Source organism: Aliifodinibius sp. S!AR15-10, from assembly GCF_031569985.1.
Lineage (GTDB): Bacteria > Bacteroidota > Rhodothermia > Balneolales > Balneolaceae > JAMQKA01.
Window position 1 is genome coordinate 1 of the sequence record NZ_JAMQKA010000022.1, and the last position, 57,671, is coordinate 57,671.

Below are 57,671 nucleotides of genomic sequence, written 5' to 3' on the forward strand. Positions count from 1 at the left end.
CGATGCGTTCAATCTTCCCGGCCAGCCCGTCGTCATTGATGAACGAGTCCCAATCCTCCCCGCCCAGCAGGTAAAACGAATCCCTGTGCTCAATTACAATTCCCTGCGTTGTCTTGTATACTTTCATCGATACCTATTCATTATTTAAGGATTATTTCAATTACTCTTCCCCTATCATTTATTCCTGATAACTAATCATAGTTATCGACGGAAAATAATGTTGCGCCCCACCTATCGCAAACAGAACCATTGTTTGTAACAATATGGTATTCTTTTAATTACTCTATTTGAGATAAAAACGAAGAAACATGAAAAGACTCAGTTCAACTTACTTGTTATTAACTCTCTTTGGGGTAATTTGGATGAATCCTTACCTTCTTAAGGAAGATATTATTCATAGAATCTAGTAACCCGACAATCTGTATGCCTGATTTCAGCACAACTGTTCCAATAGATGAAGTCGGCGTCGCCGAACGTGTTGCGCGGCTGAACAAGCGCAGCATCAAAAAAGAATCAAAACTATTTGCTTTGAAATTGGCCCTCAGCATGGTCGACCTGACGACCCTGGAGGGAATGGACACCCCGGGCAAGGTCACTCAGCTATGCAAGAAAGCAAAACTCCCACATACTGAACTTCCCGACCTTCCCAATGTAGCCGCCGTCTGCGTATATCCCAACATGGTGGCTACAGCTAAACAGGAATTGCAAGGAACCGGTATAAACGTTGCAAGTGTGGCGACCGCTTTTCCCAGTGGCATGACCACACGCGAGGCCAAGATTGAGGAGACCAAATATGTGGTAGACCAGGGAGCGGATGAAGTGGACATGGTAATTTCACGCGGTGAGTTTCTCAAGGGTAATTACTCTTTCGTACATGATGAGATAGCGGCAATAAAGGAAGCGTGTGGAAACGCTCATCTCAAAGTCATTTTAGAGACCGGGGAACTGGAAACATTGGAAAACATTCGCAAAGCCAGTGACATTGCCATGCAGGCTGGTGCCGACTTCATAAAGACATCAACTGGAAAGGTAAAACCTGCTGCAACGCAAGAGGTTACTCTCGTTATGCTAGAGGCAATACGAAATTTTTATTATGCCACTGATCGCAGGGTGGGAATGAAACCCGCGGGTGGAATACGCAAGGCGAAGCAGGCCCTGCAGTATCTTGTGTTGATCAGGGAGACATTGGGTGATGCCTGGCTTTCCCCAGATTATTTTCGCTTCGGAGCCAGCTCCCTCACCAATGACCTGCTAATGCAAATAGTCAAACAGGAAACCGGTGTATACCAAAGCAGTAATTATTTCTCTAAAGACTAGAATATAACCGCAGAGACGCTAAGAGGACGCAAAGAATGCAAGAGTATTCAGAAAATGAAATTTCTAAAATTGTTTTAAATGCTTCTATAAAAGTTCATAGAAATTTAGGGTCTGGTTTGCTTGAAAATGCGTATCATAAATGCCTAACCTATGAATTAATGAAGCAGAACTTGAATATTGAAACGGAAAAGGCGCTACCCCTGATTTATGAAGATGTTAAATTAGAAGCAGGATATCGATTAGACATTTTCGTTAATAAAAAGGTAGTAATTGAAATCAAGGCCGTTGAAGCTTTGAATGATGTACACTTAGCTCAAACCCTTACATACCTTAAACTGTCAGATTGTAAGCTTGGACTTTTAATAAATTTCAATGTCGCTTTACTTAAAAATGGATTTCGAAGAGTAGTGAACAACCTATAGCCTTTGCGCGTCCTCTGCGGTTAACATTACAAATTTTATTTATAATTATGGCTGAAGATCAACAGGCAACTGACACCAAAAACGATCAACCCTACAAACCCTCCTCTCCCAGCTCAAAGTTGGATTTTGGGTCTAAATGGAGTTACGACAAGGCCCCGGAAAGTACCGAACATGTGGAGGTTGATGAGAGGTACGAGTTATTTATCGGGGGAGAATTTCTGCCTCCCCAAAAAGAACGCTATTTCAAGACGATTAATCCCGCCACCGAGGAACCGCTCGCTGATATAGCAGAAGCTACCCAGCAGGATGTCGACAAAGCGGTCAAGTCTGCACGAAAAGCATATGAAAAGAACTGGTCGAAGCTCCCTGGACAACAACGTGGTAAATACATCTTCAGGCTGGCGCGGCTTATTCAGGAAAGAGCAAAGGAATTCGCCGTGATAGAATCGATGGACGGTGGCAAGCCGATCCGGGAGTCGCGTGATGTGGACATTCCGCTGGCTGCAGCTCACTTTTTCTATTATGCCGGCTGGGCCGACAAGCTCGAATACGCTTTCCCCGGGAAAAAAGCAGCTCCGTTGGGCGTCGCAGGCCAAATTATCCCCTGGAATTTTCCCCTGCTGATGCTGGCATGGAAGATCGCCCCTGCCCTGGCAACAGGAAATACCGTTGTCCTGAAGTCTGCTGAAACGACACCCCTTACTGCGCTGAAATTTGCTGAACTCTGCCAGGAAGCAGGTATTCCTGAGGGCGTTGTTAATATCGTAACAGGCGCTGGTCCAACAGGTGCAGAGATCGTAAATCATCCTGACATCGATAAGATTGCATTTACCGGATCGACGGAAGTTGGCAAGATTATCATGAAATCCCTGGCCGGCACTGATAAAAAATATACGCTGGAACTCGGAGGTAAAGGCCCGAATATTATTTATGAGGATGCGGCTATCGACCAGGCCGTGGAAGGGATTATCAACGCCATTTTCTTCAATCAAGGGCATGTGTGTTGCGCTGGCTCAAGATTGCTGGTGCAGGAAGGTATTGCCGATACTGTCATCCGCAAATTACGGGATCGGATTGAAACGCTCATCGTGGGCGATCCGCTTGATAAAAATACCGATGTAGGGGCTATCAACTCCAAGCAGCAGTACGACAAGATCAACGATTACATTGAGATCGGTATAAACGAAGGCGCCGAGATCTATGAAGCCTCATGCGAGCTGCCCGGTAAAGGCTATTTCTGCAAACCGACGCTAGTCACCAATGTGGGCCAATCCAATCGCATTGTGAAGGAGGAGATTTTCGGTCCGGTGCTGACGATACAGACATTCCGCACACCAGGTGAAGCTAAGGAGAAGGCCAACAACACGCCCTACGGACTGGCGGGTGGGGTATGGACTGATAAGGGATCAAAGATCTTTAAAACAGGCCAGGAAATTCAAAACGGGGTCGTATGGTCAAACACCTACAACCAGTTTGATCCGACATCACCTTTTGGCGGATACAAGGAAAGCGGTATTGGTCGCGAAGGCGGTCTACACGGGTTGTATCCTTATGTAAATTTGAAATGATCGTGTGAATGGAACGCGGATGACGTAGATTAGGCAGATAGCCACAGATTAAGATTAATCAGTGACTATCCGCTAGGTCCATGTTATCTGTGTTCTACTAAGACGCATTCAATGCGTCTCTACATTAAGATTAATTTTGAGTAACATGAATGCCACAGATCTGCACAGATGTTCAGGATTACCCGTATCAATCTGTGATAATCTGTGGCCAGTAAAAATGATGAGACATGACAGACCGAATTGAGGTTAAAAAAACGTATAAAACATATATTGGCGGTAACTTTCCGCGGACAGAATCGGGACGATCCTACAAGGTGTACGACGAAGATGAAAACTTCTTTGCCAACGCCTGCCGCTGCTCCCGCAAAGACGTGCGCGATGCCGTGTTAGCTGCACGGGAGGCATTCGACGGTTGGAAAAGTCGAACGGCCTACAACCGCGGGCAAATCCTGTACCGCATCGCAGAGATGCTGGAAGGTCGTAAAGCACAATTTGTGGAAGAGCTCACTGTGTTCGGGTCTTCCGAAAAGGAAGCCCGAAATGAAGTGTATGCCGCCATCGATCGACTGATCTACTACGCCGGTTGGTCGGATAAGTTTCAGCAGGTATATAGCACGGTAAACCCTGTGGCCAGTAATCATTTCAATTTCAGTATTCCCGACCCAATGGGTGTGGTGTCTGTGCTTGCACCTCAGAATAGTGCGCTGCTTGGTCTCGTGTCAGTCATCGCCCCCATCATTGTAGGAGGCAACACCTGTGTTGTGCTTGCGGCGAGGAACTCCCCAAATGTAGCAATAAGTTTTGCAGAAGTGCTTCATTCTTCAGACGTTCCGGGTGGAATTGTCAACCTGTTAACAGGATTCCGCGAAGAACTTATTCCTCATCTTTCATCACATATGGATGTGAATGCTTTCTTCTACACGGAGGAATTAGATCAGGAAACCCGGAAACAAATAGATGAAAATGCAGCTTTAAACGTTAAACGAGTAGTGAAGGAGTTACAAGACTCGTGGGATACCCCTGAAGCACAAAATCCAGAATTGATAATGAACTTCCAGGAGATTAAAACAACCTGGCATCCAATTGGAAATTAAGCTATGCCCGTTAAAAAATTGCACAGATATCTTTTCATAATTACAGCTTTGATCCTATTTGCAGGACTGTATTCCTGTCAAATAACCGAGAGGGCGACCCATGATCGGCCGGGGGCTACAGCCTCCGATTCCCTCGCCGCATCAACTGAAGGAGGACTCCAACTTGCGGCATACCGGAATAGCCTGAGTGATCTCTACAGCACCCAAAATCATGATATGCCCGCTTTCTTCATGGAGTCGTATGATAGTGACGGTTCCGGGAATCGTGATCCATTTCAAGGCTTTCGAATCCAGTTGATTTCGACACGGAATGTCTCAATGGCAGATTCTGTAGCAAAATCTTTCCGCATTTGGTCGGATACAACAATAACGGGCTTTACTCCTGAAACATACACTACTTTCCAGCAGCCCCATTACAGAGTGCATGTAGGTGATTTTAACAATCGCCAGCGAGCCATAGAGTTCTCGCAACTTGTAAAGCGAAAATATCCCGATGCCTGGGTAGTTCACGACCGTATTAATCCATACCTGGTACCTGCCGATACTACTCAAATTGGACTTAAATCTGCCAACATGGATTCCAATTAAACAACCTCTCTATATCGGTAATCATCATATGGTCTGATGAGCTCTGAAAACTGCAGCACCTTTTTTACCGATCTGCCCTTGCTGGAGTCTTTTTTTGAGATCTCCAATCCCAATAATTTTTATCCAATTCCGGATGACTGGTATATCGCCATTACTGATATTGTCGATTCTACCGGTGCCATCGACCAGGGAAAATACAAGATGGTGAATATCCTGGGTGCCTCTCCTATTGTGGGCATGCTTAACCTTGGTAACAAGGATGAGATCCCTTACACCTTTGGAGGCGACGGTTGCACTCTCTGCATTCCCCCTTCCCTGGTAACTGAAACGAGAAAGGTATTTCGTGCTAGCCGAGAAATTGGAAAAGCCGAGTATGATCTTGACCTGCGTGCTGCTATAATCCCTGTAAACCATATTCGAGAGGCAGGTTTTGACGTCAAAGTAGCCCGATACAAAGTCTCTGATGCTTACAACCAGTCTATTTTTTCAGGAGACGGACTCACCTATGCCGAAGAGATTCTCAAAGATCCGGCAAACAAGCAATTTATGATAAACTTTACTGAAGAGGCTGAAAATGCTGATTTTACGGGCCTGGAATGCCGCTGGCAGGAAGTGGGGCGACAGGACAAAAAGGTAATTACCATGCTAGTCAGATCAAATCCACAGCGTACTGATTCGGATGAAATCTATACCACAGTTCTGAATAAAATGCGGGATATTTTTAGTTTCGATGATAAAACAAACCCCATCGAAACGTCGCAGCTCCGTATGAATATGTCCATTTCCTCGCTGATGGGTGAAATTAAATTTAGAACCTTTGGGATGAGCTGGCTGCAGCGATTAACATACATTCTGAAAATGGAGATCCAGATTGTACTCGGTAAAATATTTATGGCTTTGGGATACAAATCATCGGCCACAAACTGGTCGCTCTATAAACCGGACCTCGCTCTTAATTCTGATCACCGAAAATTTGACGATATGCTGCGGGTTGTTATCAGTGGTACTGACGAACAGTTGAATGAATTGAAAGCATTTCTTGAGAAGGAGTTTCAGGCCTCCCGCCTGGCTTATGGCTTACATGTGACCCACAGCGCCATGATCACCTGCATGGTTTTCAAATACCACCGGCAGCACGTTCATTTTGTTGATGGTAGCGATGGCGGTTATGTAATGGCGGCTAAGAAGCTAAAGGAACGGCTACGTAAAATTCGAGAGTAAGTCTTAATAGTCACGTATTACGCATTACGCATTACGTTTTACGTCTCAAACAAAGATCAAGGAAGCTAACGTCCTCCCACCTTAAAAATGAAATCCCTACACGTTAAATCGAAACAGCATCACATCTCCATCCTGAACGACGTAATCCTTGCCCTCTTGGCGCATCTTGCCGGCATCTTTGATCGCTTTTTCAGATCCCAGCTCGGCATAGGTGTCATAACTGACCGTCTCTGCACGGATAAATCCATGCTCAAAATCGGAGTGGATCACACCGGCGGCCTCAGGTGCTTTGGCCCCTTTTCGGACCGTCCATGCACGAACCTCTTTAGGACCAGCAGTAAAAAACGTTATGAGTCCCAGCTCTTTGTACGCTGCCTGAATGAGACGGTCGAGTCCGGCACTTTCCACGCCCAACTCCTCAAGGAATAGCTCGCGCTCCTCCTCATCCAGCTCGGCAATCTCTTCTTCTATTTTGGCACAAAAAGTAACGACCTCATCATCAGTTTCGGCAGCAATTTCCCTGACTTCTTCCACCAGCTCATTGCCGCTGTCCAGGTCATCTTCACTCACATTGCAGGCATACAGTACAGGCTTTTCAGAAAGCAGGAATAGTTCTTTGTAGGCGGCTCTAACTTCTGGATCCTCGGTAAACGTACGTGCCGAGTTGCCCTGCTCAAGATGCTCTCGCAGGCGTTTTACCGTTTCATACTGGGCGATCACTTTTTTGTCGCCGTTCTTGGCCTCCTTCTTGAGATTCTCTTCCCGCTTTTCAACAGAGACCAAGTCTTTGAAGATAAGTTCATCCTCAATAATGCGGATATCGCGGGCAGGGTCGATACTGCCCTCCACATGAATAACATTCGGATCATCAAAACAGCGTACCACATGCACAATCAGGTCGACTTCCCGTATATGAGACAAGAAAGCGTTGCCCTTCCCTTTTCCTTCGGAAGCCCCTTTGACGAGGCCGGCGATATCTACAAACTCCACGCTGGTGGGCACTTTAGATTTAGGCTCCACGATATCGGCCAGGTTATCGAGGCGCTTGTCGGGCACCGGCACCACTCCGATATTGGGATCGATGGTACAGAATGGAAAGTTTTCCGATTCGGCACCCGCATCACTCAGTGCATTAAATAAACTGGACTTCCCCACGTTCGGGAGTCCCACAATTCCACATCTAAGACTCATGTAATAAACTGTTGATTTTGCATTCAGCTGTCATCAGTTCATAACCTGGTGACAATCCGTTTCTAATTATCCAAACAAATTTGTTGTATAAACTTTTCTTCCGGCAAAAGAGCGGCCGTCAGCTTGCCGTATCCGAGTGACTGGTACACACAACCGGTGTCGATACCCAGCATCTTTTCTTTTTGCAGCGGGTGGGGACGCGGGGTATGGCCAAACACCACCTTTTTCTCCCAGGAAGTTTCAAAAGCGTTGAGATGAGATCGCTCCCAGAGAAACTCTACGTGCTCCTTCTTGTTTGCTATAGACTCTTCAATTGTTTTATGGGGCGCAAGTCCGGCGTGAACAAAAAAGTAATCCGGTGTGTCGTAATAGATTTGCGTGTTATAATAAAATTTGATGTGTTCCTCCGGCAGATCCAGCTCCCGATCATTGGTACCATAGGAACGCAGCGTGGAACGGCCTCCGTTGGTTAGCCACAGGTTGACCCCGTCTTTGCGAATAGCATCCAGCAGCATCTGCTCATGATTTCCCCTCAAAAAAATGCAGTCATGATCCTGGCGGTATTCCAAGAGAAGATCTACTACCCCCTTTGAGTCGGGACCACGATCAATGTAATCGCCAATAAATACAATCGTCCGGTCGTCATACTTGGCAAGTTTTCCCAAAAGTGCATTCAGTGATTCCAGGCAACCATGGATATCACCAATCACAATAAACTTATTCTCGGCCACAGTAATCCCTAATTTAGTGATGATTCGATAAGACCACGGCCTGTTTTGTGTATCCGATCTTCTTTCTGGAGTCGCTCCAGTGCCGCATCCAGGATGCCGTTCACAAAGTTTCCTGACTTTTGGGTAGAAAATCGTTTCGCTATCTCGATAGCTTCATTAATGGTCACTTTGGTGGGAATCTCTTCAAAATTCAAAAATTCACAAAGAGCTAAACGTAAAATTAGCTTATCGACCGTAGCAAGGCGATGAATATTCCAATTTTTTATATGATCCTGGATAATATTATCCAGTTCTTCTTTACTTTTTACCGTTTTTAGAAAGAGCCGTTCTGCAAACTTAAGAGCCGACTTATCCTTATTCAATTTCGGTTTTATTATGGTAGAAAGTACCTGTTTCCATTTGTTGCCGCTGACCTCTTCGGCAAAAAGGGCTTGAAGTACCACTTCTCTAATTTCTCTGCGCTGTGCCATGCTTTATTTTAGAATGTATCTTGCAAACGAGCGCAAAAAGATACAAAACCTCCTCACAAGCTGAAAGCATTAGATCATATTAAAATTTGAGCTTCACCCCACCCTTCTGTTACTTAAGAACGGACAAGGGAACAAACATCTTTCCCCATTGTACTATTTACAAATAGTATTGGCAGGAAAACGGCATAACGCCAATTTTTTTGTATTATATAAGCTTTGTTTTTACTGCCACAGAATGATTGTTTAGTTGTATCAAGTGAGTATAAGCTGATCCGGGAAAAGCGGAAGTATGACAATAAAAAATTGACGTTTAATAAAAACCGATCACGGGATGAGAACAATATTTTAATTATGCTTGAAGAAAAAACCTATCATATTCTTCTTGTTGCACATGAAACCGGGAACAGTCGTCCAATAGCGGAAGAAATAAATGATTCCCAACTTCAATCAACTATTATAAAGGCAAAGGGGTTAAAAGGGGGAATTGAGCATCTGCAGAATAGAGAATTTGATATCATTCTCTTCGATCTTTCGCAGGAAGAGGCTCCGCTGACCTCCATACAAAAAATTAACAAACGTTCTCAGAGAGCACCAGTAATCGCAATAATCGATGATGAAAAAAAAGTTAATGATACCATTCATTCAGAAGCTGAGGACGTTCTTCTTAAAAAAGACTTGACCCCCCTCTTGCTTGAAAAGTCCATCACCTACGCCATCAAGACTAACAAGTTGGTTAACAGGCTTGAGAAAAGTGAAGAACACCTGCTTGAGGCCAAAGATCTTGCACACCTGGGCAATTTTGAACAAGACCTTGAAACCGGGAAGATATCATGGTCAGATGAAACGTTTAGAATTTTTGAAATGGACCCGTCTGAAGGAGCTCCGCATTACCAGGAACTCCGGGAAATGATGCATCTTGATTATCGTGACAAAGCTGATCAGGTAGTTGAACAGGTCCGCAATACCGGGGAAAAGGCATTCTTGGAGTTCAGGGTTACGACTGCCAAAGGAAACCCAAAATATTTGTACAGCATTCTTAATCCCACAAAAGACCGTGAGGGGAACGTAACCAAAATATTTGGTACGACCCATGATATTACACAACAGAAAAAAACGGAAGAGGAACTCAAAGAGAATGAACATCGCTACCGGATGCTGTTTCAGTCAGCTACCGACGAAATTCTTGTTTTCCAAATTGACAGTAACGCCCGGCCGCTCCCTTTTATGGAGGTAAACAGCGTAGCCTGCAATATGTTGAACTACTCGCGAGAGGAGCTACTTCAAAAAACGATCTATGATATCGTTGTAGCAGACCATAAAGAGATGAATAGTCGTATTGAAAGGGTACTGCAAGAGAATGAAAGCGTTCATGAATCCCGCCACGTGACTAAAGAGGGACACATCATACCACTCGAGATCAGGGCGCGGGCATTTAAATACAAGGGACGAACCACTTTTATTTCAATCGGCAGGGATATCAGGGAAAGAAGAAAGTTAGAACAAAAAATTCTAAGCATCAGTGAAGAGGAGCGCCAGCGAGTAGGCCGGGATATGCATGACAGTCTCGGCCAAATGTTGACGGGCATTGGGCTTATTTCTCAAAGTTTGGCAAAAAAGCTGAAAGCCAAAGACTTACCAGGTGCGGAAGAGGCCCAGGAAATAACAGATATGATCAAAGAAGCAGATGCACAGGCCCACTCACTGACGCGTGGCCTTATTCCAGTAAAAGTTGAATCAAATGGACTCGATGCCGCCCTCCAGCAATTGACTGATTATACCTCTAACCTGTATGATATTGAGATTAGCTATTCCAATGCGAAAAAAAATTTGCCTCAGGATAACACCTCTGCTGTTAATTTGTACAGGATAGCCCAGGAAGCGATTACCAACGCCGTTAAGCATGGAAAAGCCACTTCAATTCATGTTGCCCTGGATTCCACCGATACTCATGCCATACTTCGGATTACTGACAACGGAATTGGCTTTGCAAACGCAGAAACTAATAAAGACGGGATGGGCGTCCGAATCATGCACTTTCGTGCCCACATGATTGGTGGCAGTCTTGAGATAAACAAAAAAAAGGAAAAGGGAGCAGAGATTATTTGTCAAGTTCCTTTGGATAATAACTATTCTATGCCTTAGAAAATTAAATATCGATCGGTTGCCATATTATGGCTTATCTCAGAAGATTGGAACTGTCTTTAATCACAGGTACATGATCAAAGACACAATAATTCCGCCAACCAACGTGCCTAAAATTCCAGCCAGCGACAGATTTCGGTGAGCTATAGCTTCTTTTTCACCAGAATCAGAGCTGTCGGGAGCACACCTTGAGGGACGGCCCCGGTACAGAATGTCTGGAGCCTCAACAGATACTTCTCTATGATGTTTGATCAAAAACATATGGGCTGTCCTGAGTGAATTTAGTAGCCTCTTTAATATTAGGAAAAAATAATAAACATTAAAAAAAATTAATAAACTCAAATTCCGGTATTCTGACCTATTAATCTGGATTCTTTGGATTGCTATTTATTTAATGTCAGTTCTGGATAAGGCTTCTCCAAATAATAGATTAACCTGAGTGCGACCTAAGAATCCCTCAAAATAGTAACTGTCATCGCGAGGAGACATTATACATACTTGTTGGCTCAACGATGAGGTCGACGTGGCGATCTCCCCCCCGTCCGTTTTCTGTTCACCCGCCGGGAGATTGCCTCCCGACAGGTGTCGGGATCCCGATAGTCACTTAATCCCCCCAATGACAGATTTAAACTAGAACTGACATTAAATAATAATTGTCACCCGCGATAAGGCTTTAATGATGACCGATTATCCTGCATGTAAGATCATTTAATTTCACATTTCACCCATTGGAATCAGGATGGACGGGATTAAAGGATTTTCCGGGTTCCTTCTCAGGTAAACATTACCATCCTGCAGATCCTCTAATCCTGTAAATCCCGGTTCTAATTTTTCCCCTATGGTCGCATAATCCCTCCTGATGAGAGATTTTATCTCGAACTGACGTAAATATAAGATTATAAAGGTGTAGCAGAATGAATCTCCCGGATAACATTCTAGGATCCTTTTATCTATAGTCTCGTTCATTTTTTCAACGACGGAATCCGCCGGGAGTCGGACTAAAGAACTGAATGCTCCCTGCACTGGAAGTACAGGGGTTCGCGGTAGGACTGAAAGTCCTTCTCCTTTCCAAATATTACCTCCTTTTCTACAAGAAAGCGGATTCCTCATCTCCAATTGGAGTACCGTCAAGGATGTTGTCAACTATCCGTTGTGGTGCAGGGCATCCCCCTTTTCTTCGGCTTGGGCCGAATTCATTTCCCCCTTCGAAGCTTCGAAAGGGGAATTTCGTGCTAGTACAATACGACCAGCCATACGCGCCTCAAAAAAAGTAAACTCGCTCGCTATAGATTTTTTGAAACACTAACGTTCTGCACTGGGACCAATAAAAATTATTTCCATTCATCACTCTGATCCTTGTACTTCCCGATTGCTCCCTTCGCCTTTCGCTTTTGCGGTATCAATAACAAAATCAGAACGGTCCCGTATATGGCACCCACAAAGATTATCACAACCACTCCCGGGACGTTGCCGATAGCTGCATTTTCAAAAAAACTGGTTCCGGATTCTGCAAATACGGTAATGCGAAGTACCCATGCTGTCAGCAGGATAGTTAACAGGGAAAAATAGATACGCTGTAACCGCCTAACAAGAGACTCAAACAGTGACATTTTGATCCTTGGATTGCGTAAATCTTCGCTAAGCAGACGCCGCCATGGTTTTTGCTCCGTTCCAATGGGATGAAGTGCATTCGCAAAAATGTTTTCTTCCAGCAGGCGTACCCGCGACCGCCAGACGTCATAGATTTGGTATCGCCTGGCCTCAATAACCAGGAAAATAAATATCATAACGATACCGACCAGAATCAGGTAGTGTGGACGGGAATGGCTGGAGAAAGTCCATGTCAAAAGAGAGGCTGTTAAGACAACCACCCAGTTGGTGGCACGGTCCAACCGATTTCTCCATTTCATCGATCGTCCTACCTCCGACCGATAATACTGGGCCATCAATTGAAGAAAAGTACCGGATTCGGTCGCTGCAAACCCCGCCACTTCTCGCCTTTCGTCTGACTCAGGTTCAAACTCGTTCTTTAAGGATTCTACAGTTTTATCGTGTTGACCAGACATGTCCCCCCCTTTCGAGTTGCCATAACTGTGGAAACACCGGTAACTCAATCCACTACAGGAATGTAGGTAATTTTCTCAAAAAACGCATTTATACAACTAAAGTAAGGGGTATACAACGAAAATTGAGATTGAGAACAGGTAGAATTCTCACTTTTTTCTTCTCATGAACTACAGCTTAGGTTTGTTACGATATGCTACAGATCCAGACCTGGGCACCCTAAAACGGATAACGTTCTTACCCACCAACTCTTCAACCTCTACTTCATGTGATTCTTGTGAAGATTCAGTGGAATAGATGCATTCAAATACACTTCCGGGCATGTGCAAACCTGAATCTATGACGACATATATATTTCGGTCATTTTCCAAATCACAGTTGCATGCAAGAACGATCTCTTCCGTACTAAAAATGCGAGACCAAACAATGACTCCTGTATGCCTGGTTTCATCCAGTTTATGAGGCAGCTCAAACTCCACGCCTTTGTATGAGACCGCGCGTTGATAGACACGGCCCTGCCGTAGTGTCAAATTCTCTTTCCTTATCTTTATCATTTTAGACAGTTCCCTGAAGATGGGATTGTGCACGTTAAAAAAATGTCGATTGACAGTTCTAAAAGCGCCAAATTTGCCCTCAAACATCGTTTCACGAACATACTTGTCATGATCCCCGCTCCCGTCAAAACCCTGCTCCGTCCCGTAATAAATACATGGTATCCCGGGTGACATAAGATTTAAGAAGAGCGCATTTAACAGAAGGGGTGCCGTTTTCTTGTCGGCGCAAAATCGGCTGTGCCCAGTTTGTGCCACCATGTCGTGGTCATCAAACATCACCACAACATTGTCTTTGTACCATCTATATTCATCCTCTCCCAGCAATTCGGAATTCTTGAACAGATCAAAAAAGTCAACCGGATTTAGATATCCTTTAGCAACATTTTCCAGCTTTTCCGGAATTTGATTTATCCCCAACGCTGCATCTACTCCCGTCTTGTCGAGGGTCTCTATGGCAAACTCAAATCCGCCGGTAATTTCTCCTATTACATAAAAGTTATTTTTCCCTATCGTTTTCGTAAATTCATGAATTTCTCTAACAAAGTAGCGGGTAGCCCCCGGCTCAAGATGCTTTACTGTATCAAGTCGAAATCCGTCAATGTCAGCATACGCAATCCAGTATTTGTAACATTCCGTAAGAATCTTCAACGCCTCTGAAGGGTGAAATTCATCAAATTCTCCATTGCCGGTGTAAATGTTCTTTAGAGCCAGGAAATCACCTTCCGTATATTCTGGATAACGGTCCCAATCCACAATTTGTCCCTTTCGGGTAAATGCATCAGGGGACATTAGTTCTATGGGCCATATTCCCCCGTCAGGCCAGGCTTCATACAAAGTATCAACTTCTACAGGATCAGGTCGTATGGCTGGTTTCCCGTTCTCGTCAAGAAACGCCTTTATCGGGAATACGTTTCCGTCATAATTTGGAGTGCCGTTTTCGTATTGAAAGACGTTACCAGCATGATTAAGGATTATATCCAGAATAAAGTACATGTTGTGGCTGTGTACCTCCTCCGCAAGCTGCTTGAGTTCAGCTTTTGTCCCAAAATGAGGATCGACGTCCAGGAAATTTTGTATGCCGTACCCGTGATAGGTTTCTTCAAAAGAAACCTGCTTAAAAATGGGGCTAATCCAGATGGCCGTAACGCCCAGTTCAGCAAGATAATCAATCTTACTTTTGATCCCTTTTAGCGTTCCCCCGTTCCACTTTGTTCCATACTTCAGCCAACGTTTCTTTGTGTTTTCATCCCTTAACGCATTTTCATAATCTCTTTCGGGATTATACAGGTTTTTCTCCTCCCCGGTAGAAAACCGGTCCGTGATAAGAAAATAAAGTATCTGCTCTTCCCATTCTTCGGGAGACGGGTAATACTCACGATTTCTTGTGAGTTCTTTTAAATCAATATCATGTTTACTTTTCATTTTAGTTTCGACAGATTTTTTAAACGTCAAAACTTGACCAGCAAAAAAACCTATTATATAAAGCTAATACCAATAAATTGCGATAATTTCACTCTAAAAGCAATGGAGTCAAGTCATAATAGAAGATGGGATTAAGGTAAGCCATTTCGCATATTGAGTGAGTTCACCCTAAGAAGGCAGTCCGGATTAAATCCATAAAGGCCAATCTTTGGGATTAGTCCGGGGCACTTGAGTTCCACATTATGGAGTAGTGTAGATCAGACCTGGCAAGGAGAGATAACTAAGCCTGTTAACTCTACAGAAAAATAGCATAAATTGTTCAAAGGGTAACTAATCAGGCAGGATAAATGTGGGTGCTACTGGATTCGAACCAGTGACCTCTACCGTGTCGGGGTAGCGCTCTAAACCAACTGAGCTAAGCACCCAAAGCGAACTGAATATAGGAAATTAGTACTATGCTAATCAATAATAAATTGGACCTTTTAACAAGTCAGAAACTTATAGAAAAAATGTAGGGATTTCTGTTGCATTAGCAGTTGGAATTATAGCAGCATTGACGATATAATAAAAATGAACACAACTAAGCTTTTGCATACCAGCTACCGACCCCAGAGTCTCTGAGCATGGATTTTCTAAAACTGCAAGTTGGCATAACAAATAAATGAGAATCAGGACAGCAATATGTGGAGTTTTATTGATAAAGTTAGTTCAGACAGCGTTATCAGATTTAGTATCGAAGAAGATGGTGTTCCATTACAAAACCGGGAATTCCTTGAATTACTGAAAGACTCTGCCAAGTTCCGAACGTTTTATAATCATAGGTTAGCGCAATCCGGTTTAGAGGCTTTCTTCTGGGAAAATAAACCTATGACCAGGTATAACCAGGATGAACCCTATGAATGTACCCTGGTGAACAGCAACTACCTGGCGGGCAAATCACCGCAGCCGGGAACGTTCAGGCAGTATTATAAGACGGGAGAAAGCATCGTTACATTTCCAAATCTAGGCCGAGATGCTCTGCTCGTGGTCCCCTGCCCAACTATGGAAGAGGATTGTTATACACATCTCGGAAATTTTGTAAGAAGTGGCGGACAGGAGCAGATTGACGATTTTTGGAGGGTCACTGCGAACAAAATGATGGTCTCGCTTGGGAATGAACCAAAATGGCTCAGCACCTCAGGACTCGGAGTATTCTGGCTGCACGCAAGAATTGACTCTACCCCCAAGTATTACCAAACAGAGAAATATAAAAAGTTATAGAGGCTGCGGATTTCTGAAGGTTTCCTGAAAAAATATCTGGCTGTAAAATATTTTGTAACAAACCACTCAGTTTCTACTCTTGTTATCTCTTGGGGTTAGGTATAACAATTTTGGAGTGAAGGAGTGGCTAATGAGAACATTTTCATTATCGGGGAAGTATAGTCTAAAAATCACCCTTATCTATTTAGGTATTTCCTGTATCTGGATCATTTTTAGTGACAAGTTCTTGGCCGCTCTGATTCAAGAGGAAGATCTGCTTGTGCAATTCCAGACCTACAAGGGGCTGTTCTTTGTCATCGTCACTGCCCTCCTGTTATACTATCTTATTAGGCAGACGACTTCAACACTGCTTAAAAGTCGTGAACAACTGGAGGATGCATTAGATGAAAAACAGACACTACTCAGCGAGTTGCATCACCGGGTTAAAAACAATCTTGCTATCATTGCCGGGCTTGTTGAGCTGCAGTCGCAGGAGCTAACTGGTGATAACAGGCAGGCTTTAAAAACCACACAGTACCGTATACACACACTGGCGGACATTCAGGAACTCCTTTTTCGTGAAGAAAATCTTACCAATATTCCATTTCACGAGCACCTGCACGAACTGGTTAAATCTCATACTGCAACAAATACATTAGATCCCGTGGAGCTAAGTATTGATGAGCTCATAATAAATATAAACCAAGCCATCCCTCTTGGTTTATTAATTAACGAGGTGCTCTCACAAATTCGCCTGTCAAAGAGTACGGTCCAGGACCGATTGTTTCAACTCGTCTGTACAAATGAAGAAGAAGTTTCCATTAAGATCTGCTTTCGGGATATCAATCCGGAGATATTGGAAAAACTAACTAATAAAAACAAACATCTTGAGGCCACCTTGATTAAGATTTATACCCGTCAGCTCAAAGGAACTACAGAGTGGACTCACGACCAACAGGATGGTAACGTTAATTGTATAATCAAGTTTAAGATCTCAGAACGTACGGGCTCGTACTCCGCCATGAACTCCCTTGCCAATTATGGCTAGTGTTATGTCAACCTTATGGTATCGGGTTCAGGGGGGAACACCGCATAACGCAGATGGTGACGATCTACGCGGATAGCCATGGTAAGAACTATATTCCGCGCTGATTCGCACCATCTCCCTCATCTGCGTTCCTTATACCCGAATGTTCAGGGGTGACAAGGCATTAGAACGCAATTTTCAGTGAGTAACAAACCTTAATTCAGCTTTTGTTATCGGCTTATTCCGGCCGGATGACTCCTACCCAGCCGCCGCCACTGACCATCTCAATATCCAGCTGCGTTTCACGACTGACTCTCTGTGTAGTATAACTATAATCACTGGCGTACCTGTCGGCATTAATGCCATCTTTAAAGATCTCAACAGCATAATCACCATCTTCAAGGAAAGAAAGATCGGTGGTTAATGTGCGGCTATCGCCGTCAGTCATCGCGGCCAGATACCAGGTATCGCCTTTCCTTCTGGCCAGCAAAACATAGTTGGCAAGCTCAGCCTCCAGAACACGGGTTTCATCCCAAGTGACGGGTACATCGGAAAGATAGTTAAGCGTATGATTTTTTTGCTCATAATAATGACTCGGGCTGTCACATAGCATCTGCAGCGGACTCTCATAGACAACATATTTTGCCAGCTCGTGTGCCCGCGTACCCATCGACATCGGCTTGGTGAATACGTCTCGAAAATTCTCCGATGTAGCATTAATCATGGCCCCGGGAGTATAATCCATCGCCCCCACTGCCATGCGGATAAACGGCAGAATCAGGTTATGCTCCGGGGTGATATCCTCACTCCACTTGTTATGCTCCATTCCCTTTACATCCTCACGGGTGATGACATTGGGGTAGGTCCTGCTGAGCCCGGTGGGTTTGTATGACCCGTGGAAATCGACCAAAAGTTCCCGTTGAGCTGCCTCTTGGGCAACGTCCCAATACCAGTTGACCATCCACTGGTCATCTCGCTGCATAAAATCGACCTTGATACCTTTGACATCCCATTCATCAAACTGGTTAAAAGCGTAATCCCACTGGTCTTCCAGCGTCTTCCATACAACCCATAAAATGATATCCACTCCTTTTGAATCGCCATATGCTACCAGTTCCTCGATATCCATCCCCTCGCTGACGGAAGACAGATCTCCCAGCTCATACCATCCTTCATCCAGGATGATATAATCGAGTCCCAACTCAGAGGCAAAATCGATGTAGTATTTGTAGGTTTCGGTATTGACGCCCGCGTCGAAGTCTACGCCATACACGTTGTTTGCATTCCACCAGTCCCATGCCACCTTCCCGGTATTGATCCAGGATGGGTCCTCAATTCGATTGGGTTCTGCTAGTTTATAAACCATCTGATTGGTGATAAGGTCACCGTCATTCTCCGCTATCACCATCATTCGCCATGGAAAAGAACGGCTGCCACTGGTTTCGGCGATGTAATCCGCACGATCAGTTACATGAAGGTTTCGATCGCCCTCCAGTTTTTCTTCAGTAGCCACATGCGGAAAAATGCCCGTAAATGTTGTAGAACCCGTGCCCTGGAGGTAATAGCCGGGATAGTCCTGTAGATCCGCTTCGCTTATTAACACCTTGGGTCCGCCGTCAATATCGACAAGTGCCGGTATGCTACTGAATCGATCGGAAGAAATTTCATTTAATTTCAGGTTCAGATAGCTACGCTCCTGATGAGTCATGAAGCTCTCCTCTTCGGGGAAATAGATCTCGTGGTTGCCCGAAAAATTAAACTCCAGCTGCTCTCCATTTACAATAACTTCTTCCTCAGGAAGATCGGCAAGGAAACGATATGCAATACCATCATTGTATGCCCTGAAGATCACACTGTAATCCCCGGCAAAATCCAGTCTCAGCTCATTGTGTTTGTCTATAATCTGGTTGCTTTTCCTTTGGACCACTGGCTGGAGAATTGTGTCGACACTAGTACGATTCTGTTTGACCAAATCCGGATTTTGACCAAGCACTCCTACATCACGAACATTGAGGGAAAGTTCGGAGGGCGAAAGGATCTGCTCCCCCTGGAATTCCACAGTATATTGTATGGCGTCGTCAATTGTGACAGTAACTTTTGTCCTTTGATCTGGTGAGCTTAGCTCAACGGTCTCTTGTGCCTGAACGTTGCTAAAAATGCCAAGCATCAATATTAACAATAGAACTGAATCCCGTTTCAAACTCTTCATTATTACCCTATTGTTTAGATTAATCCCTGATTTTTTACAGCTCATTGCGAAAAATAGGTTCCAATATAAAATTATATTCATACTCTGTATCCAACAGCCGGTACTTATCCAGTGGCATATTGCCCCAGCTGTTATCTCCACCTAAGCCGCGTTGCTTAAGATCAATGTGTAGCTCCACCATGCTACGAGCGGGCACCTGGTAATAATAATCGAGTCCAATGAGATCCTCCTGCCGGTAGTGATGGGCATTGATGCTCAACGGCTCGGAGTAGCTTTTTACCATTAAGCCCGTGTGGTGGTGATCTTGCAGGGCGAACCATCGAACTCCGGTCTTATTACCATTTTCCTGCGGCGTCATATAGGGAACGAACTGTTCGATAACCTTCCCGGAATATCTTCCTACAAAAGCGCTGGTATTCCGGTCTTGATAATTTTCGTGTGGTCCCCGGCCCAGCCACATCAAATTCTCGTAATCGCCCGCCAGCTCTGCTTTCATCCCCACACGAGGCAGTTCAGGCAGGGTGTCACTGCCGGCTGTAAAAGCTACATCCACCTTGATGGTGCCATCCCCGAATGTGGTGTAATCGGCGTTAAATTGAGAACCAGTCTTTGTAAAAGTCGATTCCGTAGTGACTAGAATTTCGCCGTCAGAACGCTGCTCTGTTTCTATGAACTCGAGCTCACGCTGTTGCTCCACATTACGCCATACGGATGCCCGCTGTGGCAGGCCATCACCTTTATCATTGCTTGTAGGAGCTCGCCAGAAATCCGGTTTGAGACCATCTTCCAACAGGTGCTGTCCATGCCAAACATATGTTTTGAGGAACCCACCCTGCCGGTCAAAAAGAATCGTGAAATCGTCACCTTCTACCCGGATATTGTCAGTGTCCTCATGTAGCGTAATCGTTTCGCCGATCGTTTCAAGTTCAGGTTGCTTCTGTTCAAACGGCAATTTAATCTGCTCTTTGGCTACTACATGTCCCTTGTCCACCAAGTCTGTTTCTTTTTTGGTATAAGCATAGAGATTGAGAAAATACTCCTTTTGTGGATCGGGCTTCATTCCATCAATAGGTATCTTAACATGCCCCTGCCCTCCGGGTGCGACGGGTTTTTCAAATGTAATTGTCCCCTTCCTTATCGCTTTGCCATCCTCCAGTAGCTGCCACTCAAACTCAAAATCTTCTGTGGTCGTGAATTGATACTCATTCTGAACAGCAATGCGTCCAGCCCTGAGGTTCACAGGGACGAACTTGAGGTATTGGTACACCTTTTTGACCTCATGCAGCGCGGGAGTTGGTGAACCGTCGGTGAACAATAGCCCGTTGAGTGCAAACGCTCCGTCACTGGGCGTATCCTCTGGCCCAAAATCGCCGCCGTATGCCCAGTAACTTCCGCCTCCCGGAAGCTCTTCCAGTATTCCCTGGTCTTTCCAGTCCCAGATAAATCCACCCTGCAGGTGCGGTTCCTTTTCAATCAGGTTCCAGTAGTCCTCCAGGTTTCCTGTGCTGTTACCCATGGAATGAGAATATTCGCAAAGGATCATCGGGCGGTCGGGATTGGAATCGGCATATTCCTGCATCTCCCAGATCCGGTGGTACATCGGGGCTACGATATCGGTATACTCATCTTTCCAGGCCTGCTCATATTGAACCGGTCGGGTTGAGTCATTTTCGTTGATCCAGTTATACGCTTTATTGAAATTTTGGCCGGCACCGGCTTCATTCCCCATCGACCAGATGATGACCGACGGATGATTTCGATCTCGCTCAACAACTCCTTTTATGCGCTGAAGATGGGCTTTGTACCATGCGGGATCTTCCGCCAATTTATTGCTCATACGATAGCCGTATTCAGGATAATCATAGACGCCCATGCCGTGCGACTCAATGTTCGCCTCATTCACTACGTACAAGCCATATTTGTCACAAAGCTCATACCAAAAGGGATCGTGGGGATAGTGTGCCGTCCGGACCGCATTAATGTTAAACCGTTTCATGGTTTTGATATCTGCGATCATATCTTCACGGCTCATGGTGTGCCCCTTCAACGGGTCGTGCTCATGGCGATTAACCCCTTTAAGCAACACCACTTTGCCATTCACCCGCAATTGACCGTTAATAATCTCGACAGTCCGAAATCCCACTTTTTCGGATAATCGCTCGTTGCCCAGTCGCATCACGAGGGTATACAGGTGTGGCTTTTCAGCCGACCACTGCAAGACGTTCTCAAGTTGTTGCTGGAAACGAAGTGCCAATGAATCGCCACTCGCAATGCTGTATTCCTTGGTCTCCCGGATAACTCGATTACCGGACGGATCGAGAAGTTCGTACTGAATATCACCACTCGAGCTTTGTACATCTTCATTGCGAAGTACCAGTTCCAAATTAAAAATACCATCTTCATATTTGGTACCCAGGCCGGCATTCACATGATAATCTGATACATGAAGTCTGGGCACAGAATAAAGGTAGACATCGCGCTGAATTCCACTCATCCTCCACATATCCTGACCTTCCAGGTAGCTGCCGTCCGACCACCGATATACTTCAACAGACAGTGTATTATTTCCCTCCTGAATATAATCTGTAATATCAAATTCGGCCGGTAATTTACTATCCTGTGAGTATCCTACTTTCTCACCATTTACCCACACGTACATCGCCGAAGATACCCCGCCAAAGTGTAGCACCACTTTCCGGCCGTCCCAGCTATCCGGAACGGTAAAAATCTTTTTGTATGACCCCACCGGGTTGTGGTTGTCGGGAATGAGCGGTGGATTCTTTTCGAAAGGATATCCAACGTTGGTATAAAGCAGCGTGCCGTACCCCTGCATCTGCCAGCTGCCGGGTACCGTAATCTGGTCCCAGCTGGTAATATCAAAATCGTTACGGTAAAACTGAGTGGGTCGCTTCCCTGGATTTCTGCTCCATTTGAATCGCCACTGACCGTTTAGTGCCCGATAAAAAGCAGAGGTGCGGGAATCGCCCTCAATGGCCTTGGTCGTCGTCTCAAAGGGTATAATATCCGTATGAGCCGCTATTTCATTGATCCCCACTACTGAAGGATTTTCCCAGTCGTTTTGAGACTGTTGCCCGTTTGCAGAAAGAGCACATACCAAAAAAATTAAAAGTGCCAGAAACGAATAATTACACATCTTACCAGGATTTTTTGTAATGAGTTTCAGGGAGTTCCTGAAGCAGTCCGGCTGCTGATTCGGGGGTAATATCCCGCTGTGAGGTTCCCAGCATTTCGTATCCTACGCGGAACTTTTTAACAGTCGCAGAGCGCAGGAGTGGTGGATAGAAATGCATGTGAAAATGCCATTCCGGGTACTCTTTCCCGTCGGTTGGTGCCGGGTGGAATCCAGCGGAATATGGGAATGAAACATTAAAAACATTGTCATATTTAATGGTAATCCGGTGGATAATGGAGGCTAAAGAATCTTTTTCCTGTTCCGACATGTCAGTGAAGCGGCTGAAGGGTCGCTTGCTTACCAACAACGTTTCAAACGGCCAGAAGGCCCAGAAAGGAACAACTACGGCAAAATCATCATTTTCAACCACGATTCTTTTCTGCTCCTCTTTTTCAATTTGCAGGTAATCCTGCAAGAGCGTGGTGCCGTGCTGCTCGTAATGCTTTTTGAACTGTTTCAGCTCTTTGGCAGGTTCGTCAGGAATGGTCTGCTGCGCCCAGATTTGCCCATGAGGATGCGGGTTGCTACACCCCATGATCTGCCCTTTGTTTTCAAAAATCTGCACGTAATTGATGTACTCGCGCTCTCCAAGCTGCGTGTATTCACTTACCCACAGATCCACCACCTCGCGTACCTGGCTGATCTCCATCTCCGGTAGTGTGAGATCGTGGCGCGGGGAAAAACAGATGACGCGACAAATCCCCTTCTCCCCCTTGGCCACCAAAAGATCATCTTTGTTAAATGTCTCTGACGGCGTGTCTGGTTTCAATGCACTAAAATCGTTGGTGAATACAAAGGTACTTTCATATTCCGGATTTTGGGCATCGCCGGCCCGGTCATTTCCGGGACAAAGATAGCATTTGGGATCGTACTCCGGTTTTTTGTCTTTTGCTTCCTCCTCTTCCTTACCCTGCCAGGGGCGTTTTGCCCGGTGCGGACTCACCTGTATCCATTCGCCCGTGAGGGGATTTAATCTGCGGTGTGGGTGTTCTGAAAAATCGAGATCCATATCTAAAATTTTTTGTTCAGTTTTTTTCCTGCGTTGCCTCTACAATACCTGCTCCTGCCCCGATGCGGGTGCGATAAATTTCAATTTCTCTTCCCAAACGCTCATTATACCGCTGCTTCATGGTCCTGGAAAACGACTCGATCTCGGCTTTCTCAACCAGGTTGATGGTGCATCCGCCAAATCCACCACCCATCATCCGAGATCCCAGCACGCCCTCAATTTCCCTTGCTTCTTCCACCAGGATATCCAGCTCTTCGCAGCTGACTTCATACATATTACTCAACCCATGGTGGGAACCGTACATCCGCTGGCCAAAACGTTCAATATCCCCTTTTTCGAGGTCAGAACAAGCTTGTTCAACGCGATTATTTTCTTCAATCACGTATCTGCATCGCTTGTAAATCACCGGCTCCATCTCCCCCTCATGAGCTTCCAGCAGTTCAAGGCTCACATCCCGCAGACTTTCAACAGAATCATCATATTGGGCCAGGATTTCAACACCCTTTTCACACTGTTTGCGGCGAATATTATACTCTGAGGTTGCCAGTTCGCGGCGTATTTTGGTGTCGCACAGCACAATGTGAATATCATCCTGTTTGAAGGGATACAGTTCATATTCCAGGGAACGGCAATCGAGCTTCAGGGCATGATCATCCTCCCCGTGGATATTAACAAACTGGTCCATGATACCGCACTGAACACCTACAAACTCATTTTCCACTTTCTGTCCCAGCAGGGCGCGATCTCGTTTAGGAATATCCAGGTCATAGATTTCGGCAACTCCCGTGATGATACCGCCTTCAAAAGCCGCCGACGAGGAGAGTCCGGCACCAATAGGAATATTACCACCGAAAACGCAATCAAAGCCCCCGAATTCAAAGCCGTTCAACTGGAGTTCAGCTATAACTCCCAAGATGTAGTCAGGCCACCCTTTCCCGGTTTTGCTCAGTGGATCATCCAGATGATAGTGATGCGTTTCCCCTTTATCGACAGCTACCATATTGATCTCCCGGTTATCATTGGGAGCAATGGCAACCACAATTACTTTATCAATGGCCGCTGGCAACACAAACCCATCATTATAATCAGTATGCTCACCGATCAGGTTTACCCTGCCGGGAGATTTCACCAATATAAAATCGTCATGAAAACGACTGCTGAATTCTGATTCTATTTTTTCAACTAACTGCTTCATTGTACAAATAATTCTAAGAGTTTGGTTTACCAGAACACGGCGTACAGTACGGCTACCAACACAAGGATGATGTAGGCCCCGATGTTAAAGGCCGGCCCGGTTTTAAACATTTCTGCCGTAGTATGAATAGCTTTGGGATCTTCATCATGAGGATTTGTCGTCAAGCTAACGCCCGCGATAATTGCGATCGTGGCAATCAGGGTATAAAACATCTGATCCAAAAAGGGTAGTTGAACAGCAGGGGTTTTCAAAAACAGGGCGATTACGATAGAAGAAATGACTCCGTATATAGCCCCTTTGGAAGTCGTCTTCTTCCAGAATAAACCCATAAGAAACACTGCGAGTATGCCCGGGCTAACCATTCCGGTGTATTCTTGGATATACTGGAAAACCTGTGGTACGCTCTGCAGTTGTGGCGCCATCACTACGGCCACGATCAGCGCTATTCCAGCGGTAATTCTTCCCATGTTCACCGTTTGCCTGTCTGTTGCCTCTCGATTGATATATGGGATATAGATATCCATTGTAAATATGGTAGCAACCGAATTAAGCATCGAGGCCATGGATGATACAATGGCTGCCGCAAGTGCTGCCACTACCAATCCCAAAAAGCCGGGTGAAAGAAATACCCTCATAAGCCATGGATAGGCATTATCGTATTGAACTCCGCCTCCATCCCTGGAAAAAGCATCTACGACACCAGCAATCTGGGTAGTGCCTTCGGGCTGATTATACAACACGTACACGACGATACCGGGAATAACGACGATCAAAGGAATAATCAACTTTAAAAACCCGGCAAATATAATCCCCTTTTGTGATTCCTTGAGTGACTTTGCAGCCAATGTTCGCTGGATGATATACTGGTTAAATCCCCAGTAATAGAGATTGGCGACCCACAAGCCACCGATCAACACCGCTATACCGGGTAAATTGCTAAACTCCGGGTTCGATTGGTCCAGGATCATGGTAAACTTTTCTCCGGCTACATCATAAATATGAGCCAGGCCGTTAAGGATGCCTCCCTCCGGGGTTACATTACTGAGACCTGCAATGGTAACCACCAAACCGCCCAAAACCAGTAGCCCGACTTGTAATACATCAGTCCATGCAACAGCTGCCAGCCCACCATACAACGAATAGGCGGCGGCAATTGCGGATAAGCCGATAAGCGCATATGTCATGAAGCTCCCATCGCCCGTGCCCATGATAGTATCAAGGGATAATGCTCCGAGGTAGAGTACAGTTGTAAGATTTACGAATACAAACAATGCAATCCAGAATACAGCTAAAATCGTTTTCAGCGTGGTATTAAAACGCTGCTCTACAAACTCCGGAATGGTAAAAATTTTCTTTTCAATGAAGATTGGGAGAAAATATTTACCCACGATTATCAAGGTGACGGCCGCCATCCACTCGTAGGAAGCGATGGCAAGGCCGACGGCAAATCCGGACCCCGACATCCCGATAATTTGCTCAGCTGAAATATTAGCTGCAATCAGCGAAGCCCCGATCGCCCACCACGGAAGTGATTTACCGGCAAGAAAATAGTCCTCGGCATTTTTCTGATGCCCTTCCTTGTCCCGTGAAACCCAAAGTCCAATTGCCACAATGACAACCGCATAAAGACTGAATACTATGTAGTCGAGCGTAGTAAATCCCATAAATCAATGAATTAAATTTATTGGCTGACACAGCCGTACAGTTACACGTTCCGTGAGGATTGCGATCTGGAATTGAGCGAACTGATCATAGTTAAGCAAAGTAAAAAAACGAGCAACCCCGTAACACCAGATCAGGCAATAAGCTAAATTTATAAACTCAATTGACTGAACAAAAAAAACCCTCGGGTGATACTAAAACAACCCTTTAAACAACACTCATAATGTTAACGATAACACATCAATTAAACAAAGGTAAAATTAACATTGCCGGAGATCCTATCTTTCTAAACAGGATATTTAGTTATCGGCTAATCAATTTCATTCCAAATCCAGGTTCCGATGATGGCGTAAGCTTGCCTTCATTCAGCTCATAATCGCCGAAATCAATATCATCAGAGTCACAGGTAACTCCTTCAATGGTCGGAGTATTTCCAAGTCCACCTGCAAGGTGTGTCAGTCTGGGCATCAGTTTTCGCCAGGCTGTAAATCCATATCCGGCGATATCGGTAAGATGAAAATCCAGGATTCGTTTTTGACAAAGATCCATTAGCAGTTCATGATCCGGATTTGCTTCTCCGTCTGAGAGGAATGTTTCAATGCCGTTGGTCAGCATCCATTTTCGCAGCTCCAAGTAGTCTCTATGGTTTTCATGAAAGGGTTCCTCAAACCAGAACAGATCGACATCCCCAATTCCTTCCAGGTAAGTAATCGTATCCTCAAGATTATAACCGTTATTAGCGTCGACCAAAATATCGCAGTCGGGAAAGTTTTCCGCCACAAGCCTGGTAACTTCGATATCACGCTTCATCCCTTCATCATGTGGCATCCACTTGTTACCGCGACCAATTTTAAGTTTGAACTGTCGGTATCCCACATCATAATCGTATTTACACTCCTCGATGATTTTATCGACCCCGGCTGGATTGTCGGCAGGTTCCAGGTCATCAAAGTAGATCATCCCGCTGTAGCAGTTGGTGATAAAAGGTGTCTTGCGACCCAGCAGCTCGTAAACCGGCTGTTCAAGGATTTTTCCCGCCAAGTCGTGCAGTGGAATATCAAACGCTTCTGCCCGATCATCGATAATTCCAACGGATGGATCAAATAACTCTGGTATAGCTTTGCCTTTTATATATTTGCCAGCCTGTTCCCGCTCATCTCCCCAAGCCTGCAGCATACCCAATCCGGGGATCCCTTTATCGGTATGGATAATTCCAACATCAATCGTAGGACCAAAGCCATGGATATCGAGTTGCGCATTTTTTCCCACTTGCCGCGGATAGTTGAGCTTTACCTCTCGAAACTCTATCTCCGAGATGGTATGGTTTGCTAATTTTGAAGCTTGATCTACTTTCTTGCTGTCTTGGGGTCCCACACCTGATGAAAATACTTTTCCTGCCGCTGCTGCCCCAGTTCCAGCGGTTAGCAGCTGGAGAAAGTTTTGCCTTTTCATAATCTATCCCTGTTTAATTAATCCCTTTGATTAGGCCTGTAGTGTTAGCGGTAACAAGCTCTACTTTAAAATATTAGAAATAACTCCCTTTGCAATAGTTTCTCTCCTTCACACTTTTTTATTTAGGCGTCTTTGGCGCAGCGAAAACCCATATTGCCGGTAGAGCTGTCGGGCGTATTAGCCGTCCGGGCCGCCACACGATAGCGATTGCAATATGATCTATGACAAAGGTAAGATCCGCCGCGGATAACCCTGGCTTCCCCTGCCCCTGGTCCTTTGGGATTGTCATTAACTCTAAGCAGCGGGTAGGAAGAGCTAAACCAGTCGGAACACCATTCCCACACGTTGCCGGCCATGTTGTAGAGTCCGTACCCATTGGGCTGGAATGCATCGACCGGGGCTGTTCCCACGAATCCATCCTCTTCGGTATTGTGTCCTGGAAATTCGCCCTGCCAGATGTTGCAACGGTGTTCGCCCTCCGGGATCAGCCGATCACCCCAGGGATATGTTTTTTGTTGCAGCCCTCCACGTGCCGCGTATTCCCATTCTGCTTCAGTGGGCAATCGTTTACCCGCCCACTTGCAATAGGCCATAGCATCATTCCAGGTAACATGGACCACCGGGTGCTCCATCCGATCATTGACATGGCTGCCAGGACCTTCCGGCCGGTTCCATCTTGCTCCCTCAATACCTTTCCACCACGGCGTATCGGGTGGGGAGCTGGGATTTTTCTTTATAATTTTTTGGGGAATAAAATCCCTGAATACAAATGACCAGCCAAAACGTTCGGCTTCGGTTTTATACCCGGTTTCATGAATAAATCGGCTGAACTGCCTGTTAGTTACAGCCATTGTATCCATATAGAAAGAGTCGATTTTCACCTCGCGCACCGGACCTTCTCCATCTTGGGGAAATCCCTCATCCGTATCAGTCCCCATCAAAAAGGTGTCGCCTTCGATCAATGTCATGCCACCTTTCTCACTTTCTCCACTGCCGCAAAACTCATTAGACAAGCCCTTTTTATTAGCTGATGATGTCCCACGGGAGGGAGAACAACAGCCACTATTTTCTTTTGTACCCATATTTTGGATCGCCTTTTTGAATTTTACACTTCAGGAATATTCATAATCAGATATCATCCACTCCCCGATTTAAACAGCCTTGATGTCATCCTGAACTTGTTTCAGCCTGATATATTTTTGTTAATAATTTTATTTATATCTACAAATATATGGTTAGTGAGGAGTATAGTATTTTTTAAATTTTGCTGTGTCCAATTAATTGCGGATAACATTGGGGTAACAAAATTTGTTGGAAAACTTGATAGGAAATCATACAAATATGATAATGGTAGTAGTATGTAGTATTTATCTTGCCCAAAAGTAGTTTTTATGATTAAAAATAATCAATTTACCTACTTATTAACTGAAGTTACGCAGCAATTAAGCTGTTAAGTAGTCATATTTCTGAGGGGATGTGGATAACTTGCCCATGCTGTTTAGGGCATGGCGGGTCGCCTCCACCCATATTTGGCTTTTCAAGGCAAAATGATTCATTCGGTTTTTGAGCTTAAGCTTCTCGAGTTTCACATAGCTGATGATAGCCGCTATGCAATGCGCTTGTTGGGTTGCCGGGGTATGAGCCGGAGAATCTCCCAAGCTGCTACATTGTTTGATCGACTTGTGGTACTCCTCGGTTTTCCATCGTTTTTGATAGATCCCGATCATCTCGGATGCACTCAACGTCAAGTCACTGGCCACCAAGTACCGAACCCCTTCAGAATCATCTTCGTTTTTGAAGACTTGTTTGATCAATAAGACGGGATCATCCATCCCACGTAACCAAACTTTCAGGGGCTGGTCCCGGCCGGCCAGCGTCTTGATCAATGTCCAGCATCCAGCCTGTTTATCGGCTTTGCTGAGAGCGGCCAAACGGTTGCTTTTGACCGCCATGACAAAGTCCCGTTGTAAGGTATTGGTAATAAACTCCATGTTCTGTTTGCTGGCAAACCAACTATCGGTTGTCACGTAATCAAACCAACAATTTTCCCAGCACACCCGCAGCATCCGGCGAAATAACTCGTTTTTGGTTACCGGACTACGCCGACGCAACTGTCCCTGCAAGTCGACCACACACTCAGTTTTTCGAATAAACTCTACCCCGATGGGAGTGGTCAACTCCTCAGTGGTAAGCACCGCTGAGAGAAAGTTAATTCCTTTTACCGTTTGTCCTTTGGTATGATCGTAATGCCAGCAAATCAATTCGTTTTCCTGACTGTAAGGTTTTTCCTGAATGGTATCATCGACCCCAACAACCACACAATCGCTCGAATCGACCATTTCTTCCACCAATGGCTTGGCTTGCCTCCACAGGCGTTTGGAATCGATGGTCCCGCCCGCCAACAGCCGGGTAAAACGATCATGGGTTATTTGCCCATGTAACACGTTGGATAGACCCGTGCATGTGGCTTGCGTTGGGGTAGTTAGCAAATAGTCCGTGTATAAATCCAGCAAGTTTTCCACAATAACCGTCTTTTTACCCTAAAATTTAATACAATCAGTGCGTAACTTCAGTTATTAATTTTCAACTTGCAGGGAATTTTACTACGCGAAACAAATTTTTCCAGTTAATTGTAGGTGCAAAAATTTGAATGTGCTTACTTAGTCTCACTTCTTAAATAAGATAATGCAATCGATCTTCAGTCGAATAGATAGAGATAATCGATGACATAAACCTACTGAATTAGGGCTTGCTCAAAAAGTCCCGTTAACCTTTTTCGTGGTCAGAGGTGTTCCTTTTTGTGTGAACACCCTGTTTCGGGATTACCGATTGTAATGTTTTGCAAGGATAATCACTGTATCGGCTGTATCAAATGCAGGGTAATTTGACAATTACCGGTAAAAACCCTGCATTTCAAACACCCAATTTAAGGTCTAAGTTATTGGTATGTAGATTGTTAGCTTGTTAAAAAGGAAGCCCTAATTAATAAACTATTTGGTGCTTGAACACTACCATTCCCAAATGATAACTCGTTCAAACATATCCTGTTTCAATTCGTATTCACCCGTCCCTGCTCTTCGGCTGACCCCGATTCTACGGAAACATTTCTCAGTTCATTATTACCAAAGTTCCAGGTAAAGGTGAGCTTTACTTGCTGGAGGTGAAAGTCATATTTGAAGAATGAATCCAGATTAGCTTCTGGTATCTGCATGTCACTCTCCCATCTGTAGGTATAAAAAATATCATCCATGGAAAGCCGGATAGTTCCTTGCCCATCGCCAATCCTTTTTTGGATACCAGCGTCAACCGATCCCCGTGGCCTGTAAATTTGTATGCCCCATACAGATTTCGATTCATAAAATCCGGAAATCTCAAAAGTAAATTCTATTGGCAGATTAATAGTATTTGTGAGATTTGCTGTAAATCCGGTCTCTTTTAAAGTAACATTATTGCCGAGATGGCTGGTCCGGTATCGTTGATATCTGCCTGTGATATTCATTTGCACCTCCCACCAACTTGCCGGAATTAGAGGAATACTGGTAGTAACAGCATAAGTCCGCATATAATCCAGGTTTTGAGTATGGTAGGTTTGCTCGTTTGTTGTAGGATCAATTTCAGGCTGGTAGCCGGCTATCTCGTTGTTGGAAAAACTATACTGCAGAGAAACCAGCCACTGATTGCGCTGCAGATCGAACTTAAAACCATCACTTATGGCAGGTTCAAGATTTGAATTTCCTGAAATAAACGTCTTTGGATCGATAATAAGGACAAAAGGGGCCAGGTCGTTAAATGTCGGCCTGGTAATTCTGCGGGTATAGGAGGCCTGGATACTGTATGCCTGTGAAAGTTCTTTTTTTATGAACAGGCTGGGAAACAGGTAGCCGTCTGAACGGTCCACAATGGCAGCCTCAGTTGGTGTGCTCAGCAGCCTGTCAGCATACTCGTATCTCAGTCCGCCGTTAATATTTAGATTATTCGTCGGTGTCCAACGACTTGAAAGGTATAATGCTCCAATCTTTTCTGTGAGTTCGGCTTCACTAGTCAGGCTACTATTAACTTTCCAAATACCCTGAATTTTATCCGAGACCTGCACATCATTGTTAAAACCAGACAACGTTCCTTTGATCCCGGTCTCGATATTTAATGTTGGTGAAAGTTGATGTCTGTAATTTATCTTACCCACCCATATATTGATCGGCGTTTCCTTTTCTATATCAATCGCTTCATTATCCATCAGATCAATATTTCCATCAATAAAACGATTTCGAAAAAAAGAGGGATTGTCATGCTTGTAGAACAAGTAATCAACATCAAAGTTTAGGCTTTGATGTTCATTAAACGAATGGTCAAGGCTGATATTTGCCATACCGTTTTTCCAGTCGTTGGTCTCACGCACGTTCATCTCTGTGAGCAGCGTTGAGTCTGGTCCGAGCCGGAAAAAGTTGTCAGAAAGATCCTTGGTATCCCATTTTCTTCGATATCCGGTCAACAGGATTCCGGCGGTGGTTTTTTCATTGATATTATATTCCATTCCAAGTCGCGCATTCTGAACTTCGGTGATAGGATCCCTTTGAATATCGCTGCGTATTAACTCGTTAAACCCGTCTTGCAGAAGTGATCTTCTGTTAAACATCCTATTTTTATTATTGTCGTAGTTAATTGAATAGTTAATAAAATAGGCCATCTTCCGGCCCCGCCGGCTGAAGTTAAAATTTCCTCCGAGCGTCTCCGCTGAATTATATCCCAAGTTACCGCCGATATTACCGTTGTAACCCAAGTCTCCATGCTCTTTCATCTTTATATTTATAAGGCCGGCATCCCCTTCGGCTTCATATTTGGCGGGTGGGGTTGTGATCAGCTCGATTTGCTCAATATTGGCAGCACTCATGCCATCCAGCATCTGTACCACGGCATCGATCGGGAGGCGCACAAGTTTGTCGTTGACCATCACACGCACCCCGGTTTTGCCGTTCAGGGAGATGCTGTTGCTCTGCCGGTTGATCAGCACGGTTGGGGACTTTTCGAGCACTTCTAATGCCGTATTGCCCGAAGAAGTGATATTCCGTTGCACGTTGACGACAAGCCGATCGATCTTCTGTTCAAACAGTGGTTTTCTTGCGGTAACAGAAACTGCATCTAACTGTTCTACAGATTCTTCAAGCTGTATCTGTGTCAGCCGAATGGTTTCTTCTTTTATTGTGAACTCCTCAGTATGATGTCGCCTGAATCCCACCATGGAGACCGACAGGATATACGTTCCCGTCTTAATATTTTGCAGGTGATACCTTCCTCTTTCATCGGTGGGTGGCGGTAGGAAGTGGTGAACCGTTTATATCTGTAACTGTACCAGACACCCCGCTCTGGGCGCCAGCTATTTCTGGACTTATTATAAGAAAGCATACCACCAGTATTGATAGATATAGTGCAACATGTGGTTTCATCATTATTCACCTTTTTAGGTAGTCAAAGTTTACACTAGCTCAGTTGGAGGGCACAGAATAAGTGCCTTCAAAGTCGTAATAGCCCCCCGATCCAGATGCTATATAACTGCGCCCCTCCAGTTCTCCGCTCCCCTCGATGCCTGCAAAGCGGCCAGTTCCTTGTATATAGGTAAACGTGCCTTCAAACTGAACGGATTTACCATCTTCGCTGGGTTTGTTGCTACCCTCGACCTTGCTCATAATCGTAGAGCCATCACTGAAGGTCAGCACTTCGTACCCAAGGTATCGGCCACTTCCCTTGGGGCGATGGATGGTTTCGGCACCCATCACTTCGGCAATCTCTCCATTATTCAGGAAGACGAGCCCCTTGAAGTGTGCAAGAATTAAGTTTTGGCCAGATACCCCCGGAACCTTAACCATCCGGGTGTTGTCCGGTACGATATGTATTACAGCCCGGCCTTTGAGCGTCTGTGCATGGGTTTGTGAAGGGCTCGTTATTAAAAGAATAAACACAACTGCCAACAAATATGATATCACCTTGTTTATAGACCGACTCATCATTAAATGGATCCTGGTGTTTAGTTTTTTAAAACTTAATTTCCCGCGAGGGAAGGATTATGCTTTGGCATCGGCGCCATAATGTGCACATAGGGGGTGTCCCTGAACATCACCCATGCCCCCCCCTGATCAGGTGTTACCGGAAGTCCTTCCAGGGCACTTTCATCGGGAACAAGGATCATAAGATGTGGTATGTTCCCTGAAAGCCACTCGTTGTCATCAGTAGGTTCTGTGGCATAAGGATTAATATTACTACCCGGGGAGCCTCCTTGAAGCATATACCCGAATCCCATCTTGTTAGTTTTGAAATTCTCTTTATTCATCCAGGCATCAATCCACTTCATCCACGGTTCATCCAGACACATCGGATCGTTGCCGGAGGTTGCAGGCATGTCCGGCAGGCAGGTGAATCCGTTTGTACCTTTACGCAGCACAACCATCTCTCCACCCTCTTCGGCCGGCCAGTCCATGATCGTGGCAGATTCAGCTATAGAAGCGGGAGCGGCACTCATGGCGCTTTGAATTTTGGCCTGCTTAGATTCAGTTTGGGCGCTAAGGCTGCTGATTGCAAAAAAACATATTACTATTGTGGTGTTAAGTGATTTCATACTTTCCTTGTCATCGTTTTTGTTGTGTTTTTGGATACTTCGCCAGATACAATTCAAATGCTTATCCCTTTTACGTACATCCTTTTATTCTGCTGCTTTCGGGTATGTTGAAGAGTTGGGCTTAATATTTTGATTCACGTTGAAAAAGTTATCGGGATCATACTTGGCTTTTATTTTAGCCAACCGTTCGTAATTGTTTTTGTAAGTGGCCTTCACCCGGTCCTCTCCCTCATCCATCATAAAATTCACATAGGCTCCGCCGGCTGTATAGGGATGCACAGCCTCTTCCCAGTACTCCCTGGCCCAATCTGTGAATTTCCTCTTGTTGGCCGGGTCGGGATCAAATCCCACGATATTTTCAACCCAGTTGGCATCGCGGTAGCTCCACGCGGTTTCATCATTTCCTACTTCATGAGCCGCCCCATTCACAGGATAGAGATGCATGCCTGATAACGGCGTCGGTATCCTGGATCCATACTCAATATTCTTCTTGATTGCTTCATCGCTCCATCGGGTTAGGTAATCGGCCTTCCAATACGAGTATAGTCCCGCGGGATATAGCTCATCAAACATACTTTGCAGGGCCGGGTACGGCAGTGGTCCAACCATGTCGAGTGCAATATTGCCCACCTTTCGAATCGGTTCGAACACTTCCTCCGCTTTATCCAGCGATCCGGGATAGCACCACAGCACCCCACACATTGTTTTGTTGTGAAGATGTTCCGGGAAAGGTGGGACGGGCGGAATAACCTGGATCGCAAAAAAACCGTTGATTTCATTCGGAGCATCCAGGATAAATTCACGATACCAGTGCATAATCTCTTCGGCTTCATCCATCTCCCAGAACGTGGGACCTGCATAGACGGTACTCACTTCGTGAAGCCGAAATTTAAATGAAGTGACTACCCCAAAATTGCCACCACCACCCCGGATGGCCCAAAAAAGGTCTGGATGTTGATCCTTGCTGACCGTAACAAAACTGCCGTCGCTCAGCACCAGGTTCGCCTCCTGCAGGTTGTCGATGGTGAGGCCGTAGGTCCGCGTCAGGTGGCCAAGTCCTCCGCCCAGCGTGAGCCCGCCGACGCCGGTCGTTGAAACAATTCCGCTTGGTGTGGCCAGTCCAAAAGCGTGAGTGGCATGATCCACATCCCCCCAGGTTGCACCTCCGCCAACTCGCACTGTTTTTTCTTTAGGATCGACATACGTTAAGTTGATATTTGACAAATCGATTACCAGTCCGTCATCACAAACACCCAAACCCGCAGCATTGTGGCCGCCTCCACGGATAGCGAGTCGGAGATTCTCCTTCCTCGCAAAGCGGACAGCAGTAATTACATCGGCAACATTGTGGCAGTATGCGATGCATTTGGGTTTGCGGTCTATCATCCCGTTATAGACACTGCGTGATTCATCATATTCCTTATCCCCGGGTCGGACAAGACTACCTCTAAGGTTATTACTGAATTCGTCATATACTGATTGTTCCGCCATGCCATACCTCACTTTTTATTTTTTTTGGACAGAATATGCTCTCCGGTACTGAATTATATTTGAATTACTTCATATCCCTCGGATATATGCTACCGAATCGAAAGGCGAATGGATAACAGATATCGTTCAATTCTTGACAGTATTCATTCAAAGAGGAGGAAAGAGGAATAGAAAGGCCGATCCGAAAGGTAGAACTCGAATCGCTAGACAATAGAACGTAATTTATCCAGGGAATAGGTCTCACCTTGTTTCCATTGCTCCCTGTATTCCTGTTCAGACATCATCTTTTTACAATGATTAAGGGTATTGTTGCAGGAGACTACAGATCGGGGTGGACGGGGGGCGTGTATACTGTTTCGCAACCGGGATGCCAAAGCCAGGTAAGTAACAGCCTTTTTACAGTTTTCTTGATTAGCTAACAGCCTTGCACAGGCTTCAAGTGATTCGCAGATGTACACTTTTTCCTGCTGTTTTATTCGTCGGGATAGTATGTCCAGGTGTTGGTCCAGTGCAGCACTTATGTTACCATTATGGGCATTATATTCCGCCAGGCAATAGAGAGAGAAAGCGGAGGCCCATTTATTTAAATGTTGCACCTCATGTTCCTGGTGTTCATAGCCGTCATTCGCGCGATCGAAATATTTTTTTGCCAACCCAGGTTTGTCCAGAGGCAAGTACGATAACCCGAGCAGATCATACGCCCAAAGCAGGCCAAAGGGATTGCCCACCTCTTTCCATCCGTCAATGGCTGATTTAAGGGTACGTTCTGCTTTTTTGTACTCTTCAATATCATAAAAAATATATCCTTGCGAGGTGTTCACCATACTCACCAGTTGCAGATCTTCCAATTCTTCAAGGACCTTCCGGGCCTGTCTGAGCCTGGCTAATCCCACATCATATCTGCCCTGGCACCGATCAACGAGCGCCAGGTATGAGGATACAAAAGCACTGCCCCTGCGATCTCCGATATCTTCCCTTAAAGAAATACTCTCAGTAAAACGGGATTCCGCTTTTGATAAGTTTCCGTGAATATACTCCATCCAGCCGAAGTTGTTGTGCGATACCGCAATGCCCCGAACATCATTCAACTTTTTATGAAGCTCCAGCGCCTCCCGGGTGTGCATAATTCCTTCCCGGTACTCCCCCGCTGTAATTTTTATCCATCCGTAATGGTTTAAGCTTTCGGCCAGTTCTTTTTTGTGATCGATTCTTCTGAAGGTTCGGATACACTGCCTGAAATTATTCTCATTCTTTTTGTAGTCTTTGGAAACCATCATCCCCATAATTCCCATAGCACTCAGGGCCCGGCCTTTTAAAAGTTCGGTCCTTTGCGATCCCTCATTAAATTTTAGATGGTCTGCCAGCTTCACCAGTTTTTTTAGTTGCTCATAGCCTTCATTCATTAAATTCTGCGAAACCCAAAAGCGCCATAAAGCGGTGCCGAGTTGCAGTCCCAGCTCTACCTCGCGATGTCGTTCTAGCAATGATAAAACACCCCTTATGTTGTCCAGGTCCACCCCTAGGCGTCGAATCCAATGTTTCTGCCTACCGCCCTTTATTTTAGTGGCAGCTTTTTGGGCTATCTGCAGAAAGTGATTTGCCATTTTTCTTGTAATCACATGTTCTTTCCGGCTCTCCCGTAGGGCTTCCCGACCGTAACTTTTAAGCGTCTCCAGCATTTTGAACCTTGTTTCATCCATCCATTCTGTGGTGTACAAAAAGTTTTTGTCCAGAAGAGAACGCAGTCCATCCAGAGTATCAAGTGCCGAGGTTTCCCCCCCCACAGTTTCGGCAGCCTTCAGGTCAAAACTTCCGTTAAAAAGGGAAAGGGCTTGGAACAGGTGTTGTTCATCGTGGGTCATCAGATTATGACTCCAGGAGATTGCCCCCCCCAAAGGGTTTGGTGTCGCTCCGGACGATCGCGATCAAGAGACCTAAGCACCGAAAGGTTCTCTCCCAATTCTTTTGCCAGTTCGGCCGGTGAAAAAAGTTTTATATGGGACGCAGCCAGCTCCAGTGCCAGGGGCAGCCCATCCAGGTCCCGGCAAATGGTTACGACATCAGCTGCATTGTGGTGGTCTAGCTGAAAGTCCGATGAAACCATCGCTACCCGCTTGAGAAATAGTTGAATCGAGGTGTATTCCCTGAGATTGGCAAGCGTATCGGCAGTTATTTCATCCGGAATCTCGGGCACGGGCAGTGGAGAGATAAAATATTGATACTCTCCAGAGAGATGCAGAATTTCGCGACTGGTAATCAGGACGGTCAGCTTCGGACACTGTTGCAGCAGGGTGTTAATTTTGGTTGCCGCACTTGTTACATGTTCAAAATTATCCAGAACCAGCAGCACTTCCCTGTCTTGTAAATGATCTACCAGGATTTCAATGGGCGTTTTGTTCGGACGCTCTGATAGGTTGAATGTTCTCAAAATGGTGGAAGGCACGAGGGCAGCATCAGCGATAGAAGCGAGGCGAACTACCTCGACACCATCCCTGAAATTATCCTTTACCTCGTCGGCCACCTCCATGGCGATACGTGTTTTACCCGTACCCCCCGGACCTGTTAGGGTTACCAAACAATGCTGGTTGAGGACCTTTTTTATTTCAGATAGTTCTTTTTGGCGGCCGACAAAACTGGTCGTTCTGACATGAAATCTGTTTTTTAACTGCTTTCTTTTAGCGTATTCCCCCGGAGTTGCACCAAATTGTTTCTTAAAACATTTCGCGAAATAGGAAAGGTTGTTAAATCCAACTTCATAGGCCACTTCCGAAACATTCCCGAAATCGACTGACAGTAATTTTGCTGCCTTCCTTAGCTGAAATCTTTTGATGTACTCCGCAGGTGAGCAGTCGGTGTATTTCTTAACTCTGCGATAAAAGGTTGAGCTACTAACTCCTAGTTTTTCACTTATCTTATCTATCGAAGAGTTACCGGAGTCCAATTCCTTTTCCAAAATTTGGACTAAGTGCTCTAAAAAACGATCCTCTTCCGATATGATTTTATCCCTTTTCGACTTTGACACCATTTTATAATCCTCCCTATAAGAAAGAATATTATAAGGATAGCAATAATATTACAATTCTGCATTGGTAGGCCGCACTATATTTACCTGTTTTTAATAATTGAGAACCATCAAAAAAGGTATGCTGGTACTTTTCCCCGAATTAGGATTCAGTTCAGAAGTTAACATACTGGAATTCGTAGCTACTTTAGTTTTACGGAAGGGACCTCCTCCATTCCAGCAGTTCTGTAGCCAGCCGACGAGCAGTATCAGGCATTTCGTCTACTAAGTTTTGCGTCTCAGCGTGATCTAGTTTGAGGTTATAAAACTCTGCATCGGTGCTGTCGGCATTGATCAACAGCTTCCACTTGCCATCACGTACTGCCAGGTTGGGACTCTGGAACCGGGGATTGCCCGGGGAAAGATAGAACTCCTCCCGACCATATTCCCAGAACAGAGGTGCCTTACGTTGCTGAGGTTTTCCTAAAAGGACTTCGCTCATGTCTTCACCATCAAAAGTCACTTGAGAAGGTTGAACACCTGCCAATGAGCAAATCGTCTTAAAAAGATCGGTTGCTCCCATAACGGTGCTAACATCTACTGCTCCAGCGGGGATATGGCCGGGCCATCGCGCAAGGAAAGGCATCCTGATGCCGCCTTCATACAAACTCCACTTGCGACCCCGAAATGGTCCGGAACTACCGGGGGGCCAATGGTACTCCTCATAATAAAACGGCCAGTCGGTGGGACCATTATCACTGGTGAAAACTACGAGAGTATTGTCCGCCCGGTCAAGTTCATCCAGCCTGTCCAGAACCCGACCGACCTGATGGTCCAAGTTCCACAGGGTCGCCAGAAAATCACGCTGGTAGGGATTATTGTCATATTCTCGAAATTTCTCACGCCACTCTGGTTTTGGAATAAACGGGTCATGGACATCACCGGGCCACAGATGGATATAAAACGGTTCCTTTTGGTGACGGTCAATAAAAGCAAGCGTGCTGTCCACGTAAATACCGGTCTTTTCCCATTTCTTTACCCAATGAACGGGACCTTGTCCAAGCTGAGCACTCTGTTCGGAAAGTCCCTGCCCTTCTCTCAGCAGGCGCGGACCCAACCCCTCAAAAGAGACAAGCGAGCGGTCAAACCCATATGCTCTTGGAAGAGGAGCATCACCAATATCACGGCCGCCACCCATGTGCCACTTCCCGTAATGCGCGGTCGCGTAGCCTGCTTTTTGCATCGTGCGAGCAATGGAAGGGGCTTTCGGATCCAGATAGTTAGCCATCTCCCGCTGTCGGTTCTTTTCGCTGCTTGCCAAATATGAGTGGACTCCCCACCTGGCCGGGTACTGTCCGGTTGTGATTGCCACTCGTGACGGGGAACAGATCGGGGAGGCCACATAAAAGTTGGTTAGCGTTATCCCCTCCTCGGCCAGCCGATCTATGTTCGGAGTCTCCAGCAGCTTGTTACCAAAACTGCTGATATCTCCATAGCCCATATCATCGATAAAAATAAAAATGATATTGGGACGATCTACCGATCTTCTGGTTTCTGATTGACCAGTCGCTGTAGAGGCGGTTAAAACCAACAATACCAGCAAGCATATTATTTTATCTTTCACAAAGACCATCAGTTCCCTTCCAGAATTGCTTTGTTTTGCTGTTCTTCATAGGAGTCCCATCCCTGCTCATCCCAGCGCGGTTGCCGCTGAATGGCCTGCAGTTCGGTATCAATACCCATATCACCCTGTTGTTGCATCCATTCATTTAATTTCTTTGCCAAACGTTTCTTGACATCGTTGTATTCAGAGTTATCAGCTAAATTATTCCGTTCATACGGATCTTTTCGAATATCATAAAGCTCTTCCCTGGGTCGCTTGGTATACTTCATCACATATTGCCGTTGATTTGATCCTTCATTAGTCGCTTGAATCCAGGATTGGTAGATTCCCTGTTCGGCCGTGGTAACGAGATTACGAAAGGGCGAAGAACTGTTTAGATTCAGAATGTACTTGTAGTTACTGGATCGCACGGATCGAATCGGGTAACAAACTGAACCTGAAAAAATGCCCCGTGTTGTCTGCACGCCATACACATACTGCCTGTGCTCCTTTTTGTTTTCTGTAAGTAACCCCAGGAAACTTCTACCATCAAACCCAGACTGTCCCCTGGAATCTAAGCTACCAGTGTTTACTACTTCTGGGTTCTGTCCGGCAGCTTCTAAGAGGGTGGGTATCACATCAACATATTGCGTAAGTGCTGAAGTGTGGCTTCCAGCTGGAACTATCCCAGGCCATCGTGCGATAAACCCTGTTTTCAGTCCCAGATCATAGTTGGTCCATTTGGCAAATGGAAATTGCGAACCCTGTTCGCTGGTAAAAATCACGATCGTATTCTCCGACTTACCCGCCTCTTCCAGCAGGTCCAGACTGCGGCCCAAGAGACTATCAGCATAAGTGATTTCAGCGTAATAGCGAGCCAGATTCTCTCGCGTCTTTTTAGTGTCAACCATATACTCCGGGACCTCCAGGTTCTTAGCCCGGTACTTCTCGACCGGACCGCGGTTCCAGGGCGTGTGGGGCTGATTATTTGCGATAACTAGGAAAAAAGGTTGGGACTCATTCAAAACAGGCCTGATATTATCCAAATGAATATCAGTCCCTTTCCCGTTATCGTGATCGCGACCGCCCAGAAAATTTAGCGGGTAAGATTCCGGGGGACCGTAATGTTTTTTGCCGATCAAGGCTACCTGGTAACCGAGATCCTTGAAGTGGTGACCAAAACTTTTAACCCCATCATAAACCCGGGAGTGATTGGGAAATGCACCACTTCGGACCGGCAACAGCCCGGTATAAAGCTGTTGACGAGTGGGGGAACACATAGCGGTGGCTGTGAACATGTTATCGAATCTCATGCCCTCTTCTGCCAATCGCGAAATATTGGGAGTTTCCACATCATCGTTACCGTACACCGGCGTATCGCGCCAGGTCATATCATCGGCAATGAAAAGCAGTATATTTGGCTTTTCCCCCTTTTGAAGATCGGGTTGTGCTGGTAACACCTCCGCCCAAATGAATACCATGAGTAGCAACGGCAAAAGTTTTCGCATAGTTATTTACTTTCTTCTCTTCTTTGACTAAGTGGCCGGACGAGGTGCGCTTCCGGGTAGCGATACAAGATTCTTTTCAGTCGTTCCACCACCTCAGGCCTTTCGTCGGCCAGGTTCTCCTGCTCTACAGGGCCATCAGTGTAATCATAGAGCTCGAGGTCTGCAGTTTCCGGATCAGCGCCAATATTTTTCCACTCCACCAGCCTGTAGCGGTCGGTACGGATAGCGCGACCAATCCTTTCCCCGCGGGGATAGGTGTGATAGGCGTGATCACTCACTCGCGCTTCAGGATTCTTCAGCACAGGGACCATGCTTTCCCCATCCAGGGGCTGCGTAGGATTGGGATTCGGCAGTCCGGTGAGCTCTGCCAGAGTAGGATAGATATCAACGGTTTCAGCAAGCTGCTCTGTACTTGAACCCGGTGTCGTAACGCCCGGTGCTCGGATCATCAGGGGAATATTGTTGGCAATTTCATAGTTCACATGCTTGGTCCAAATTCCCAGCTCTCCAAGGTGAAATCCATGATCACCCCAAAGAACAACGATCGTATTTTCGTCCAGCCCCAGATTTTCTAACTCTGACAGCACTTTCCCAATCTGTGTATCCACATAACTAACACTCGCATAGTAGCCGTGAATTAGATTTCGTTTCAGTTGATCCGGGAAAGGCCCTTCAATTTCATCTGGAGTAGGAATGGGTTTGTACTGGGCGATTTCTCCACCGCCACTTTTGCCGGCGTAGTCCGGGGCTCCTTTGGGCGCCTGCTCAATCTGCGGCATCGGGAGCTCCTCGGGATCATATATATCCCAGTACTTTTGTGGAACTGAAAAAGGCAAATGCGGACGGGCAAAACCGACGGCCATAAAAAACGGCTGCTCGGGGTTTTCTTTTAATGCATTCAGCCGCTTGATCGCATGATTTGCGACCCGACCATCAGCATAGGCGGTATCCTCCACAGCAGGAGATTCCCAGGCCGCACCGCGGGAAAGTGATCGGGCAAACTCCCAGCTCCTGTTTCCGAAAAGGGCTTCCTCCCGTGTCAACTCACCGCCGGTACTCTCAGGATCATTATACTCAATAACCTTGTCAGAATGGTGCGGGATACTCCAGGATTCCTCATCATTGTAGGTGCCATGCCCGATGTGGTAGACTTTCCCCATCGACTCGGCGTGATAGCCGTGCTGCTTAAAAAACTGCGGCATCGTGGTGGCATCAGGATAAAAATCACGGAGATCTCTACCGAAACCATAGATTCCGGACGAAGTAGAACGACTCCCGAGCATTAGATTGAGACGCGATGGCGCACAAACCGCCTGGTTGGCATACGCCTTTATAAATCGCAACGACTCGCTTGCAAGCTTATCCATTTCAGGCGTGATTGCCATATCATTCCCATACGCCCCGATGGCTGGTTTCAGGTCATCCACCAATATCAACAGCACGTTAGGCTTTTGAGCCTGCACATTACTACTGTTGCGGGCCTCCCCTTTACAGGATACCAGCAATATAGAAAAGACCAAGAAATAGGTGCACAAATACAGGATAGAAACCCGTTTTGATTTGGATCTTACTAGTCCATTGATTGACTGTCTATTTGTTGTTTGTTCAAACATCGTTCTAATCATAGGTTTATCTTAGTTTAAATCTTGTTACTTCAGCAATTTCACTCATTAATCATAGCCCTGGTCGGTTTGGGACCGCATGCAGGATAGGGTGCATTATAAATCAGTTTCCGGTCACCCTGTTCCTCCATCCACTGCTGCAGCCGCTCTCTTAGATCAGAAATAATCTCTTGGTGCTGTCCACTATCGATCAAGTTATTTTGCTCAGTTGGATCCTCCTGCAGATCATAAAACTCCTCTTTGGGCCGCTCAAAATACTTATTATAGATTGCCTCAGCTTCTGGGTTTTCTTTCGCTGCTTTCTCCCACGAGTGCCAGTACTCCCCCGCCCCATCGTACCTGTTTATGTCCGAATGATTGGAGTGGTAATGATCAGGCAGAAGATTCAAAATATATTTATACCGATCAGTCCTGACGCTGCGAATGGGGTACACATTAAATTTTCCATCGCCACTGTGGGTCGTAAAAATGTGATCGCGGTGGCTATCAGTCTCCCCTTTCAATACAGGTGCAAACGAGCGACCATCCAGATCACCGGGAATTGACCCACCCGTCAGGTCCAGCAGTGTTGGGAAAATATCGATCCAGCTCACCATCGCATTGGTGCGGCTTCCCTCCTCAATATGACCGGGCCAGGCTGCAATCACAGGCACCTTAATTCCTGCTTCGTAAAGATTCCACTTAGCAAACGGCCACTGTCCGCCGTGATCACTCGAAAATAGGAAAAGCAAATTATCCCCAAATCTGTCTTGAGCTAAGTCCATTACCTCACCAAGCTCTCGATCCATGCCGGAAATATCTGTGTAGTATCGCGCCCGGTGCTCGCGGGTTTCTCCCGTATCTATGAAATAGTCTGGCAGATCTACATTTTCGGGATCATACTCCATCTTTTCGGTCCATAGTACATGGGGACGATGATCTCCAACTAAAATCAAACGTGGGCTATCTGAGGGATTTTCTTCCAGGTATTCTTCAACCTTTCCAGAGAGATCTCCCCTCTTTGGGACTGGTTCATAGTAATCAAAATTGCTCTTCTCATTCATTGGGCCATGAGCCACCTTGCCAAAGGCAATGACCTCATATCCATTTTCCTGCAGTTTTTCCGTCAGCAGTGGTATATCGGGATCGGGATAAGTGTGGTTGGCCTCGGCACCGTTGCGGGCCGGCATCAAGCCGGTAAGCAGTGCCGCCCGACTTGGAGCACATGCCGGAGATGCGATAAACGCTCGGTTAAAGGTCATACCTCTAGCTGCCAATCGATCCATGTTTGGGGTTTCAACGACCTCCGCCCCGTATATTCCTGCGTCACGTTGACTCTGGTCATCGGTGATATAAAACACAATGTTTGGTTGCTCCTGGGCTATTCCGGCTGACGAAAACAGCATCAACAGGAAGAAAAAAAGTAGCTTTTTCAAATATTTTGTCGCCACAATATTTTAATTTTGTTTAAAGATTACCGTTTCTGCGGTTTATCTCCTCCCAGTCAAGCACACCAACGCGGTTGGCCCAACGGTCGTAACTGTCGATCATCTGCCGTGCTACTTTTGGGTACTCGTCGATCACATTTTTGAGCTCGGTACGGTCTGCTTTCAGATCGTACAGCTCCCACCGGCCGGTCCGCTCGCCGTGCCCCACGCCGTGCTGGTTGGCATCGCTGTAGTAGGAGGTCAATTTCCATCGCCCATCACGAACCGCCCGGTTTCCCTCATGCTCCCAGTGCATCGGGGCATGTGAGAAGCTTTCATCCCCTTCTAAAACGGGCACCAGACTTTGCCCCTCGAGCGGTGGAATTTTATAGTCGTTGTAATAGTCGGGATAATCTGCTCCGGCTACCTCCAGGAACGTCGGCATCAGGTCGACAACGGTGCCCATTTGGTGGGTAATGGAATCGGTATTGGTGATGCCCTCCGGCCAGTGCGCAATGCAGGGCGTCCCAATACCGCCCTCGTGGGTCCAGTGCTTGTAAAGCCGGAACGGGGTATTGCTGGCATTGGCCCACGGCAGGTAGTATCCAAAGGCGGTATCATTGCCGGGGGCTCCGGGATGCTCCGAAGGCGCAGGTCCGTAGGGTTCGGCACACCCGCCGTTGTCAGATAGGAACATAATCAGCGTATTCTCCAGCTGCCCTTTCTGCTCCAAAGCATCAATAATCTGCCCGATCCCCTGATCCATCCGGTCCACCATAGCAGCATAGACAGCCATGCGGTGAGCCCAGTCCTCCTTATCACTCACCTGTTCCCACGGCTCGGCTTCATCGTGGCGGGGAGAGAGTTCTGTTTCGCCGCCAAACAGCTCCATATCCAGCTGCCGTTGATACCTTTGCTCGCGAAGTGTGTCCCAGCCTTCCAGGTATTGACCTTCGTACCTTGCGATATCCTCTTCCCAGGCCTGCAGCGGCCAGTGGGGACAGGTATAGGCTGTGTACAGGAAGAATGGCTGCTCGCTGTTGGATTCCCGGATAAACTTGGCCGCATAATTTGAAAAATAGTCCGTGGTATAAAAATCCGGTGGCGGATCAAACGGTTTATCATCCAGCAGTAGTTTTTTTTCCAACCGGGGTTTGAAGTAGTCGGAGGCCCCGCGTATGATCCCAAAGTAACGGTCAAACCCACGGTCCACGGGCCAGTTCGGACGCCAGGTGCCAACGTGCCACTTCCCAGCCATAAAAGTCTGGTAGCCGGCCAATCCAAGTGCTTCCGCCAAGGTCACACAGTTTCGATTCAGGTAACCTTGGTAGGATTTGTTGGCAATCTGCTTGTTGCGTCGCAGGGTCCAGTCGTTTTCTGAAGTCATATGCCCGATACCGGCCTGGTGGGGATGCAGACTCGTCATCAGGGAAGCGCGTGTGGGACAGCATCGAGCATAGTTATAAAACTGGGAAAATCGCATTCCGCCTTGCGCAAGTCGGTCAAGGTTCGGCGTCTGTATCTCACCACCATACGGCCCGATGTCGGAAAAACCCATATCATCGGCCATAATTAATACAATGTTCGGTCGGTTATCCGATCTGGATACGGAGTTTCCCAACGCCTGCATCCCACCCAGCGTAAGTCCACCGGCCCCTGCCATTGCGGTTTGCAGAAACTGCTTACGATCCATTCCCTTTTTTGAATTTCCCATTTCAAGTCACTTTTAAAGTATTTGTAGTGCCAGACTAAACCTTATGGATGGTTTTCTCCGAGCCGGGTTATTCCCCTTCGATCAATTTTTCATGCATCTCCCGCAGATGCTCTTCATCAAATTTTATCACTTCCCGGTCGTACGTCATCATGCCGTTGACCTCTGACTCTACATCAGTCGTTTGAGTATAGACCGCCCCGGCCAGTCCTTTTTCTTTGAGCGGCATCAGCTTTTGAATGAGCTGATCATATGTGCTGTGAAGCTTTTCTTCTGAGGTAGAGGTCTCATAGTGACTCGGAGCACGGGAAAAGTCCTGTACCCACAGGTTATCTTTAACGACGAGTGCCTGCCCTCCAAATTCCCCAAGAATCGAGGCCCGGTCGTCTTCAGTGGGTGGCATATCGGGACCGGGATAGCTGTGGATATCGTGCATATCCCCTACGCCACGATCCTGCCAACCGCTCGGGATATCCACCAGTCGCGTGGGATCAAGCCGTTTGGTAAGATCCGCTATCTTTGCTGTCTCAAACTGTCCCCATCCTTCGTTGAAGGGTACCCATGTGACAATCGATGGGAAATTGTAAAACTGGTCGATCATCGCTTTAAATTCCCGCTTAAAATCGTATGCGGATTGAGCCACGCGTTCAATATCTTCGCCACCGCGCCGGAACCGTTCATCGCCGTTCGGCATGTCCTGCCACACCAGTATGCCCATCCTGTCAGCCCAGTAATACCATCGATTGGGCTCTACTTTAACATGCTTCCGTATCATATTGAAGCCCAGGTCTTTAGTAACCTGGATATCGTATTTTAGAGCCTCATCTGTTGGGGCTGTATAAATACCGCCCGGCCAGAATCCCTGGTCGAGCAGGCCAAAATGAAAGAGAGGCTCATCATTGAGAAACAGTCGCGTATACCCATCCGATGCAGTGCCCAAGCGGATCTCACGCATCCCGAAATAGCTTTCCACCTGGTCTACTTCCTGTCCATCTTTCAGCAAGGTGACAGTCAAATCATACAAAAACGGGTTGTCCGGGGACCAAAGCTTTGTGTTGGGAATTGAAATATCCAGCTCTTCTCCAAGTTTGCCGCTGGCTTCACCGACTTGCTCTCCATCCGCAAACGCAGTTGCCTGAACAGTATAGCCGGACTCCTCGACATTTCCATCAGCGGTCAGGTGCAGGTATGAGTTGTCGATATTCGGGACCATCTTCAGATCCTCGATGGCCACTTCCGGGACCGGTTCCAGCCAGACGGTCTGCCAGATGCCTGTGGTGGGGGTATAAAAAATACCTCCTGGATCACGTACCTGCTTCCCACGCGGCTGAAAACCATCATCGGTCGGATCCCAGACGGCGAGCGTTACCTGTTGTTCGCTTCCCGGTTTTATCTCATCGGTAATGTCGAATGAGAACGAGGTGTAACCACCCTGGTGCCGGCCTAGCTTCTGACCGTTCACCCAGACATCGGTTTTCCAGTCGACTGCCCCGAAATGCAGTAACAACCGCTTCCCGTCCCAATCCTCCGGAATGGTGAAGGTTCGGCGATACCACAACCGGTTGTCAGGCCCTACTCGCTTTTTAACACCTGACAGTGCAGATTCCACGCCAAAAGGGACCAGGATATCGCCATCCCATAGCTGGGGCACGTCTTCCAGGGAAGGGACAATGGCGTAGCTCCACAATCCATTTAGATTTTTCCATTCGTCCCGTTGCATCTGTGGACGCGGATATTCCGGCAGAGGCTCCCTGGGATTTACCTCATCCGCCCATTGGCTCATCAATGGGTTATCGGCTGGTTCCCAGGTGTTAGACTGGGCAATACCAACAACTGGCAATAGCAAGCACAGTAGAAATAGCATTATCGATATAAACTTACCTTTGGTGACCATGAATCTTTAGGGTTTGAAGTTTAATGTTACAATTATCAATCAATTTCAAAGTACACGGGGACATTACTTCGCCTGTTTAATCTCCTCCAGCAGCGACCGCATTTCCTTTACTTTTTCTGGAAATTTCGATGCGACATTCTTCGACTCTTCCGGGTCCTCTTCTAAATTGAAAAGATACTCGTGATCCTCCAGCGGATCTGTGTTTAGCGGCGTTTCAGAGATATTGTGGCGATTGTAGGCCCATCCCGAGCGACTCCCCGCTTCGATATATTTCCAGGGACCTTTTTTCAAGGCAAGGCCGTCACTGGACTGTTGAACAAGGTGATCTCGCCCGATCTCGCTTTCACCCATTAGAACATCCAATACATTTTTGGAATCAAGGTTACCATCATGCAATTTAACATCAACCAATGCTGCCAGCGAAGCCAAAAGATCCACCTGGCTGATCAACGCATCAGATTCTGTTCCCGCTTCGATCTGTCCCGGCCAACTCACGATCGTAGGCATACGTGTTCCTCCTTCGTAAGCGGTGTACTTCCCACCTGAATAGATACCGCTTGGATCATGTCCATTGTGTTTCTGCAAAGCCCCATCTTCATAACCGTCAAAAAATACTGGTCCGTTGTCACTGCTAAAAATAACAAGAGATTTATCCCGTAAAGTATTAGACTCCAATGTATTAAGAATCTCACCTACTACCCAATCTAACTCCAGAATAGCATCACCGCGGAGCCCGGTTCCACTTGAATCTTGAAACCTGGAATTGGGTATTCGCGGGACATGATTCTCAGGGAGAGAAAGGTAAAGAAAAAAAGGATTCTCACTATTCTCCTGAATAAAGCTTTCAGATTTTTCAACGAATGTTGCCGCCATCTGCTCATCATCCCACCAGGCCGAATGTCCCCCGGACATATAACCAATGCGGCTCACGCCATTCACAATGGTGCCCGAATGCTGTGCATCGGCCGGATACCTGAGTTTTTCGGGGTGGGTGTGTCCCGAAGGCAGGTTTCCAACCAATGGCTGAGGAACCTGAGGAGAACTTGCATCACCTTGGCCAAACTGCTGCTCTTGGTATTGATGATCTCCCTCCTCGGGATATTTGACTCTCAGGGGCTCATCCTCTTCGCTGAGTTGGTAGACATGATGTCCTTCAACAAATACAGTAGGAATGCGATCATTGGTGACCGGCAAAATAAATGACTGGTCAAAACCTACTTCAAGCGGTCCGGCTTTAATCTCACCATTCCAGTTTATCGGTTCTTTCTTTTCCCCTAATCCCAAGTGCCATTTACCTATAATGGAGGTTATGTATCCCGCTTCTTCAAGCATTTGTGGAAGAGTAGTGCTGCCCGGTTCAATAATTAAGGGATCTTCAGCAGAAAGTATCCCCGCACTCTCGTGACGGAAAGCATATTTACCCGTCAAAAGAGAATACCTGCTGGGAGTGCACATTGCGGAAGTGGCATATGCATTGGTAAAACGAATACCTCCCGCCGCCAACCGGTCGAGATTTGGAGTCTCAATTTCCGTTGCACCGTACGAGCTCAAGTCCCCATACCCAACATCATCCGCATAGATAATAATTATATTGGGTTTCTGCGGATTTGTTGAGGCTTTTTCAGAACATCCTCCAATCAGCATAAGGAAAAAACAAAAAAAGGAAACCTGGATTAAGCCAGACCAATTTCCCTCCTTGCTTGTCCCATTGTTTCCGAACGAACTCAAATTCATATATTAAAAATGTCTTTGATTTCACATCACACTAGAAAACATCTCTATCTGGATTTTCTGGTAATGTAAAAAGGGAAGGAGATGCAATATCTCCTTCCCTTTTGCTATTAATCAGTATCCAGGATTTTGTTCTAACTGCGGGTTTGCATCCATCGCTGGTTGTGGGATGGGATATCGGCGGTGGAAATCCTGTGCTGTAGTGGCACCGCGATTTTGAGCTTGTTCTACAAATTTGCCCATCCGAATCAGATCGATTCTTCGCTTCCGCTCGGCGTAAAACTCCCAGCCCCGCTCAGCAAGGATTTGATCTCTCAGCTCTTCTTTGTTGGCAAAATCAGCCAGGGATACATCGTTGAGCTCAGCACGGTCACGTATTTCATTGATGAGATCTATTGACTCCTGGTTGGGACCGTTTAGTTCATTCAGAGCTTCAGCACGGGCAAGCAGAATTTCAGCATACCTGATAGTGGGACGGTCTGTACCGTGATTGTTGGCAGATGCATTTGGATCAAAATATTTCAAAGCGCGGTAGTCATCGTTATCACGAAGCGAGACCATTTCGCCATCCTGGTTTTCGTACTCTTCTAAGATCAGGACGAGGCGTTCGTCATTTTGATCAAATGTGTTGTAGAAACTATCATAAATGCGATACTGAGTGGCCCAGTTGTTCATGCTGTTCGTCCACGTGAGGCCCGTTTGAGGATCTCTACGGAATCCCGGTGGAAAAGAACCGTTGATCCAAATATTTCCAGCGGGTAGCTCAGCATAGTTGGCCCAGATAAATTCTGAGTTGAGTTCGCCATCTTTATGGAACATGGTGGAGTAGTCTTCCACCAGTTGGAAATGGCCATTGTCAATGATGGTCTGCGCCATGTCGGACGCATCTTGCCACTGTTTGGTATTTAGGTAGAATAGTGTGAGATAGCCCCTTGCTGCACTTTTGTGAGCCCGGCCATATTCCTCTACCTGATTGACTTCGGGAAGATCGGGAATCGCCTCTTGGAATTCCGTTTCTATAAATGACAATAGCTCACTTTCAGGCGCACGGGGGATTTCCAGCTCCCCTTCAGTAGAAGTTCTGAGCGGTACCGGACCGAACCAGGTGTATAGTCGGTAGTAAGAAAGAGCCCGAATAAAACGCGCTTCCGCTATATACTGGTTTTTCAGTTCATCAGAAACCGTAGCCTGATCGATGTTATCAAGAACGGTGTTTGCATTTCGAATCGCCCGGTACGGTTGATTCCAAAGCAATGAGTTAAACCAGTCGGTGTCTGGTCCCCAGGTGAAATTAATCATCTGGATCAGGATCCTGTTTTCTCCCCCCCCGGTATCCCAGTAGGTGTCGGTAGTCATCTCATTCATATTCAGGATACTGTGACCATTCCACTGGTTGTGGTTGGCCTCTGCATATGCAGCATTCAGGGTGCCTTTTATGCCCTTTTCAGAAGACATTACGTTTGTGGGATCCAGCTGAGAATACACTTCCGGCTCCACCATGTTTTCACAACTCAGCAGAACAAGAAGCGGTGCAAACAGTATCACCAAGAAAAGTTTTTTAGCAAATTTCATAAGTTTCTCCATTAAAATCCTAAGTTAACACCAAGAGTGAAGGTTCGTACAAGCGGAGCGGCGTTCCAGTCGATACGGAAGTTGGCATTGGCATTGGGGTTGACAGCCGGATCCGGACCGATATAATCGTCGATCGTAAACAGGTTTTCTGCCATCCCATAGATCGATGCATTCCGTATTGCTCCACCCAACACACTTCTTGGGAGATTGTATGAAAGTCGTACCGTCCTAAGCCTTATGTAAGAGGCGTCCTGCACGGTGTACGAATTGACCGTTTTTTGTCCCTGGGAAAGTGGATTCACAAAGGAGGGCCACTCGTTGGTGGGATTTTCAGGCGTCCAGCGATTCAGATAAGGTTCTGCAAGCTTGTTTCTCCTGAAATTCACAGGGAAAAAGGTGTCAATCATATTGACATTCAGCATGCTCACGCCCTCGACACCTTCAAACGAGAACCGGAAGTTGAAGTTTTTGTAATTGATATTGTTCGTGATGGCCCAGGTTACATCCGGGAACGAATCGCCTAGCAGCGTACGGTCCTCCCCGGTAATCTGTCCATCCCCGTTGGTATCTCTGTACTTAATGGAACCGGGCTCTACCCCTGCTGGAGCGTTGGAATAGTCATCGTCGGTTTGCCAGATGCCTTCAACTTCATAGCCATAGAAGGAACGAAGCGGATCACCTTCACGAATAATTGCCGCCTGCCCAACCTGTCCCGGCCCACCTATCACAATTTCATTAACAGTTTCTCCCAGGTCTTGGACTTCGTTATCCAGGAATGAGATATTGAAATTGGTTCTCCAGTTGAAATCGGAGGTTGTGACATTTCTGGTATCAAGTGAAAATTCGAAACCGGTGTTCAAGATACTTCCAATATTTTGCAGCCGGCTGTTAAATCCTGTTGAGCTGGGGACCGGGATACTCACAAGCATATCCGAGGTCTCTTTGTGGAAGTAATCAGCGCTACCACTGATCCGCTCATCCCATAGGCCAAAATCAATTCCGAAGTCTATCTGCTCGGTGGTTTCCCATTTCAGCTCCGGGTTGGCCAGGTTTGAGGGGTCAATGGAGGAGACGATCTGGTTTCCGAGAACGGCATTAGGTCCCGTTCCGAAAGAGGTGATAAACTGCAGGTTACCGATCTCCTGGTTCCCTGTTTTACCCCAGCTTGCCCTGAGCTTCAGATTTGAAATAGCCTCTGCACTCTCCATGAATGGTTCTTCATTGACTCTCCAGCCAATGGCCCCGGATGGGAAAATCCCGAAGCGGTTGTCCTCACCAAAACGAGAGGATCCATCGGCCCTGACTGTGGCAGTTACCAGGTATTTATCCAGCAAGTTGTAGTTTACTCGACCGATGTAGGAAACAAGCTCATTCGAAAACCGGTCGCTGTTTATTTCAACCAGCTCGGGGTTGGCCAGTCCCATGTTATAGGTGAAGGTGGCATCTGAGGGAAAATCATTAGCGGTCATGAAGTTCCGATCGGTCAAGAAGCGCTGGAATGTCATACCCGCTACCGCATCAATCGTGTGGATGCCGTAATTTTCACTGAAATTCAGCGTACCCTCAATCAGATAATTGCTCTGGTTCCCCTGCTGAATTGTGGCTTCGCCATTTGCGGCTGCACCGAACTGCGTTTCAGTGCCCACATAAGAATCCCGGCGACGTAAAGTTGTATTGTGCTTTCACCGTACCTAGCGTCCGGTAGGTATTAGCAAACGATTCCTCATCATTCAGTATGGCGATGGGGTTATCCATCGAGATAAAGGGGGAACGAACATATTCACCATCACTGTCACGCACTTGCAGGGTGGGATCAAAACTCGTTGCAGTCTGAATAACTCCCGCGAAGTAGTTAATGCCAAAGCCGTTAGCTACATAATCATCTTTTATATAGGCCGTATTCAGATTAACCTTGATATTGAACTTATCGGATGGAGTTATACCGAAATTGAGACGGGCATTATACCGGTCCATACTGGAATTTTTAACAATCCCCTGCTGACCGAAATAGTTCAGCGAAGCATGATACGTTACCATCTCTGAGCCACCCGAAAAAGACAGGTTGTGACTCATCACCGGGGCCGCGTTGTCATAGATCAAATCCTGCCAGTCGGTCCCACTACCTTGTATATCTCCAACTCGTTCTCCTTCAGTGCCTCCACCGGCGTCAACAATGGCGTTAAGTACGTTTTGATACTCAGTGGCACTCATCACGTCCATCGTGTTGGCCACGGATTGAACTCCGGCGTAGCCGTTGTAATCAACGTTGAACTGGTCCTGGCGTCCCTGTTTTGTTGTAATAAGAATAACGCCATTGGCACCACGCGATCCATAGATGGCTGTCGCTGAGGCATCTTTAAGAATCTCGATTGATTCAATATCACCGGGATTAATAGAATTCAGCGGGTTTCTACTGCCCGGTGGTGCTGTAAAACCATTGCCAGAAGCGTCCGCTGCACTAGATTTGTCAATTGGCAGCCCATCAACCACGTATAACGGTCCGGTACCGGCGTTGATTGAGCTCGCACCGCGGATGTTAATTGATGCTCCACTTCCGGGCTGGCTGCTGCTTTGCACCATACGAACCCCGGCTACTTTGTTTCCTATCAGCTGGTCAACCGATGGAGAAACGCCATCTTCGAACTCATCAGACCGAATGGAGGAGATCGACCCTGTTAAATCTTTTCTCTGCTGTGTTCCATATCCCACAACCACAAGTTCTTCTCCCGTCAAGGCCTGTGACCGCATCACGACATCGATGCTTGTGCGTCCATTGATTGGGACTTCCTGTGTTTGATATCCTATAAATGAGAACACAAGCGTATCCTGCAGCGAGGGGACATCCAGGCTGTATTGCCCGTCCATGTTGGTCGTCGTACCAATTGTAGTGCCCTTTACCAAGATATTTACCCCAGGCAAAGTTTCTTCCGTTTCAGCATCAGTAATCTGACCTGAAACGGTTTCCATCTGCATAAATCCCTCTGCATCGGCTTCGTTCTGGAAGAGGATATAGTTTTGTTCATCAAGCCGATCATATTTAATACCAAGCTGAGTCAACAGTTCGGCTACCAGCTCTCCCCTTTTCTTATCCTCGCTGTTCTGGAGCAGATCTGGCCGCACATTTATATATTTATTTTTTATGACATGGTGTTGATAGAAAAAGTTGACATTGTAGTTGTTCTCAAGCTCGGTCAGGAAGTTCTCTAATGATACGATCGAGTCTCCAGCGCTTTGATCAGAAATACTCGCAATCATTAATTCGGAACCACCCTGTCCCAAAGCCTGTATCGGGGAGAGGCTGATCATAACCCCCAAGGCTATACAAATCGAAACTAAATATCGTATCCCTTTGCGTTTCATTATTTTACCCTGTTTATGAATTTGAGTTCTCATTAAACTTCGTACGCTCTCCTTTTGTCCTCTTGGCATTGGCTTTACCCCCCGATAACCAATGTATCCCCTTTCTTAGTTACTGGCTCATTGATAACCTTACTCAGAGCCTCTTGCAGAAACTCCAGGTTGGTGCTTGTTATAGAGCCCGAGAGTATTTTTTGCTGCAGATTCCCAACAATTCTTACTTCTACTCCAAACGTATCTTCAATTCTTTTAGCTACTTTACTGAGCGGAGTTTGATCAAACATCCAAGTGCCTTCTGTCCAAGAGGTATACACTTCCGGATTCACTTCTAAGAGTTGTACCTCCTCTATTCCAACGTTGAAATGGGCCAACTCGCCGGGCGCCATAACGACTTGATTCTTCTCTAGACTATTGGTGTCTCCCTTGTCTACACTGATACGTACTTTCCCTTCTTCAAGTACTGTTTGTGTCCCCTCAGAAGATGTTTTGACAAAGAATTTCGTCCCAAGGACTTCCACCGAACCATCGGCGGTATGAACAGTAAAAGACCGTTGCTGATTGCCTTCGTAATGATAAATATCGAAATACGCTTCTCCCTCCAGCCACACCTCGATATCCTGCCCCTGTTCAATGGACGTAAAGTATTTCAAGTGGGAATTGGCATTTAAGACAATTTCAGAGCCATCACTCAAGTTAAGTGATATTTTTTCTCCATAATCAGTGCGAAATTCATGCTTGCTTTCTGTAACAGCAGCCGTATCATCACTCGTCGCAGAAGGGTAATTTTGATTTACCAAAAATCCAATAACAGCGATAATCATTATCAATCCAGCCGCAACAGCACCAAAGAATGCACCGGATCTTTGATGCATTTTTCTAAAAACATCTTTGTCTGACTGTGCATCAATTTGATCCATTGATTGTTCAAGCCGCCTGAGTTCTTTCTCCGGCTGCGAAAAGATGGGTTTGCCTAGTTCCGCCACTACAACCAATTCCCGGGCCTGCTCAACAAGCTCTTTCCTGGTGGGATCTTCACTTAGCCATTCCTGCCAATACTTATTTTCCTCCTCACTGGCATTATCCTTAATCCATCGCACAAAGGAGTCATTGTCCAGCAAGTCTTCTAGTGTCTGTTTCCTGGGCACTTTTAGACTTATTTGGTTACGATTTATCTATTTGCCCTATTAGAAACAGACACACTCCATTTGTACCAGAAGTTTCTTGAAATTTATTTTCACAGTGTAATTACCCGATTGTGGGCTTAGAATGGCATATTCGGGGGTGGCCCACGTGAAAATTAAACTTGTGCTGATAAATCTCCCGGTGATAGTAACTTACGCTTGTGCGCGGTTGTGGTTAATTACTCATCCGGGTGTCAAAGATATGTTCTTTTAATTTAGAAACCGCCTCACTCATGTAGTTTCGAACTCTTTGGTGAGTAAGCCCTGTCATTTCTGCAATTTCTTTATTTTTCATCCCGTGATGCAGCCGCAGAAACAGGATCTCCTTTTGTCGATTGGTCAATTCATTCAACGCCTGCCGGTAGAGTGCTTTTCTCTCTTCTTCCAGCTCCTGATCAATGATCTTACTTTCAATATTATTATAGGAATCAAACTGGTTGTTACCGAATTCCGCGTTTCGCCGTTCGCGCGAAGCATTTCTGTCTTGCATTCTGAAAAGTGTTCTACGCAAGGATAGCAGCAGGTAAAACTTTACGGAATCGGCATCCGCTATGTTCTCTTTCTTCTCCCACAGGCGCAGGAACATTTGCTGTATACCATCCCTGGTCATATCTTCATCGGAAATCAGTTTCAATCCGTATCGCAGCAGTGTATCGTAATAGCGCATAAACAGGGCTGACAACGCCTTCCGGTTCCCTTCTCGGAATGCGGTCCATAATTCGTTATCGTTGTGATAATCCCCCTCATCACTTCGATTTGCCTGTATGAACATAACTTAATTTCCCCTAACTGTAACCATATATTTCTACTTTATAACAAAAAAATTTAGGAATGGGTTTGTTAACCAAGGTTGTTATCGCTAACATCTTTATTTAAAATATACGGTATACAGTTAAAATCAATACAGATTTTAACTGTAAATGTTGAGTTTCAGCAAGTTAGTTAAAAAGAAAGTGGCCAATACCTAGCCTCAAAGGTTGTCAGGTTTACTTTTAGGACTTTTTTATAAGTGGATCCAATATTGAATCCAGTAGTCTCTAGGTGATAAAATAGAGTGAAATAGTGTTATAAATCATCAATATTCTTGGCTTATTACTTGCTTACATCTGCCTGCAACGTCATTATTGAGCGGGCGGGAACGACAACCGATCCATCACTGGCCACCGGTTCCTGCTTTTCGAGATCAGCTTCACTTGAGGTAAGATAGGGCGTGAAGT

The 57,671-nt window shown here is 46.1% G+C and carries 43 protein-coding genes, 1 tRNA gene and 1 pseudogene (1 of these 45 running past the window's edge); 9 read left to right on the plus strand and 36 right to left on the minus strand.

What is annotated here, in order from left to right; all coding sequences use genetic code 11:
* The first annotated feature begins 423 nt into the window (after window positions 1-423).
* The 6 genes from deoC to NC796_RS14725 all read left to right on the plus strand — a co-directional run bounded on the left by deoC (window position 424) and on the right by NC796_RS14725 (window position 6,210).
* Window positions 424-1,317 (plus strand): deoxyribose-phosphate aldolase, encoded by an 894-nt coding sequence (gene deoC, locus NC796_RS14700; RefSeq protein WP_310685431.1) that lies wholly within the window; start codon window positions 424-426, stop codon window positions 1,315-1,317.
* Window positions 1,318-1,352: 35 nt separating this feature from the next.
* The gene (locus NC796_RS14705) at window positions 1,353-1,739 is read left to right on the plus strand and encodes a GxxExxY protein (RefSeq protein ID WP_310685432.1); all 387 of its coding nucleotides are present in this window, start codon (window positions 1,353-1,355) and stop codon (window positions 1,737-1,739) included.
* Between the two features lie 47 nt (window positions 1,740-1,786).
* Entirely contained in the window at window positions 1,787-3,307 is a 1,521-nt protein-coding gene (locus NC796_RS14710) for an aldehyde dehydrogenase family protein (RefSeq protein WP_310685433.1), read from the plus strand.
* Between the two features lie 227 nt (window positions 3,308-3,534).
* Window positions 3,535-4,401, plus strand: coding sequence for an aldehyde dehydrogenase family protein (locus NC796_RS14715; protein WP_310685434.1), 867 nt, complete (start codon window positions 3,535-3,537; stop codon window positions 4,399-4,401).
* A 3-nt stretch (window positions 4,402-4,404) separates the two neighbouring features.
* Window positions 4,405-4,989 (plus strand): SPOR domain-containing protein, encoded by a 585-nt coding sequence (locus tag NC796_RS14720; protein WP_310685435.1) that lies wholly within the window; start codon window positions 4,405-4,407, stop codon window positions 4,987-4,989.
* 36 nt (window positions 4,990-5,025) lie between these two features.
* Complete coding sequence (locus tag NC796_RS14725) at window positions 5,026-6,210, plus strand: DUF3095 domain-containing protein (RefSeq protein ID WP_310685436.1); 1,185 nt, start codon at window positions 5,026-5,028, stop codon at window positions 6,208-6,210.
* A 96-nt stretch (window positions 6,211-6,306) separates the two neighbouring features.
* Here the strand turns inward: NC796_RS14725 and ychF are convergent, their stop codons facing one another.
* The 3 genes from ychF to nusB all read right to left on the minus strand — a co-directional run bounded on the left by ychF (window position 6,307) and on the right by nusB (window position 8,602).
* Entirely contained in the window at window positions 6,307-7,401 is a 1,095-nt protein-coding gene (ychF, locus tag NC796_RS14730; protein WP_310685437.1) for a redox-regulated ATPase YchF, read from the minus strand.
* Window positions 7,402-7,463: 62 nt separating this feature from the next.
* Window positions 7,464-8,132 (minus strand): metallophosphoesterase family protein, encoded by a 669-nt coding sequence (locus NC796_RS14735; protein WP_310685438.1) that lies wholly within the window; start codon window positions 8,130-8,132, stop codon window positions 7,464-7,466.
* An 8-nt stretch (window positions 8,133-8,140) separates the two neighbouring features.
* Window positions 8,141-8,602, minus strand: coding sequence for a transcription antitermination factor NusB (gene nusB, locus NC796_RS14740; RefSeq protein WP_310685439.1), 462 nt, complete (start codon window positions 8,600-8,602; stop codon window positions 8,141-8,143).
* A 351-nt stretch (window positions 8,603-8,953) separates the two neighbouring features.
* Between nusB and NC796_RS14745 the strand changes: the two genes are divergently transcribed.
* Window positions 8,954-10,744: a PAS domain S-box protein gene (locus NC796_RS14745; RefSeq protein ID WP_310685441.1), complete on the plus strand. Its 1,791-nt coding sequence runs from the start codon at window positions 8,954-8,956 to the stop codon at window positions 10,742-10,744.
* Window positions 10,745-10,807: 63 nt separating this feature from the next.
* Here the strand turns inward: NC796_RS14745 and NC796_RS14750 are convergent, their stop codons facing one another.
* The 5 genes from NC796_RS14750 to NC796_RS14770 form a co-directional block, all read right to left on the minus strand.
* Window positions 10,808-11,005 (minus strand): hypothetical protein, encoded by a 198-nt coding sequence (locus NC796_RS14750; RefSeq protein ID WP_310685442.1) that lies wholly within the window; start codon window positions 11,003-11,005, stop codon window positions 10,808-10,810.
* A 453-nt stretch (window positions 11,006-11,458) separates the two neighbouring features.
* On the minus strand, window positions 11,459-11,854 hold the full coding sequence (locus tag NC796_RS14755) for a hypothetical protein (RefSeq protein WP_310685444.1): 396 nt from the start codon (window positions 11,852-11,854) through the stop codon (window positions 11,459-11,461).
* Window positions 11,855-12,075: 221 nt separating this feature from the next.
* The gene (locus tag NC796_RS14760) at window positions 12,076-12,810 is read right to left on the minus strand and encodes a DUF2270 domain-containing protein (RefSeq protein ID WP_310685446.1); all 735 of its coding nucleotides are present in this window, start codon (window positions 12,808-12,810) and stop codon (window positions 12,076-12,078) included.
* A 168-nt stretch (window positions 12,811-12,978) separates the two neighbouring features.
* Window positions 12,979-14,784: an alpha-amylase family glycosyl hydrolase gene (locus NC796_RS14765; protein WP_310685448.1), complete on the minus strand. Its 1,806-nt coding sequence runs from the start codon at window positions 14,782-14,784 to the stop codon at window positions 12,979-12,981.
* A 350-nt stretch (window positions 14,785-15,134) separates the two neighbouring features.
* Window positions 15,135-15,209, minus strand: a tRNA-Val gene (locus NC796_RS14770).
* A 256-nt stretch (window positions 15,210-15,465) separates the two neighbouring features.
* Here NC796_RS14770 and NC796_RS14775 point away from each other — a divergent pair.
* Both NC796_RS14775 and NC796_RS14780 read left to right on the plus strand, forming a co-directional pair.
* Window positions 15,466-16,044, plus strand: coding sequence for a DUF6940 family protein (locus NC796_RS14775; protein ID WP_310685450.1), 579 nt, complete (start codon window positions 15,466-15,468; stop codon window positions 16,042-16,044).
* Between the two features lie 130 nt (window positions 16,045-16,174).
* Window positions 16,175-17,071 (plus strand): sensor histidine kinase, encoded by an 897-nt coding sequence (locus NC796_RS14780; protein WP_310685451.1) that lies wholly within the window; start codon window positions 16,175-16,177, stop codon window positions 17,069-17,071.
* A 217-nt stretch (window positions 17,072-17,288) separates the two neighbouring features.
* On the opposite strand, the gene NC796_RS14785 is transcribed toward NC796_RS14780, so the two are convergent.
* The 28 genes and pseudogenes from NC796_RS14785 to NC796_RS14915 form a co-directional block, all read right to left on the minus strand.
* Window positions 17,289-19,259: a glycoside hydrolase family 97 protein gene (locus NC796_RS14785; RefSeq protein WP_310685452.1), complete on the minus strand. Its 1,971-nt coding sequence runs from the start codon at window positions 19,257-19,259 to the stop codon at window positions 17,289-17,291.
* A gap of 34 nt (window positions 19,260-19,293) precedes the next feature.
* Window positions 19,294-22,413: a glycoside hydrolase family 2 TIM barrel-domain containing protein gene (locus NC796_RS14790; protein ID WP_310685454.1), complete on the minus strand. Its 3,120-nt coding sequence runs from the start codon at window positions 22,411-22,413 to the stop codon at window positions 19,294-19,296.
* A 1-nt stretch (window position 22,414) separates the two neighbouring features.
* Entirely contained in the window at window positions 22,415-23,461 is a 1,047-nt protein-coding gene (locus NC796_RS14795) for a UDP-glucose--hexose-1-phosphate uridylyltransferase (protein WP_310685456.1), read from the minus strand.
* Between the two features lie 16 nt (window positions 23,462-23,477).
* Window positions 23,478-24,656 (minus strand): galactokinase, encoded by a 1,179-nt coding sequence (gene galK, locus NC796_RS14800; protein WP_310685457.1) that lies wholly within the window; start codon window positions 24,654-24,656, stop codon window positions 23,478-23,480.
* Window positions 24,657-24,682: 26 nt separating this feature from the next.
* Window positions 24,683-26,320 carry a sodium/sugar symporter gene (locus NC796_RS14805; RefSeq protein ID WP_310685458.1) on the minus strand — a complete coding sequence of 546 codons (1,638 nt, stop codon included), beginning with the start codon at window positions 26,318-26,320 and terminating at the stop codon, window positions 24,683-24,685.
* 301 nt (window positions 26,321-26,621) lie between these two features.
* On the minus strand, window positions 26,622-27,770 hold the full coding sequence (locus NC796_RS14810; RefSeq protein ID WP_310685459.1) for an enolase C-terminal domain-like protein: 1,149 nt from the start codon (window positions 27,768-27,770) through the stop codon (window positions 26,622-26,624).
* Between the two features lie 122 nt (window positions 27,771-27,892).
* Window positions 27,893-28,852, minus strand: coding sequence for a formylglycine-generating enzyme family protein (locus tag NC796_RS14815; protein ID WP_310685461.1), 960 nt, complete (start codon window positions 28,850-28,852; stop codon window positions 27,893-27,895).
* Window positions 28,853-29,212: 360 nt separating this feature from the next.
* Window positions 29,213-30,292, minus strand: a complete 1,080-nt coding sequence (locus NC796_RS14820; protein ID WP_310685462.1) for a transposase — start codon at window positions 30,290-30,292, stop codon at window positions 29,213-29,215.
* Between the two features lie 527 nt (window positions 30,293-30,819).
* Window positions 30,820-32,718: an outer membrane beta-barrel family protein gene (locus NC796_RS14825; RefSeq protein ID WP_409070382.1), complete on the minus strand. Its 1,899-nt coding sequence runs from the start codon at window positions 32,716-32,718 to the stop codon at window positions 30,820-30,822.
* A 186-nt stretch (window positions 32,719-32,904) separates the two neighbouring features.
* Window positions 32,905-33,060 (minus strand): annotated as a pseudogene (locus tag NC796_RS26825) (hypothetical protein); the annotation flags it as partial.
* Between the two features lie 190 nt (window positions 33,061-33,250).
* Complete coding sequence (locus NC796_RS14830) at window positions 33,251-33,772, minus strand: hypothetical protein (protein WP_310685465.1); 522 nt, start codon at window positions 33,770-33,772, stop codon at window positions 33,251-33,253.
* Window positions 33,773-33,804: 32 nt separating this feature from the next.
* The gene (locus NC796_RS14835) at window positions 33,805-34,377 is read right to left on the minus strand and encodes a hypothetical protein (RefSeq protein WP_310685466.1); all 573 of its coding nucleotides are present in this window, start codon (window positions 34,375-34,377) and stop codon (window positions 33,805-33,807) included.
* 84 nt (window positions 34,378-34,461) lie between these two features.
* Window positions 34,462-35,868, minus strand: a complete 1,407-nt coding sequence (locus tag NC796_RS14840; RefSeq protein WP_310685468.1) for an FAD-binding oxidoreductase — start codon at window positions 35,866-35,868, stop codon at window positions 34,462-34,464.
* A 203-nt stretch (window positions 35,869-36,071) separates the two neighbouring features.
* Window positions 36,072-37,730, minus strand: a complete 1,659-nt coding sequence (locus tag NC796_RS14845; protein WP_310685469.1) for a tetratricopeptide repeat protein — start codon at window positions 37,728-37,730, stop codon at window positions 36,072-36,074.
* A complete protein-coding gene (locus NC796_RS14850; protein ID WP_310685471.1) occupies window positions 37,730-38,893 on the minus strand; it encodes a helix-turn-helix domain-containing protein in 1,164 nt (387 codons plus the stop codon). Before NC796_RS14850 ends, NC796_RS14845 begins: the two co-directional genes overlap by 1 nt.
* Window positions 38,894-39,083: 190 nt before the next feature.
* The gene (locus NC796_RS14855) at window positions 39,084-40,493 is read right to left on the minus strand and encodes a sulfatase-like hydrolase/transferase (protein WP_310685472.1); all 1,410 of its coding nucleotides are present in this window, start codon (window positions 40,491-40,493) and stop codon (window positions 39,084-39,086) included.
* A gap of 8 nt (window positions 40,494-40,501) precedes the next feature.
* Window positions 40,502-41,980 (minus strand): sulfatase, encoded by a 1,479-nt coding sequence (locus tag NC796_RS14860; RefSeq protein ID WP_310685474.1) that lies wholly within the window; start codon window positions 41,978-41,980, stop codon window positions 40,502-40,504.
* Window positions 41,981-41,982: 2 nt separating this feature from the next.
* Window positions 41,983-43,593: a sulfatase gene (locus NC796_RS14865; RefSeq protein ID WP_310685475.1), complete on the minus strand. Its 1,611-nt coding sequence runs from the start codon at window positions 43,591-43,593 to the stop codon at window positions 41,983-41,985.
* Between the two features lie 50 nt (window positions 43,594-43,643).
* Window positions 43,644-45,032, minus strand: a complete 1,389-nt coding sequence (locus NC796_RS14870; protein ID WP_310685476.1) for a sulfatase — start codon at window positions 45,030-45,032, stop codon at window positions 43,644-43,646.
* A gap of 16 nt (window positions 45,033-45,048) precedes the next feature.
* On the minus strand, window positions 45,049-46,722 hold the full coding sequence (locus tag NC796_RS14875; protein ID WP_310685477.1) for an arylsulfatase: 1,674 nt from the start codon (window positions 46,720-46,722) through the stop codon (window positions 45,049-45,051).
* A 67-nt stretch (window positions 46,723-46,789) separates the two neighbouring features.
* A complete protein-coding gene (locus tag NC796_RS14880) occupies window positions 46,790-48,502 on the minus strand; it encodes a sugar-binding domain-containing protein (RefSeq protein WP_310685479.1) in 1,713 nt (570 codons plus the stop codon).
* A 174-nt stretch (window positions 48,503-48,676) separates the two neighbouring features.
* On the minus strand, window positions 48,677-50,347 hold the full coding sequence (locus NC796_RS14885; RefSeq protein ID WP_310685480.1) for an arylsulfatase: 1,671 nt from the start codon (window positions 50,345-50,347) through the stop codon (window positions 48,677-48,679).
* 111 nt (window positions 50,348-50,458) lie between these two features.
* A complete protein-coding gene (locus NC796_RS14890; RefSeq protein ID WP_310685481.1) occupies window positions 50,459-51,916 on the minus strand; it encodes a RagB/SusD family nutrient uptake outer membrane protein in 1,458 nt (485 codons plus the stop codon).
* Window positions 51,917-51,927: 11 nt separating this feature from the next.
* The gene (locus NC796_RS14895) at window positions 51,928-53,562 is read right to left on the minus strand and encodes a SusC/RagA family TonB-linked outer membrane protein (RefSeq protein WP_310685483.1); all 1,635 of its coding nucleotides are present in this window, start codon (window positions 53,560-53,562) and stop codon (window positions 51,928-51,930) included.
* Window positions 53,552-55,276 (minus strand): SusC/RagA family TonB-linked outer membrane protein, encoded by a 1,725-nt coding sequence (locus tag NC796_RS14900; protein WP_310685485.1) that lies wholly within the window; start codon window positions 55,274-55,276, stop codon window positions 53,552-53,554. Before NC796_RS14900 ends, NC796_RS14895 begins: the two co-directional genes overlap by 11 nt.
* A 74-nt stretch (window positions 55,277-55,350) precedes the next feature.
* A complete protein-coding gene (locus NC796_RS14905) occupies window positions 55,351-56,418 on the minus strand; it encodes a FecR domain-containing protein (protein WP_310685486.1) in 1,068 nt (355 codons plus the stop codon).
* 211 nt (window positions 56,419-56,629) lie between these two features.
* Window positions 56,630-57,226 carry a sigma-70 family RNA polymerase sigma factor gene (locus NC796_RS14910; RefSeq protein WP_310685488.1) on the minus strand — a complete coding sequence of 199 codons (597 nt, stop codon included), beginning with the start codon at window positions 57,224-57,226 and terminating at the stop codon, window positions 56,630-56,632.
* Window positions 57,227-57,546: 320 nt separating this feature from the next.
* A protein-coding gene (locus NC796_RS14915) for a glycoside hydrolase (RefSeq protein ID WP_310685490.1) crosses the window boundary here: on the minus strand, window positions 57,547-57,671 show its 3' end. The gene runs 1,462 nt beyond the window's last position; 125 of the gene's 1,587 nt are visible here — the last part of the coding sequence; the start codon falls outside the window, past its right edge; the stop codon is at window positions 57,547-57,549.

Excerpts from the sequence above, each read along its gene's own strand:
- deoC (WP_310685431.1), top strand. The coding sequence starts at position 424 with ATGCCTGATTTCAGCACAACTGTTCCAATAGATGAAGTCGGCGTCGCC.
- NC796_RS14705 (WP_310685432.1), top strand. The coding sequence starts at position 1,353 with ATGCAAGAGTATTCAGAAAATGAAATTTCTAAAATTGTTTTAAATGCT.
- NC796_RS14710 (WP_310685433.1), top strand. The coding sequence starts at position 1,787 with ATGGCTGAAGATCAACAGGCAACTGACACCAAAAACGATCAACCCTAC.
- NC796_RS14715 (WP_310685434.1), top strand. The coding sequence starts at position 3,535 with ATGACAGACCGAATTGAGGTTAAAAAAACGTATAAAACATATATTGGC.
- NC796_RS14720 (WP_310685435.1), top strand. The coding sequence starts at position 4,405 with ATGCCCGTTAAAAAATTGCACAGATATCTTTTCATAATTACAGCTTTG.
- NC796_RS14725 (WP_310685436.1), top strand. The coding sequence starts at position 5,026 with ATGAGCTCTGAAAACTGCAGCACCTTTTTTACCGATCTGCCCTTGCTG.
- ychF (WP_310685437.1), bottom strand. The coding sequence starts at position 7,401 with ATGAGTCTTAGATGTGGAATTGTGGGACTCCCGAACGTGGGGAAGTCC.
- nusB (WP_310685439.1), bottom strand. The coding sequence starts at position 8,602 with ATGGCACAGCGCAGAGAAATTAGAGAAGTGGTACTTCAAGCCCTTTTT.
- NC796_RS14745 (WP_310685441.1), top strand. The coding sequence starts at position 8,954 with ATGCTTGAAGAAAAAACCTATCATATTCTTCTTGTTGCACATGAAACC.
- NC796_RS14750 (WP_310685442.1), bottom strand. The coding sequence starts at position 11,005 with ATGTTTTTGATCAAACATCATAGAGAAGTATCTGTTGAGGCTCCAGAC.
- NC796_RS14755 (WP_310685444.1), bottom strand. The coding sequence starts at position 11,854 with ATGAGGAATCCGCTTTCTTGTAGAAAAGGAGGTAATATTTGGAAAGGA.
- NC796_RS14760 (WP_310685446.1), bottom strand. The coding sequence starts at position 12,810 with ATGTCTGGTCAACACGATAAAACTGTAGAATCCTTAAAGAACGAGTTT.
- NC796_RS14765 (WP_310685448.1), bottom strand. The coding sequence starts at position 14,784 with ATGAAAAGTAAACATGATATTGATTTAAAAGAACTCACAAGAAATCGT.
- NC796_RS14775 (WP_310685450.1), top strand. The coding sequence starts at position 15,466 with ATGTGGAGTTTTATTGATAAAGTTAGTTCAGACAGCGTTATCAGATTT.
- NC796_RS14780 (WP_310685451.1), top strand. The coding sequence starts at position 16,175 with ATGAGAACATTTTCATTATCGGGGAAGTATAGTCTAAAAATCACCCTT.
- NC796_RS14785 (WP_310685452.1), bottom strand. The coding sequence starts at position 19,259 with ATGAAGAGTTTGAAACGGGATTCAGTTCTATTGTTAATATTGATGCTT.
- NC796_RS14790 (WP_310685454.1), bottom strand. The coding sequence starts at position 22,413 with ATGTGTAATTATTCGTTTCTGGCACTTTTAATTTTTTTGGTATGTGCT.
- NC796_RS14795 (WP_310685456.1), bottom strand. The coding sequence starts at position 23,461 with ATGGATCTCGATTTTTCAGAACACCCACACCGCAGATTAAATCCCCTC.
- galK (WP_310685457.1), bottom strand. The coding sequence starts at position 24,656 with ATGAAGCAGTTAGTTGAAAAAATAGAATCAGAATTCAGCAGTCGTTTT.
- NC796_RS14805 (WP_310685458.1), bottom strand. The coding sequence starts at position 26,320 with ATGGGATTTACTACGCTCGACTACATAGTATTCAGTCTTTATGCGGTT.
- NC796_RS14810 (WP_310685459.1), bottom strand. The coding sequence starts at position 27,770 with ATGAAAAGGCAAAACTTTCTCCAGCTGCTAACCGCTGGAACTGGGGCA.
- NC796_RS14815 (WP_310685461.1), bottom strand. The coding sequence starts at position 28,852 with ATGGGTACAAAAGAAAATAGTGGCTGTTGTTCTCCCTCCCGTGGGACA.
- NC796_RS14825 (WP_409070382.1), bottom strand. The coding sequence starts at position 32,718 with ATGGTCAACGACAAACTTGTGCGCCTCCCGATCGATGCCGTGGTACAG.
- NC796_RS14830 (WP_310685465.1), bottom strand. The coding sequence starts at position 33,772 with ATGATGAGTCGGTCTATAAACAAGGTGATATCATATTTGTTGGCAGTT.
- NC796_RS14835 (WP_310685466.1), bottom strand. The coding sequence starts at position 34,377 with ATGAAATCACTTAACACCACAATAGTAATATGTTTTTTTGCAATCAGC.
- NC796_RS14840 (WP_310685468.1), bottom strand. The coding sequence starts at position 35,868 with ATGGCGGAACAATCAGTATATGACGAATTCAGTAATAACCTTAGAGGT.
- NC796_RS14845 (WP_310685469.1), bottom strand. The coding sequence starts at position 37,730 with ATGACCCACGATGAACAACACCTGTTCCAAGCCCTTTCCCTTTTTAAC.
- NC796_RS14850 (WP_310685471.1), bottom strand. The coding sequence starts at position 38,893 with ATGGTGTCAAAGTCGAAAAGGGATAAAATCATATCGGAAGAGGATCGT.
- NC796_RS14860 (WP_310685474.1), bottom strand. The coding sequence starts at position 41,980 with ATGCGAAAACTTTTGCCGTTGCTACTCATGGTATTCATTTGGGCGGAG.
- NC796_RS14865 (WP_310685475.1), bottom strand. The coding sequence starts at position 43,593 with ATGTTTGAACAAACAACAAATAGACAGTCAATCAATGGACTAGTAAGA.
- NC796_RS14875 (WP_310685477.1), bottom strand. The coding sequence starts at position 46,722 with ATGGGAAATTCAAAAAAGGGAATGGATCGTAAGCAGTTTCTGCAAACC.
- NC796_RS14880 (WP_310685479.1), bottom strand. The coding sequence starts at position 48,502 with ATGAGCCAATGGGCGGATGAGGTAAATCCCAGGGAGCCTCTGCCGGAA.
- NC796_RS14885 (WP_310685480.1), bottom strand. The coding sequence starts at position 50,347 with ATGAATTTGAGTTCGTTCGGAAACAATGGGACAAGCAAGGAGGGAAAT.
- NC796_RS14890 (WP_310685481.1), bottom strand. The coding sequence starts at position 51,916 with ATGAAATTTGCTAAAAAACTTTTCTTGGTGATACTGTTTGCACCGCTT.
- NC796_RS14900 (WP_310685485.1), bottom strand. The coding sequence starts at position 55,276 with ATGAAACGCAAAGGGATACGATATTTAGTTTCGATTTGTATAGCCTTG.
- NC796_RS14910 (WP_310685488.1), bottom strand. The coding sequence starts at position 57,226 with ATGTTCATACAGGCAAATCGAAGTGATGAGGGGGATTATCACAACGAT.